Source organism: Megasphaera sp. UBA4382, from assembly GCF_002391155.1.
Taxonomy (GTDB): Bacteria; Bacillota; Negativicutes; order Veillonellales; family Megasphaeraceae; genus Megasphaera; species Megasphaera hexanoica.
The window spans coordinates 1-47,159 of the sequence record NZ_DGRS01000062.1; the positions used below are offsets into that span (position 1 = coordinate 1).

General features: G+C 48.2%; 40 protein-coding genes, 1 other RNA gene and 1 pseudogene. 36 read left to right on the forward strand and 6 right to left on the reverse strand.

The features are described from left to right. Positions 1-339, forward strand: a pseudogene (locus B4H10_RS07320) (hydratase); the annotation flags it as partial. Between the two features lie 20 nt (positions 340-359). On the opposite strand, the gene B4H10_RS07325 reads toward B4H10_RS07320, so the two are convergent. After that, positions 360-1,199 carry an AraC family transcriptional regulator gene (locus tag B4H10_RS07325; RefSeq protein ID WP_075581703.1) on the reverse strand — a complete coding sequence of 280 codons (840 nt, stop codon included), beginning with the start codon at positions 1,197-1,199 and terminating at the stop codon, positions 360-362. Positions 1,200-1,376: 177 nt separating this feature from the next. Between B4H10_RS07325 and dapF the strand changes: the two genes are divergently transcribed. The 4 genes from dapF (at position 1,377) to B4H10_RS07345 (ending at position 5,076) form a co-directional block, all read left to right on the forward strand. After that, on the forward strand, positions 1,377-2,216 hold the full coding sequence (gene dapF / locus B4H10_RS07330; protein WP_292018548.1) for a diaminopimelate epimerase: 840 nt from the start codon (positions 1,377-1,379) through the stop codon (positions 2,214-2,216). Between the two features lie 129 nt (positions 2,217-2,345). Next, a complete protein-coding gene (locus B4H10_RS07335; protein WP_292018549.1) occupies positions 2,346-3,236 on the forward strand; it encodes an ROK family protein in 891 nt (296 codons plus the stop codon). Continuing rightward, positions 3,226-4,374, forward strand: coding sequence for a DNA/RNA nuclease SfsA (sfsA, locus tag B4H10_RS07340; RefSeq protein ID WP_292018550.1), 1,149 nt, complete (start codon positions 3,226-3,228; stop codon positions 4,372-4,374). The genes B4H10_RS07335 and sfsA overlap by 11 nt, the downstream gene beginning before the upstream one ends. A 114-nt stretch (positions 4,375-4,488) precedes the next feature. After that, positions 4,489-5,076, forward strand: a complete 588-nt coding sequence (locus tag B4H10_RS07345; protein WP_059076207.1) for a hypothetical protein — start codon at positions 4,489-4,491, stop codon at positions 5,074-5,076. A 58-nt stretch (positions 5,077-5,134) separates the two neighbouring features. Here B4H10_RS07345 and B4H10_RS07350 read toward each other — a convergent pair whose 3' ends face one another. Continuing rightward, positions 5,135-5,725, reverse strand: coding sequence for a phosphoribosyltransferase family protein (locus B4H10_RS07350; protein ID WP_059076206.1), 591 nt, complete (start codon positions 5,723-5,725; stop codon positions 5,135-5,137). Positions 5,726-5,890: 165 nt separating this feature from the next. On the opposite strand from B4H10_RS07350, the gene B4H10_RS07355 reads away from it, so the two are divergent. The 16 genes from B4H10_RS07355 (at position 5,891) to B4H10_RS07430 (ending at position 21,848) form a co-directional block, all read left to right on the forward strand. Further along, the gene (locus B4H10_RS07355) at positions 5,891-6,340 is read left to right on the forward strand and encodes a GtrA family protein (protein WP_059076205.1); all 450 of its coding nucleotides are present in this window, start codon (positions 5,891-5,893) and stop codon (positions 6,338-6,340) included. A 15-nt stretch (positions 6,341-6,355) separates the two neighbouring features. Next, positions 6,356-7,906, forward strand: a complete 1,551-nt coding sequence (locus B4H10_RS07360; protein WP_292018551.1) for a M20/M25/M40 family metallo-hydrolase — start codon at positions 6,356-6,358, stop codon at positions 7,904-7,906. Positions 7,907-8,066: 160 nt separating this feature from the next. Then, complete coding sequence (locus B4H10_RS07365; protein WP_292018552.1) at positions 8,067-9,155, forward strand: outer membrane beta-barrel protein; 1,089 nt, start codon at positions 8,067-8,069, stop codon at positions 9,153-9,155. Positions 9,156-9,207: 52 nt separating this feature from the next. Further along, positions 9,208-9,427: signal recognition particle sRNA large type (gene ffs / locus B4H10_RS11590), an RNA gene on the forward strand. A 50-nt stretch (positions 9,428-9,477) separates the two neighbouring features. Further along, positions 9,478-11,421, forward strand: a complete 1,944-nt coding sequence (dnaX, locus tag B4H10_RS07375; protein ID WP_292018553.1) for a DNA polymerase III subunit gamma/tau — start codon at positions 9,478-9,480, stop codon at positions 11,419-11,421. A 24-nt stretch (positions 11,422-11,445) separates the two neighbouring features. Continuing rightward, entirely contained in the window at positions 11,446-11,766 is a 321-nt protein-coding gene (locus tag B4H10_RS07380; protein ID WP_059076201.1) for a YbaB/EbfC family nucleoid-associated protein, read from the forward strand. Continuing rightward, on the forward strand, positions 11,766-12,356 hold the full coding sequence (gene recR / locus B4H10_RS07385; protein ID WP_075581697.1) for a recombination mediator RecR: 591 nt from the start codon (positions 11,766-11,768) through the stop codon (positions 12,354-12,356). Before B4H10_RS07380 ends, recR begins: the two co-directional genes overlap by 1 nt. 7 nt (positions 12,357-12,363) lie before the next feature. Beyond that, positions 12,364-12,609 (forward strand): pro-sigmaK processing inhibitor BofA family protein, encoded by a 246-nt coding sequence (locus B4H10_RS07390; protein ID WP_059076199.1) that lies wholly within the window; start codon positions 12,364-12,366, stop codon positions 12,607-12,609. Positions 12,610-12,628: 19 nt separating this feature from the next. Next, a complete protein-coding gene (locus B4H10_RS07395; RefSeq protein WP_236699645.1) occupies positions 12,629-13,768 on the forward strand; it encodes an efflux RND transporter periplasmic adaptor subunit in 1,140 nt (379 codons plus the stop codon). 19 nt (positions 13,769-13,787) lie between these two features. Next, positions 13,788-14,564: an IclR family transcriptional regulator gene (locus tag B4H10_RS07400; protein ID WP_083237081.1), complete on the forward strand. Its 777-nt coding sequence runs from the start codon at positions 13,788-13,790 to the stop codon at positions 14,562-14,564. Then, a complete protein-coding gene (locus tag B4H10_RS07405) occupies positions 14,565-15,194 on the forward strand; it encodes a DNA-3-methyladenine glycosylase (RefSeq protein ID WP_292018554.1) in 630 nt (209 codons plus the stop codon). 91 nt (positions 15,195-15,285) lie between these two features. Next, positions 15,286-16,149 carry a DUF2156 domain-containing protein gene (locus B4H10_RS07410; RefSeq protein WP_255355335.1) on the forward strand — a complete coding sequence of 288 codons (864 nt, stop codon included), beginning with the start codon at positions 15,286-15,288 and terminating at the stop codon, positions 16,147-16,149. A gap of 57 nt (positions 16,150-16,206) precedes the next feature. Next, positions 16,207-17,370, forward strand: a complete 1,164-nt coding sequence (locus B4H10_RS07415) for a GNAT family N-acetyltransferase (protein ID WP_292018555.1) — start codon at positions 16,207-16,209, stop codon at positions 17,368-17,370. Between the two features lie 272 nt (positions 17,371-17,642). Next, positions 17,643-18,659, forward strand: a complete 1,017-nt coding sequence (gene add / locus B4H10_RS07420) for an adenosine deaminase (protein WP_059076196.1) — start codon at positions 17,643-17,645, stop codon at positions 18,657-18,659. A 58-nt stretch (positions 18,660-18,717) separates the two neighbouring features. After that, positions 18,718-20,055, forward strand: coding sequence for an NCS2 family permease (locus B4H10_RS07425; protein ID WP_170087357.1), 1,338 nt, complete (start codon positions 18,718-18,720; stop codon positions 20,053-20,055). An 11-nt stretch (positions 20,056-20,066) separates the two neighbouring features. Then, a complete protein-coding gene (locus B4H10_RS07430; protein ID WP_059076194.1) occupies positions 20,067-21,848 on the forward strand; it encodes an adenine deaminase C-terminal domain-containing protein in 1,782 nt (593 codons plus the stop codon). Positions 21,849-21,957: 109 nt separating this feature from the next. Here B4H10_RS07430 and B4H10_RS07435 read toward each other — a convergent pair whose 3' ends face one another. Continuing rightward, the gene (locus B4H10_RS07435; RefSeq protein ID WP_292018556.1) at positions 21,958-23,061 is read right to left on the reverse strand and encodes a hypothetical protein; all 1,104 of its coding nucleotides are present in this window, start codon (positions 23,059-23,061) and stop codon (positions 21,958-21,960) included. Between the two features lie 167 nt (positions 23,062-23,228). Further along, complete coding sequence (locus tag B4H10_RS07440; RefSeq protein ID WP_059076192.1) at positions 23,229-23,792, reverse strand: flavodoxin family protein; 564 nt, start codon at positions 23,790-23,792, stop codon at positions 23,229-23,231. A 201-nt stretch (positions 23,793-23,993) separates the two neighbouring features. Here B4H10_RS07440 and B4H10_RS07445 point away from each other — a divergent pair, with 201 nt between their 5' ends. Then, on the forward strand, positions 23,994-24,596 hold the full coding sequence (locus tag B4H10_RS07445; protein WP_292018557.1) for a hypothetical protein: 603 nt from the start codon (positions 23,994-23,996) through the stop codon (positions 24,594-24,596). A 5-nt stretch (positions 24,597-24,601) separates the two neighbouring features. Here the strand turns inward: B4H10_RS07445 and B4H10_RS07450 are convergent, their stop codons facing one another. Continuing rightward, entirely contained in the window at positions 24,602-26,482 is a 1,881-nt protein-coding gene (locus B4H10_RS07450; RefSeq protein WP_292018558.1) for a PrpR N-terminal domain-containing protein, read from the reverse strand. A gap of 227 nt (positions 26,483-26,709) precedes the next feature. Here B4H10_RS07450 and B4H10_RS07455 point away from each other — a divergent pair, with 227 nt between their 5' ends. From B4H10_RS07455 to B4H10_RS07480, 6 genes are all read left to right on the forward strand, one after another. Further along, entirely contained in the window at positions 26,710-27,840 is a 1,131-nt protein-coding gene (locus tag B4H10_RS07455; RefSeq protein ID WP_292018559.1) for an aconitase family protein, read from the forward strand. 13 nt (positions 27,841-27,853) lie between these two features. Beyond that, positions 27,854-28,354: a 3-isopropylmalate dehydratase gene (locus B4H10_RS07460; RefSeq protein WP_075581691.1), complete on the forward strand. Its 501-nt coding sequence runs from the start codon at positions 27,854-27,856 to the stop codon at positions 28,352-28,354. 16 nt (positions 28,355-28,370) lie between these two features. Then, on the forward strand, positions 28,371-29,657 hold the full coding sequence (locus tag B4H10_RS07465; protein ID WP_292018560.1) for a 2-hydroxycarboxylate transporter family protein: 1,287 nt from the start codon (positions 28,371-28,373) through the stop codon (positions 29,655-29,657). A 20-nt stretch (positions 29,658-29,677) separates the two neighbouring features. Beyond that, positions 29,678-30,931, forward strand: coding sequence for a 3-isopropylmalate dehydratase large subunit (locus B4H10_RS07470; protein ID WP_292018561.1), 1,254 nt, complete (start codon positions 29,678-29,680; stop codon positions 30,929-30,931). A gap of 10 nt (positions 30,932-30,941) precedes the next feature. Beyond that, a complete protein-coding gene (locus tag B4H10_RS07475) occupies positions 30,942-31,562 on the forward strand; it encodes an RraA family protein (protein WP_292018562.1) in 621 nt (206 codons plus the stop codon). A 93-nt stretch (positions 31,563-31,655) separates the two neighbouring features. Beyond that, a complete protein-coding gene (locus tag B4H10_RS07480; protein WP_292018563.1) occupies positions 31,656-32,567 on the forward strand; it encodes a ketopantoate reductase family protein in 912 nt (303 codons plus the stop codon). A gap of 9 nt (positions 32,568-32,576) precedes the next feature. On the opposite strand, the gene B4H10_RS07485 is transcribed toward B4H10_RS07480, so the two are convergent. Next, positions 32,577-33,944, reverse strand: a complete 1,368-nt coding sequence (locus B4H10_RS07485) for an aminopeptidase (protein WP_170087367.1) — start codon at positions 33,942-33,944, stop codon at positions 32,577-32,579. Between the two features lie 127 nt (positions 33,945-34,071). Here B4H10_RS07485 and B4H10_RS07490 point away from each other — a divergent pair, with 127 nt between their 5' ends. From B4H10_RS07490 to B4H10_RS07525, 8 genes are all read left to right on the forward strand, one after another. Continuing rightward, the gene (locus B4H10_RS07490; RefSeq protein WP_059076182.1) at positions 34,072-35,301 is read left to right on the forward strand and encodes a M20 metallopeptidase family protein; all 1,230 of its coding nucleotides are present in this window, start codon (positions 34,072-34,074) and stop codon (positions 35,299-35,301) included. Between the two features lie 91 nt (positions 35,302-35,392). After that, on the forward strand, positions 35,393-37,468 hold the full coding sequence (gene fusA / locus B4H10_RS07495; RefSeq protein WP_075581685.1) for an elongation factor G: 2,076 nt from the start codon (positions 35,393-35,395) through the stop codon (positions 37,466-37,468). A gap of 105 nt (positions 37,469-37,573) precedes the next feature. After that, positions 37,574-38,875 carry an acetyl-CoA hydrolase/transferase family protein gene (locus B4H10_RS07500; protein ID WP_292018564.1) on the forward strand — a complete coding sequence of 434 codons (1,302 nt, stop codon included), beginning with the start codon at positions 37,574-37,576 and terminating at the stop codon, positions 38,873-38,875. Between the two features lie 184 nt (positions 38,876-39,059). Then, on the forward strand, positions 39,060-40,385 hold the full coding sequence (locus B4H10_RS07505) for an acetyl-CoA hydrolase/transferase family protein (RefSeq protein WP_338086621.1): 1,326 nt from the start codon (positions 39,060-39,062) through the stop codon (positions 40,383-40,385). A 238-nt stretch (positions 40,386-40,623) separates the two neighbouring features. Next, a complete protein-coding gene (gene gyrA / locus B4H10_RS07510) occupies positions 40,624-43,104 on the forward strand; it encodes a DNA gyrase subunit A (protein ID WP_292018565.1) in 2,481 nt (826 codons plus the stop codon). Between the two features lie 201 nt (positions 43,105-43,305). Then, positions 43,306-44,019: a GntR family transcriptional regulator gene (locus B4H10_RS07515; RefSeq protein WP_162816188.1), complete on the forward strand. Its 714-nt coding sequence runs from the start codon at positions 43,306-43,308 to the stop codon at positions 44,017-44,019. A gap of 298 nt (positions 44,020-44,317) precedes the next feature. Then, complete coding sequence (locus tag B4H10_RS07520) at positions 44,318-45,286, forward strand: bile acid:sodium symporter family protein (RefSeq protein ID WP_059076176.1); 969 nt, start codon at positions 44,318-44,320, stop codon at positions 45,284-45,286. 55 nt (positions 45,287-45,341) lie between these two features. Further along, a complete protein-coding gene (locus B4H10_RS07525) occupies positions 45,342-46,757 on the forward strand; it encodes an FAD-binding oxidoreductase (RefSeq protein ID WP_059076175.1) in 1,416 nt (471 codons plus the stop codon). Positions 46,758-47,159: the final 402 nt, after the last annotated feature.

The window sequence follows — 47,159 nt, forward strand, 5'->3', positions numbered from 1 at the left end:
CCCGGTGACGGTTCTGCCCGTGAACAGGCAGCCAGTTGCCAGCGCGTCCTCGGGGGATTGGCCAATATCTGCCAGGAATATGCGACAAAACGATATCGTTCCAATGTCATGAACTGGGGTATGCTGCCGTTCCAGATGCGGGGAGAACCGGAATTTGAAGTGGGCGATTACATCTTCATTCCTAATGTACGTCAGGCCCTTTCCGGTGATCTGCAGCATATCAGGGCTTACGTCGTCGGATCGTGGAAAGAGATGGATCTCTACATTGCGCCTATGACGGATACGGAAAAAGAAATCGTCAAAGCCGGATGTCTTATCAATTTCAATCGCAACCGCTGACATATCCATAGTATGTGAGATTATTCCGTAAAATCTGAATCGAGAATTTGATTGCCGTGTTTGGGAGCAATGGCATATTGCTTTTTCCAGGCCCGGTAAAACGTGGAATAATGAGTGAAACCGCAGTCGTAACATACGGTCGTGAGAGCCCGCCCCTCTTCGATGAGGTGGCGGGCTTTTTGCAGCCGTTTCGTCGTTATATACTGGCCGATGGAAAGTCCCGTTTCTTCTTTAAACAGATGCATAATGTAATCCGGACTGAGAAAACAGGCCCGGGCAATAGATGGAATGGTCAGTTTTTCTGTCAGATGGGCGGTTATATAATCCATGACTTGTATGATTTTTTCATTTTTTTTGTTCTGATGGACATAGCCTATTTTCTTTTCGTTGACGGCCTGGGTAAGATATATGAGAAATTCCGTAAATATGGCTTCTTTCAGGATATCACCGGCTGTTCCGCTGACCATCCAGGCCTGGCGGAGCCGGCAGGCTGTACTGTATACGCTGCCTGCTTCCTGATGCTGACGCAGAATCGGTGAAGGTGTCTGAAATACAGGAAGGACGGGAAAACCGCGGCGGGCAAAGGTATCAATAAAGGAAGGAGACAAATAGGCGATGATCCGTTCATAGACGGCATCACCGGCGATGACCGGACGGTGAATCTGACCGGCAGGAATGACGACGACATCGAAGGGCTGCAGTACATACGATGTGCCTTCAATATCGTATGTGACATGTCCCTGTAGGAACAGCGTGATTTTATCGAAGTCGTGATAATGGTACGGACAGGTCCAGGCCTTTTTATCGCAGACGTGGAACAACCGAAACTTTTCATGAAGATATCCTGTTTTTTCTGCCATCACTTTCTCCTTTTTTTTAATGAATGTATTTTCTTCGACTAAACAGTATTTGCAATATATATAGCATTATTTACATATACTTGTCACTTTCGGTTATTGTATAATACTGGTTGTGAGATTTCAAGAAAAAGTGAATGTGTCTGTATAGGAATAGATAGAGTTTGGGAGGTATATCCTATGAAATTTGTAAAAATGCACGGCTTAGGCAATGATTTCGTATTTCTGGAAGATAAAAATGGCGCCGATAAAGATTTTTCCGGTCTTGCCAGAAAGATGTGTGCTCCTCATACGGGAATTGGCGCTGATGGCATCATCGTGATCGTTCCCAGCGATATAGCCGATGTACGCATGCGGATTATCAATGCCGATGGCAGTGAAGCGGAAATGTGTGGTAATGGTATCCGCTGCTTTGCCAAATATGTGTATGATCACGGCATTATCCAGAAGAAAGAATTTGCTGTAGAAACACTGGCAGGCATTATGAAACCGAAAGTGACCATAGGAGAAGATGGCAAAGTCAGCCTGGTCACTATCAACATGGGTAAACCATTTACAGATCGTGGCCAGATTCCTATGGAAGGCCCGGCAGGCCCCGTCATTGATGAACCTGTTGAAATCGATGGCAAAACTTATCATATTACCAGCCTTCTCATGGGCGTACCCCATACGATGACCTACGTCAAAGATGTCGATGCCGTCAATCTTCCCGAACTGGGACCTAAATTTGAAACGTACAAAGCTTTTCCCCGTAAGACGAATATGAATTTTGTACAGGTTATTGATGACCATACAATCAAAGTCCATACATGGGAACGCGGCGCTGGCGCTACTCTGGCCTGCGGGACCGGTTCCTGCGCCTGTGCAGTCGGTTCTTTCCTCAATGGCTTTACCGGACGCAGTGTCGATGTCCAGTTATATCTGGGTACGCTTCATATTGAGTACAATGAAGAAGATGGCAACGTATATATGACCGGTCCGGCCGCCGTTACCTTTACCGGTGAATGGCTTGAAGATTAAAAGAGTATAAGAGAAATGAAAGGGCTGTCTTAGGGATAGCTCTTTTTTCGTGTCTCCGGGGCAGGAAATATGCTATACTAGAAAAGAATGCCAGTCAGATTTTACCGATATGGGAAAGGATGTGTGCCTATGAAATATATATGTGCCGATATCCGCACGGATGTGGTTGTTTATAGTCTGGCCGATGAAACGGGACAGCTATCGGAATCCAAAGAAATACCAGTAACGGAGGGAGATTGGAAATCGGTAGTACAGGCACTTCATGCTATTGTCCGTTCCTATGACGGGGAAGAAATACTGGGCGGTCTGGCTTTATCCGTTCCCTGTCTGGTCGAACCGGGAGAGGGAATTATTCTTTTGGGGGAAGGAAAAGACATAGAACAGGATTATCCACTGGCAGAGTCCGTGTCGGCAACCTGTGGACTCCCGTGCAGCGTGGAAAATACAGTCAAGTGCACGGCCCTGGGGGAATACTGGCTCGGTGCCGGACAGCGGTCTCATCTGCTGTTCTGCCTGAATATGGGAAATCGCATCAGCGGTGCCGTTGTCATCGATGGATGTGTGCTCCACGGTGCCTCGTTCAGTGCTGGAGAAATAGGCTATATGAAAATCGGTTCATCCGCAACTTTTGGTGAGGCTGCTTCTATACAGGCACTGCTTCAGAACGTTGCTGCAGCCCGTCAGGTTCCGGCAGCATCGCTGGATGAAAAAAAGCTGTTCCGTCAGGCAAAAAGCGGTGATGTCGTGGCAGTCATGGCAATCCGTCGTCTCATCGATCATATGGCTGCCGGAATTGCCAATATCTGTTATCTTTATAATCCTGATATGGTCATCATCGGAGGCAGTCTGGCTGCTCAGATGCGGTATATCCGCCCTCTTTTGATGGAAGAACTCAAAAAACGTCTCCGGCCAATAGTATATGAACATACGCGCGTCACCTTTGCCCATTTGGGAGAAAAGGCAGCTCTGAGTGGCGCTTTATACTGGTTATTACAGAAAGTACGTCATCATGATATATAACGAACCTGTAGAAATTGGATATTTTATCAGCCGTCCCAACCGGTTTATCGCTTTTGTGTCTATTCACGGCAAAGAAGAACGCTGCCACATGCCTAATCCGGGACGAATGTGGGAATTGTTGTACCCGGGTACAAAGCTCTATGTCCGGCACAGTGCCAAACCGGAACGGCGGACGGCCTGGGATGTAGTGGGCGTAGAACGAGACGGTGTGCCCATTCTCCTCGACACACAGTACAATAATGATACGGCAGCCCGCCTGATTACCGAAAAAAAGGTTCCAGGATGGGAAGACTGGAACCTTTTGCGCCGGGAAGTAACGGTCGGGGACAGCCGGTTTGACCTGCTCCTGGGCCGGGGGAAAGAATTATTTTATGTAGAAGTTAAATCGTGTACTCTGTTCAGCCGCACGGGAGCCATGTTTCCCGACGCTGTCACGGCGCGGGGGCGCAAGCATATTTTGGAACTGGCATCCATGCACCGTCAGGGTATTCATACAGGACTTTTGTTTCTCGTACACTGGGACCGGGCCCGATGGTTCCTGCCGGATTATCATACGGACCCAGATTTTGCTTCGGCATTCATGGAAGCAGCACCGGAACTGGACTGGAAGGCACTGGCCCTTTCCTGGACTCCGTCCTTTACGGAACCGGTGCCTGTGCGCCTTCTTTCGTATCCTGAAGCGGTCCTTGTAAGAGAAAATCATGATAGTGGTGACTATCTCTTTGTCATGCATCTGGAAGAGACGATGGATATAGTCATTGGAGCCAGGGGGAATCTGCACTTTCCTGCCGGATATTATGTCTATACAGGATCGGCCCGGAAACATCTCACAGCCCGGCTGGCCCGTCATACAAGGCGCCGTAAGAATATGCACTGGCACATCGATTACCTGCGCCAGTATGCTGATACGGTTGCAGCTATTCCCATCCGTACATCTCAGGATCTGGAGCATGATCTGGCTCATGCTGTCGATGGCATTGCCGGATGGCGGATAGATGGTTTTGGATGTACCGATTGTGATTGTGCCAGTCACTTATTCGGTTTTTCAGATAATCCCATCCACCTGCCTTACTTTATCCGGATTGTCGAAGATTTCCGCATGAATCGTCTCGATTCGGATGTAGATGCCTGTATCTAAATTAGAATTATGTTCTAAAAGTATAGAAGCCGTGGCAAAAAAATGCTGGCCACGGCTTTTTTCTATGATATAATAAATACTAGTCTGATGTAAACACAAGGGGGTATATATAATATGGAAAGATCGGATGCAATTGCATTACTTCGTAAATATAACGGGGAACCGTTCCATATCATGCACGGCCTGACCGTTGAAGGCGTTATGCGCTGGTATGCCCAGGAACTGGGATATGGTGATGATGTTGATTTCTGGGGTCTCGTAGGCCTTCTTCATGATATTGATTTTGAAAAATATCCGGAACAGCATTGCAAGAAAGCACCGGAACTCCTGGCTGAAATCCATGCCGATGACAAGCTCATCCACGGCGTCGTCAGTCATGGATACGGCCTGACGGTCGATGTCAAACCGGAACATATGATGGAAAAGGTACTCTATGCTGCGGACGAACTGACAGGCCTTATCTGGGCAGCTGCCAAGATGCGCCCATCGAAAAGCACCAAAGATATGGAAGTCAAGAGCCTGAAAAAGAAATTCAAGGACAAACGGTTTGCCGCCGGTTGCTCCCGGGACGTCATCAAAAACGGTGCAGAAATGCTGGGCTGGGATTTGAATGACCTTTTTGAAAAGACGATTCTGGCTATGCGTTCCTGTGAAGATTCGGCACGGAAAGAATGCCTGGAACTGACAGGAGTAGAAGAATAACTATCGTTTATGAATAGGGAGGAGATTGTCTGATGCCACGGCATCGGCAGTCTCTTTTTTATTCACTGTAATCCGGTACAGGCAGTGTCTTCAGGAAGTAGTATGAAGGCAGGGTTGCCAGTTGTTTGTCTTTTTCACAATCTTCATCAAAAATAGCAAAGAAAGAGGCCCGCACGTTTACGTTTTCCAACACGTTATGGATGGCAATAAAGGTTTTTCCCGTACTCGATACGTCGTCGAGAACCAGGACTTGTTTCCCCGCCATCATCCGGGCTTTATCTTCTGTCAGATAGAGGTGTTCCGGCCTGTTATGCGTACGAGACTGGTAGGTTCCGCTCCAGAAGGGACGCTGCTCTTCATCGGCAGACAAGGATTTACGGAGCATGATGACTTGGCAGCCGTTCATGAAAGCCAGCTGTGTTGCCAGGGTAATGCAGCGGCATTCCGGTGTCACGATGATATCAATATGATTGCTGATATTGTGATTCATGTAACGGTTAGCTTCCACTGCCGCATCGTACATTAAATATGGATTATGTATAAAATCGACTTTTACCAGGCTGATGCCGCCGGCTCCCGGGCAGACGGGCAGCGTATATGCGTGATGATTAAATTCTACTTGATATGTTGATTCTGATGCATAGACCATATTTTATCACCTCCTGGAGAATTCTATATTCAGTATACATTTTTTTTAATAATTATGCCATAGAAATGATAAATTTGTGGCATTTATTTTCTATATGTCCTATAATAAAAATATGCTATGACAATTGCTGGCATAGATGTAATATACTGCTGCGGAAAGGACCGTATGAAACAAAAAAAAATTTTTGGATTTGATTATACAAACAACGAATACATGAAATTGTTCATGTATCTTCTTGTCGGCGGCAGTGCAGCTCTCTTGGAATGGGGCCTTTTTTATTTGATTTTTCAGGTACTGACAGGAGCATCCATGTTTCCTCTGCAGACGCAGAATGTATTGGTGGCGACGACACTGGCTTTTGCCTTTTCGACATTGTACCATTATATTCTCTGTAACGTCTTCGTGTTCGATAGTGGCAGCCGTTATCAGCGCGGTGCAGAAATTTCTCTCGTATTCCTCGTCAGTGTCATCGGGTTGGGATGGAATCTGCTCCTCATGTGGATTTTTACATCGCCATCTATTTTGGGACTGCCGCCGCTCCCGGCAAAGATCATGGCCAGTGCTATTGTAACCGTATGGAATTATTTGTCACGAAAAAAATGGATTTTCAAATAAAAAGGGGATGGGGTTATGGAAAAAAATCAGCGTGTACTGGATATCCTGAAAGAAATGATTGCCATTGACAGCGAAACGAATACGGAAAAAGAAGTCGATATGGAAAAGTATCTGCAGAAAAAACTGTCTTCCATGGGGGAAATCGTAAGAGTCAGCCTCATGCGCGTTCCCAACGATCCGGCCGGCCGGTCTGTCGTCTGCGGGTTTATACCGGGGCGGAAAAAGGATACGGTCATTTTCCTCAATCATCATGATGTCGTCGGTACGGAAGCGTATGGCATTTTGCGGGATGACGCTTTTTCTCCGGAAAAACTTCTGCAGGAACTGATACAGTTCGAAAAAGACGAATCCGTCCTTTCCGATTTAAAGAGCGGAGAATGGATGGTCGGACGCGGTTCCTGCGATATGAAAGGCGGAGCGGCTGCCCAGCTGGCTGTTTTCGAAGAATATGCTGCCCAGGGTGGTGGTGAAGCCGGCCTGCTTTTTGTCTCCCTGCCTGATGAAGAATCATATTCGACGGGAATGCGGACAGCCGTTCCGGTATTGAAAGATCTGCGTGATACGTATGGGCTCATTTACCGCGTTCTCATCAATAGTGAACCTAACGAAAAGAAAAATGGGAAAATAGTGGCATTTACCGGGTCGGTAGGAAAGCTCCTGCCTGTCGTCATCGTACAGGGAAAATCGGTCCACGTCGGCAATTATCAGCAGGGAATCAATCCACTGGGGGTATTGTCCCGGATCGTGGCGGAAACGGAAGGTGATGCGTCTCTGGCTGATACTTGTGGTGACGAAATGACGCCGCCGCCAGCCTGGATTTTCCAGCGGGACCGCAAGGATAAATACGATGTATCCCTGCCACAGCGTGCTGCAGGCTGTGCTAATTTCATGACTTATACGAAGACGCCGGAAGATGTCATGTATCTGTTGCGAAATGTGGCGCAAAAAGCCGTTTCCGATGCTTTGAGCCATGTCAGTCCCGCCCTTTCAATGGAAGTCATGACCAGTGCCGAACTACTGAAACAGGCAGAAGATTACCCGGGATTCGATGTATTCTATGAAAATGCTAAAAATAACAGCTTTATCCGATTACAAAAAGGTGAAACGTCTTATGCCCAGGAAACGATATGCCTTCTGGAAGCGGTCCTCGATTTTACCGGCATGAATCAGCCTATGGTTGTCATTGCCTTTGCACCGCCTTATTACCCTGCGGCAGACAGCCTGATTCTTCATGACACGCGGTATGACGGGCTTCGGCAGATTATCGGCGAGATGACCGATGTTCGCTATGATCATTATTTTAATGGTGTCTCCGACTGCAGCTACTGCTGTGTCAATCCGGACATGGATGAATCCCTGCTGGAACATAATCTGCCGCTGTGGGGAAAATCCTATGGGTTTGATTTTGGCGCCATGGAAGAAATGCAGATTCCCTTCCTTCTTCTCGGCCCCTGGGGCAAAGACCTGCATGAACGGACCGAACGGGTCAATATAGACAGTGTATCCTCCCGGCTTCCCAATATATTGCGCAAAATTATAAGCTATGTAGGAGAAACGGCAGAATAGAGCAAACTGTAATTCTTTTTTATCATACTTTCCAGAAAATTGTAACAAAACTGTAACAATCAAGTGGTAGTATAAAGACGTAACAAAGGTCCGTAATGATTTTTTATTAGAAATTGTTATGAATCAATGATGCATTTATTTATGAAAGCGTGGGATACTTATGATGAAAAAGAAAGTATTGACACTCGTTGCTGCTGCAGCGTGCGTATCTTCGTTTGCGTTTGCAACTCCGCAGACACAGTTTGAACAGGGCCAGTGGCAGATTGACCTCGGCGCCTGGAATCCGAAGGCTGAAGTAGATTCTTCCAACTGGTATGGTGGTAGTGGAGATGTAAGCTCTGATTCCAAATGGAATTTCCAGGGCGGTCTTTCCTATGCCTTCACGGACAAACTGGCCTTGCAGTATAACTACTACGGCCTGAAGACCGATTATAAGGGTGAACGTGCTACTGACGGTGACGAACACGAAGTCAACCTCGTCTACGGCCTCAATAAAAACTTTGCCGTATTCGCCGGCTGGAACCGTATCAATAACGACCTCGGTTTCTGGAGCGATACCAATAACGTAGCTCAGATCGGCCTTATCGCCAAAGCACCGCTTGCCAAGAATTTCGACATCTATGCCAAAGGCGCTCTCGGAACGAAGAGCACATCCATGTGGGAAGCCGGCCTCGGCTACAGCATTACGCCGGACCTCGACATCAACGCCGGGTACCGTTACCTCAACACGAAACTGGCTGACAAAGGCGAAATCGATCTGAAAGATGATGCCAATATTTCTTATAAAGGCTTCATCGCCGGCTTGTCCTACCGCTTCGGCGGCGGCCATAAAGCAGCTCCTGTAGAAGAAGCACCGGCTCCTGTCTATGAAGCTCCGGCACCGGCTCCTGTAGAAGCTCCGCATGTATACAATGATTACTATCTCGACAGCATCCACTTCGGTTTCGATGAAGATCAGCCGCTGGCTTCTGAACAGGGCAAACTGGACAACTTCGTATCCGTTGCCAAGGCCAACCCGACAGAACAATTTAAACTGACGGGGAATACAGACTCCAAGGGCAGCGATGCATACAACACGGATCTTTCCAAACGCCGTGTAGATAATGTAGCTCAGTATGCTGTCAATAATGGCGTACCGGCTTCTCAGATGATCCTGGATTACAAATCCTTCCATGATCCTGTATCCAGCAACGACACGGATCAGGGCCGTGCTGACAACCGCCGCGTTGATATCTGGGAACACAAATAAAAATACGATGTACTCAAAAGGCCTGCCTATTGACAGGCCTTTTTTATGCTGATTTTACAATGTAAAAATGCTTGCTATTTTTCCATTTATACGATATAATTACATAGCTAACAGAATAAAAGTACTGGTGCGTGGCAATCCGTCGGGACTTGTGCAATGGAAACCTATGAACCTCGTCAGGTCCGAGAGGAAGCAGCGATAAGTAGTCATTTCCATGTGCCATGAGGCAACCTGACGGGTTGTCATACACGAGTACTTTTCAGTTGGTCAAAGCAGCTATGCCGTTAGCTGCTTTTTTTTACATCTTTCCGAAAGGACTATCATGGCATATATTGCGCTATATCGTAAATGGCGTCCCAAAACCTTTGAAGACGTAGTGGGTCAGCGCCAGATTACGGAAACTCTGCAAAAAGCAATAGATACGGATAAAGTAGCTCATGCCTACCTGTTTTCCGGTCCCCGTGGCACAGGTAAGACCAGTACGGCTAAAATCTTTGCCCGGGCCATGAATTGTGTCCATGGGCCGACGTCCCACCCATGCAATACGTGCGATGTATGCCGCCATATCCTTGCCGGGGAATCCCTCGATGTCATAGAAATCGACGCGGCATCCAATCGCAGTATTGAAGATATACGGAATTTGCGGGAAACGATTAAATTTATGCCGGCTGAAGGACGCAAAAAGATTTACATTATTGATGAAGTGCACATGCTGACGACAGAAGCCTTCAATGCGCTTCTAAAGACACTGGAAGAACCGCCGGCCCATGTGATTTTTATCCTGGCCACGACAGAACCGGAAAAAATTCCGATGACCATCCTGTCCCGCTGTCAGCGTTATGAATTTCGCCGCATTACCAGTCAGGATATAGCAGAACGGATTCTTTATATAGCCGATAAAGAGCATATTGATATTAGCAAGGGAGCTGCCCATATCCTTTCCGTGCAGGCAGACGGTGGCATGCGCGATGCTCTGAGTCTTCTGGACCAGTGTGTCAGTAATGCTGATGGGACTATCGATGAAACCCTGGTCCGGAATCTTCTGGGGCTGGTTGGCCGGGACTGGTTGTTTTCCCTGGCCGATGCCGTATTTTCCCATAAGGGAGATGTCATCATCAGTGCCGTCGATGATATTGTCCGCATGGGAAAAGAACCCCGGGTCATACTGACTGAATTATTGGAACATCTGCGGGCGCTCATGTTGTATCAGGCAGCGCCTGAATCAGATACACTTTCGGCATATGCCGATTCGATGAAAGAACTGGCAGAACAGGCAGGACGCGTCGAACCGGGACAGGTTTTCCGCATTCTCGGAGTGCTTCAGGAAGCACTTATGACGGCAAAAAATTCGCCGGCACCGCGTGTTGCCGTGGAAATGGGGCTGCTCATGGCCAGCCAGGGAGGAAGTACCAGTACTCATGCCGTATCGGACACCTCGGCAGGTGCGGCGCAGATCCAGGCACTGACCGACCGGGTGACGCGGCTGGAACAAGCCTTATGCCAGATCAGGGTGCCAGCGGGAAGTACTAAAAAAGAAAGAGAAGAAATTCCCCTGCCAGACGATGAATTTTCTCATTCCGGGGATTTGCCAGACGAACCGTATGACGATGCCGGATTTTTCAGGACGCCTCCTGCAGGCGTATCATCTGTTCCGCCTATACAGGACAAGGAACCGCCACCGGCGTCCGTACAGCCCGTATCCAGAGATATTCCGGCAGCACAGGCTTCTTCTGCCAGTGCATCGCCATCGCCTGTTCCCATACCAGAAACGGCTTCGTCCCATTCGCTGCCGGTGCCGGAAAATTATGATGCCGTCTGGAAACAGGTTTGTCAGATACTGGAAAAAAAGAAAAAAATGCAGGTTGTATCGTGTATACGCCTGGGCAGGGTCCTATATATTGGAGAAACAGAAGTCATCCTGGTATTAAAATCGGCCTTTATGGTAAAGCGGGCCAACCGGGAAGATTATTATAAATACGTTGATGAAGCTCTGGCCGGTATTTTGGGCAAGGGATATCACATGAGAGCCTATCAGGAAGGAGATCCAGAACTGGCAGGCTACGAAAAAAAAAACAGTGAAATCACGGTGACCCGATCTCCTACTTCTCCGGAAAAAACAGAATCCGATACAGTATCTGCATCGGAAGAAGATGCGGTCATGACATCTGTGGCTCCCGGGGATATCCCTGCGGCAGCGCGTCAGGTACTGGACCCACTGCTCGAGAAGCTGGGAGACTGTCATATATATGTAGAAACTAAAAAATAATCAGAAAATCAGGAGGATATGAATATGTTTGGTGGAAATATGCAAGGCATGATGAAGAAAGTACAGAAGATGCAGAAAGACATGAAAAAACTGCAGGAAGAACTGAAACAACGTACTGTGGAAGTGACGGTTGGCGGCGGTGCCCTGACCATTGTCATGAACGGGGAAAAGAATGTGGAAAGTGTCAAAATCAATGATAAAAATGTTATTGATCCGGAAGACACGGAAATGCTGGAAGATCTCATTGTCGCCGGCGTCAATGAAGCCAGTAAAAAAGTCGATGATCTTATGGCTCAGGAAATGAGCAAAATAACAGGTGGCATGAAGCTGCCGGGCATGTTCTGATGGATACGCCTCTGGACCGGCTGACAGAACAATTCCGCCGTCTGCCCGGTATCGGCATCAAGACAGCGCGCAAGCTGGCTTATTATATGGTACAGCAGCCGGAAGAAAGCGTGAATGCCTTTATCGGAGCTATCCGTGATGCCAAATCGCAGATGCATTTTTGTTCAGTCTGCTTCAATTTATCGAGCACCGATCCCTGCCCTATCTGCAGTGATCCCCGGCGCGATCACTCCATTATCTGCGTCGTCGAAACGCCGCAGGATGTGCTGGCTATCGAACGCAGCGGTGATTATCACGGCCTTTACCATGTCCTGCACGGTGCACTGTCGCCCCTCGACGGGGTAGGTGTCGATGATTTGCGGATCAAAGAACTACTGCAGCGCCTGCAGGATACAGAAGTCAAGGAAGTCATCCTGGCAACGGATCCGGACGTAGAAGGGGAAGCGACGGCCCTGTATCTGGCACGCCTGCTGAAGACGGCAGGCATCCGGGTTACCCGTATTGCCCGGGGCCTTCCCATGGGCGGAGATATTGAATATGCTGATGAGGCTACTCTGGCCGGTGCCGTAGCTAATCGGCAGGAAATGTGAGGACTTTATGGATTTCTACGGCATTGGCATCGGTATTGTCATTCTCGTGCTGGTGCATAAACTGATTCTGGCACCGCTTCGCCATCTTCTGGGAAACGTCGTTATCGGATTGCTGCTCTTATATGGGGTCAACCATTTCGGCTATCTCCTGGGCCTGGCTCATGTGCCTATTACTCTCATAACGGGAATTCTGGTCGGTATTTTCGGCCTGCCCGCCGTAGCTGTTCTTACGTTGTTCTATACGTTTTTCTGAAATTCCGAAAGAAGGAAATATGGTGCGAATCAAAAAATGGGCAGCAGCAGCCCTTGCTGCCGTCTTCGCTGCCGCAATCCTTTCTGGTTGTGGCAACAGCGTGACTACGAAAACGGAAAGTGTAACGAAATCGGACCATCCTGTGGCCCTGACACTCGATGCAAATATTACGGCCCTGCACATGACCAATGTAGTGCCTAAGCTTTCGGGCAAACTCGTCTCGACGCCCCTTACGGTAGGACAGGAGGTCAAAGCCGGCGAAGTAGTCGTACAGGTCGATTCGGCCCCATACCAACAGAGCGTCAGTGATGCCGAAGCACAGCTGGTAGCAGCGTCTTCTGCTGCCGCAGCGACTCCGGTATATCAGGCTCCGGCTGCCAGCAGTGGAGGTGACAGTGGCCAGCGGGCAAAGCTCGATGTCTGGTATAATGAAGGAGCTATTTCCAAAGTCGAATACAACCAGATGATGGCCCGTACGGCTCCTCCGGTTCAGTCTGCTCCTGTTCAGGAAGCCGCGCCGGCTGTCGATTCGGGGCGCATTGCCCAGCTGCAGCAGGCTGTCCAATCGGCCAGGGAAATGCTGAGCAACGCTACGATTTATTCGCCTATTGACGGGCGTGTCACCTCTGTAGCCGATAATCCGTCTGTTGCCGTTGCCGGCAATGTCCTGGCCACGATTCAGCAGATGACGCCGTTGGTAGCGACGTTTGCCGTACCGGAAGATTATATAGAGGCACTGCAGACTGCCAAGAGTAATGGCACGATCAAGGTATCTATCATTGCTCCGTCTGGCGAGTCGGAAACAGGTGAGCTGACCTATCTTTCTGAAGTGAAGGATCCGGCAACGGGCTCCTATATGGCCAAGATTACATTTAATAACGACAAGAATCTGTTCGTGCCCGGCGAATTTTATCATGTCCGCCTTTCGACACCACAGGAAGTATCCCAGATTACTGTACCCAAAACAGCTGTCAAGACGAAAGACAGTGGAGATTTTGTCTATATCGTTAATGACAAGGGGCTGGCCGATGCCAGGTCTGTCCTGACGGGGGATGAAGAAGCCGGACGGGTAGTCATCCTGAACGGCCTTAGTGAAGGAGAAAAGGTAGTCATTGATCCGCCCGATTCACTGGAAATCGGTATGAAAGTCAATACGTAGGAAGAAAGCAGGCGATTCCATGAATATAGAAGACACAGGTAAAAGAGGGCGGCAAAATAGTCTGCTCAAATCATTGGAAAAAAGTCTCGATGTCCTCGATATTTTTGTCGAATGCAATACCGGTCTGACTTTGAAAGAAATAGCGGCCCGGACTGACCTCAATACTTCGACGGCTTTCCGCATCGTCAATACACTGGAACGTCGTCAGTATCTGACGCGCAACGAAGCATCCAAACAGTACCGGCTGGGTCCGAAAGCACTGGCTCTGGGATATTCCTCCCATTGGACAGAAAACGTCGTGACCCTGGCTAAACCGTATCTGCGGCGGCTGCAGCAGATTTTCAATGAAACGGCCAGTATTTATGTGGCCGAAGGAGACAGTCGTATCTGCCTGGATCATGTAGAAAGCACCCATTCGTTGCGCCGCGTTATTCCCATGGGCGAATCGCTGCCTATCTATAAAGGTGCTGCCGGCAAAGTGCTTCTGGCCTGGGCTAGCAAGGCCGAACGGAACCGGGTCATCGTCCAATATGGCAATTTGTCGGAAAGTGAGTTTGCCTCTATCCGGCACAATGGTTATGCCATTACCCAGGATGAAAGCGAACACGGTCTGTTTGCTCTTTCCGTTCCGATTTTCAATTTTGAGGAACAAGTCATCGCTTCACTGACCATAGCCGGTCCGAGCATGCGGTTTTATGATTCTATCCGGCAGAAGATGCTCTTTACCATGAGCCAGTATGCCTATGAAATATCCTATTCACTGGGTTATCGCAAAGACAAAGATAAGGATAGATAAATGAATAGCGGAATGATAGGATCGAAGTGGCCGGAAAAATGGTATGAAGAAGATGTCTGTCAGGTTGCCCGGCATCTTCTGGGGGCTGTTCTGGTACACGTTACAGAGAATACAGTCTATGCCGGCCGTATCGTCGAGACCGAGGCTTATGGAGGAACATATCATGGCTGGCCTGATGATGCGGCCCACAGTTACCACGGCAGGACGGCCCGGACAGAGCCGATGTTCCAATCCGGAGGCTGCAGCTATGTCTATCAGATTTATGGCATGTATTACTGTATGAATGTTGTGACCGGTCGTGCCGGCAGTGGGGAAGCCGTCCTCATCCGGGCTGTAGAACCTCTTTCCGGTCTGGATGATATGTTCCGCAACCGTAACATGGATAACCGTACCCGGGGTCCGTATCATCTGACCAACGGACCGGGAAAACTCTGTCAGGCCATGGAAATCACAAAATCACAGAACAAGCTGGATCTCTGTGGCGATGAATTGTACATTGCTGAGCCGGTTATGCGCCAACCACTGCAGATAGCATGTTCTGCGCGCATTCATGTAGACTATGCCGAAAAAGGGAAGACTTTTCCCTGGCGTTATTATATTGAAAATAGTAAATTCGTATCCCGGCCATGAATCGATGGTACTTGAGGATCGGCGTTCATATACTTAGGGGGAGATTATTATTATTGAATTTAGAGAAATCCGTCTGGAAGATAAACCGATTATAGATGATTATTTTCAGCAGAAGCGGTATGAACAGGCTGATGCAACATTCATGACGCTGTTTGCCTGGCAGAAGCCCTATGAAATCCAGTGGGCTGAAGAAGACGATGTCATGTATATCCGTTCCGGCCGTGGCAAAAAGCAGTTCTGGATTCCGCCATTTGCCAAAAAAGACGGCAGCTTTTTAAAGGGCGTACAACGGATGCACGAATGGTTTGATGAACATGGCTATCCGTTCCTCATGAAAGGGGTAACGCCGGCAGCTGCCGAACGGATCCGGACACTCTGTGAAGACTGTTATGAATTTACGCCGGACCGGGATAACTACGAATACGTGTATCTCACACAGGACCTCATCAACTTATCAGGAAAGAAATTCCGTCAGAAAAAGAATAACCTCAATCATTTCCGCAATCAGTACATCGGAAACTGGGAATACGTGCCTATTACAGAAGAAATTTTTGATGAATGTATGGAAGCGGAAAAGACATGGTATGACCAGCATGAAGAACAGGATGACGATGAAGAACTTCTGGGTGAACGCCACGCCATCGAAGAAGTATTCAATAACTGGGAAATCCTTCAGCCGACGGGCGGCGCCATCCGCATGTATAATAAGATCGTCGCTTTTTCCATTGGTGAAATGCTCAATGATGATACGGCAATCATCCATTTTGAAAAGAGCGATCCCAATATCCGTGGCCTGTATCAGGTCATTAATCATGAATTTGTCGTTCATGCCTGGCCTCACACGACTTATATCAACCGGGAAGAAGATATGGGTATACCCGGTCTGCGTCATTCCAAGGAATCATACAACCCGCACCATTATGTAGAAAAATTTGATGTGACATTGAAAAAATAAAAACGGAGGCTGTCCCTGCATGACAGCCTCTTTCTTATAGAGAAAGGGGAGGTTTCTATGAATTTCCGTTTAGCTGGCGAACAGGACAGAGGGCTGGTGGAAAGTCTATGGGATTACTGTTTTGAACATCGGGAAGATCCGTTTTTCCAGTGGTATTTTAAAAATTTCTATAAACCGGAACAGGTTCTCATGGGGTTTCAGGGTGATCAGATGGCCTGTCTGACCCATCTCAATCCCTATACACTGAATCTCCGGGGCAGACAAGTGCAGACATCCTATATTGTCGGATTGGCAACGCATCCGGCAGCCCGGCGCGGCGGTGTCGGTGGCAAACTGCTCACGGCAGCCCTGGAAGAAATGAAACGGCGCGGTCATTATGTCAATATCCTCATGCCCAGCAAGGCCGGTTTCTATCAGCCCTACGGTTATGAATTATACTGTCATCAGTGGAAAGAAACGCTTCCTCTCGATGCTCTGCGCCCTCTTACGGACCGGACGCTCCACTATGGATTTATTACCAGCCCGGATGAATGGACTTATCTGGCGCCGGTATACGATGCCTATACGCGCAATCTTTCCGGTTATGCCGTCCGGGATGAACAGAGCTGGCGCAGCCATATCAGCGCCCAGCTGGCGGAAGGCAATATCGCCGTCTGCCTCGATGGAGACCGGGCGGTCGGATATCTCTTTTATCAGCTCGGTGAACCGACTATCGTAAGCGGGGAATTCGTGTATGCTACAGCCAGGGGCAAGAAGGGACTTCTGAATTATATCTATAACCACCGCTCACAGGGCGATACATTCCAGTGGAATGAAGGAATCCACGACCAATCATACCGTTTCTATCCCGATGGCAAACAGGGCCATGAAACGATGCCCTTCATGACCGGCCGTATTGTCGATGTCAAAGGAGCGCTGGAAGAACTGCCATACCGGGCGGAAGGAAGTCTGACATTCCGGACAGATGACCCTCTGGCCGATTGGAATACAGGGACATGGCGTCTGACTGTGCAGGATGGCACAGCCAGCGTAGAAAAACGGCCTGATGGAGAAATGACCGATGCTGTCATGCCTATTGGTACCCTGGCTCTCCTCGTATTTGGGGCGATGGACGTCGATGATCTCGTTTTCAACGAAAAAATACAGGGAACAGATCGGGCACTGGAAACATTGCAGGCCTTGTTCCCAAAAGAAAAATGCTATATCAATGAATGGTATTGATTACAGTCTTGTTCTCCTGCAGGACAGTGGTGATGAGCAGATATGCAGGAATAGTAATTGACTTTTATAAATCGGATGGGTATAATAAATCCGTGATGAATTACATAATTAAGACTCCAGTGGCGCTGGAGTCCGGGAAAAAGGAATGGCTGTTGTACGCTGATAGCGTGCGGCAGCCTATTTTTTTTGTTGGTTATTCATCATATGTCTATGTGTATTACAAACGCATGGATGTATCATTTTTTGTTTTTATGATAACAGGAGGTCTATCTATGGCTACAGAAGTCACGAAAGAATTTATCGTAGGCATGCCGAAAGCAGAATTACATTTGCACATCGAAGGTACTCTGGAACCAGAATTAAAATTAAAACTGGCTCAGAAAAATCATGTAGATATCGGTCAGACTACGATCGAAGAAGTACGGGCATCATATCAGTATGACGACCTGGCTTCATTCCTGGCTGTATATTATCCTGCCATGAATGTATTGCAGACAGAAGATGATTTCTATGATTTGGCCATGGAATATATTCATCATGCCGCAGAAAATAATGTCCGTCATGCTGAAATTTTCTTTGATCCCCAGGCACACACGAGCCGTGGTATCGCTTTTGAAACCTTCATCAACGGCTTATACCGGGCTACTGTCGATGCCCGGGCACTCAATATCGATGCCAGACTGATTATGTGTTTCTTACGGGATATGTCCCGTGAATCGGCCCGCAAAACGCTGGAAGAATCCCTTCCGTACCGCGATAAGTTCATTGGTGTCGGCCTCGATTCAGACGAACACAATAATCCGCCCATGAAATTTTTCAATCAATTTACCCAGGCCGAACAGTATGGCCTGCATCTTACGGCACATGCAGATATCGACCAGAAAGATTCTATTGAACACATCCGTGAACTGCTGGAAGTTATCGGCGTCGAACGGATAGATCACGGCACCAATATCGTTGAAGATCCGGATCTGGTTGCCTACGCGGCCAATCATCATATCGGCTTTACGACATGCCCGCTGTCCAATACGTTCGTACGGCCTGAAATGAAGGGACCGGAAGTACTGGAATTGCTCGATAAGGGCGTCAAGATCTCGGCACACTCCGATGATCCTGCGTATTTCGGCGGATATATCAGTGATAATTACTATGCCCTGGCAGATGCTTTCAACCTGACGAAAGAACAAGTAGTGATGCTGGCGCGGAATTCCTTTGAAACATCCTGGATCAGTAAAGAACAAAAGGCTATTTATATTGCCGAACTGGAAGAATATGCAAGAACCCATTAAGAAAATCGCAGTGCAACAGCGTGTCTATTTATTTATATAATGAGGGGTACATATTTTTATGTCTAGCAACCAATCTATGGGAATTTTGGATAAAGTCTTTCATTTATCTGAAAACAATACAACAGTAAAGAGGGAATGTCTGGCAGGTCTGACGACATTTGTCTCCATGGCGTATATTCTCTTTGTCAATCCGATTATCCTGGGAGATGCGGGTATGGATGCCGGTGCTGTTTTTACGGCTACGGCCTTATCAGCTATCATGGGCTGCCTGCTCATGGGTTTTTTGGCTAATTATCCGATTGCTATCGCCCCAGGTCTGGGTGACAACGCCTTCTTTACTTATTCAGTCGTCCTTGCCATGGGTATTCCCTGGCAACAGGCTATGGGCGGTGTTTTCATCGCGTCCATTTTGTTTACGCTCGTTTCCTTTTTTAAGATCCGGGAAATCATCATCGATGCGATTCCTCAGGATTTGAAATATGCTATGGCTGCTGGTATCGGCATTTTCATTTCCTTCGTGGGATTGCAGGGAGGCGGTATCGTCATTGGCGATCCTTCTTCTCTGGTAGCAATCGGGTCGTTTAAAGTTCCGACGACTTGGCTTACTATCTTTGGTGTTTTCGTAACGGCTATCCTCATGGCAAAGAAAGTGCCTGGATCCATCTTTTACGGTATCGTCCTGACGGCTGTCATGGGACTGGTGACACAGATAATACCGCCTCCGGAAAGCATTATTTCCATGGCGCCGAGTCTGGATCCGACGTTCGGTGTAGGCGTGACGAATATGGCGTCTATTCTTACAGATCCTCAGATGTGGGCCGTAGTGATCATCTTTTTCCTGGTGGCCTTTTTCGATACGGCTGGCACGCTCATCGGACTGGCACAACAGGCCGGAATTATGCATAATGGCAAAATGCCCCGCATCGGCCGGGCTCTCATGGCAGATTCTCTGTCCATGCTCGGTGGTGCTGTTATGGGAACGACTCCTACGGCAGCTTATGTCGAATCTTCGGCCGGCATAGCTGTCGGTGCCCGTACAGGCCTGACAGCCGTTGTCGTAGCGATTCTCTTCGCCTTTAGTATGATTTTTTCACCTCTTCTGGCCGTCGTTACGGCTCAGGTTACGGCTCCGGCCCTGATTATCGTCGGCGTTCTCATGACATCGTCTCTTAAGGAAATCCACTGGAATCAGTTTGAAATCGCCTTCCCGGCTTTCATGGTCATCATCGGCATGCCACTGACATTTAATATTTCGTATGGCATCGCCTTCGGGTTCCTGTTTTATCCAATCCTGATGACTATTGCCGGACGGCGCAGAGAACTCAATCCACTCATCTGGGTCATGTTTGTTCTCTTCCTCATTCTGTTGTATACGCTGACTATTCTTAAATTTTAAGGAGATTATACATGCTTACGAAAGAACTGTTATCTGATTATATCGATGCTGGTGCAGCCCGGATTAAAGCCGATATGGCTGTTATCGGCGGTACGCTGATCAATGTCAATACGGGTGAATACTATAAGGCAGACGTGGCTGTCTATAAAGGGAAAATCGTCGCCGTTGAAAGTGATATTTCTGACTATATCGATGAACATACGCAAAAAATAGACGCGACAGGAACCTATCTGGCTCCGGGACTTATTGACTGCCATATCCATGTAGAATGCAGCAAAATGAGCATGACACGTTTTGCCCAGGCCGTCGTTCCCCACGGTACGACCAGTATTGTCAGTGGTCTCGATGAATATATTTCCGTCATCGGCGTCGATGGGCTGGAAGCCATTTTCAAGGAAGTCGATGCATCTCCTATGAAAGTATTCTGGGCACTGCCTTATAAGACACCGTATACGATTCCCGTTTCGACCATTGCGTATAATGTGACAGCTAAAGATCATGCAAAATATCATCAGGATCCTCGCTGTTATGGTATATGGGAACTGGTACGTGAAGCTGTCCAGACTAAGGATCCGGATACGATGGAAGCACTCGTCCTGGCCAGAAAATATCATCGGCCTATTTTTGGCTGCAGTCCCCTGGCTAAGGGCAAGGCTCTCAACGAATATCTCATGAGTGGTGTTCGTGTCGATCACGAAAGTTATGACCACCAGGAATTCCTGGAAAAAGCCCGCAAAGGGATGCACACGATTATCCGGGAATCAGCAGTCACGAAATTCCTTAAAGAAAATGTCCGCGCTATTACCGAAGGCGCACCGGGCATAGCCCGTCATACCAGCTTTTGCTCTGATGATGTAAACGCCCGGGGCATTCTCAAAGAAGGTCATATCGACCATATGGTACATCTGGCCATCGCCGCGGGAATCGAACCGATGACGGCCATCCAGATGGCGACAATTAATGCGGCAGAAGCTTATGAAATCGACGACCGTGTCGGTTCTATTGCACCAGGCAAGGATGCGGATATCCTTCTCGTCGATCAGCCGGGGACTTTCCGTGTACAGACAGTCATCAGTAAGGGGATACTGGTGACAGAAAAGGGAGAAAATAAATTCGAGTATACTGTACCCAGACGGGATGATTCCCTGTTGCACACCGTACAGCATGCACCGCTGACGGCAGATGATTTTGCCTATCATGTAGATATGGATGAAGGAAAGGCTGTCGTAGAAACGATCAACAGTATCGGGCCGTTCATGCGCAGACGCCGTGACGTCGAACTGGATGTCCGCGGAGGTATTGTCCGTCCCAGTGCCGAAAAAGACGTGGCCCTCGTATCGGTCATTGAACGTTATGGCATAAATGGTAACATGTCCAAGGGTTTCATTTCCGGATGGTCATTTAAGAAAGGTGCTATTGCCACGACGGCGGCTCCTGACGATAATAACCTCGTCGTCGCTGGTGCCAATTATGATGATATGGCACTGGCTGCCAATACACTGATCGAACAAGGCGGGGGACAGGTCGTCGTCATTGATGGAAAGATTGTTTCGTTCCTGCCGCTGCCCATTGCAGGTATTGCATCAGACCTGACACCGGAAGAATTGGCACAGAAAGAAAATGAACTCGACGAAGCGGCCAAAGCGATTGGCAGCCGTCTCCCGGATCCGATTTTTTATCTGTCCTTCCTGCCCATCACGGCGATTCCTGACCTGGCAATTACCGATGGTGGCAACGTAGATTATACAAAGCTGTCTTACTTTGATCCTATCCTGGAATTGAAGGATAGATGATTTTTCTTAAGACATAGCTAAAAAGACTGTGCATGATATTTTCATCGTGCACAGTCTTTTTAGCTTATATTCCTGCTTAAATTTTTCCGTTCGAGTACCTATTATGGAGTTAATGATATATGAAATAGACGGCCGTACTGGTCAGGATACCGGCACCTATATATACGGCCATAAGGGTCAGGATGAGATGACGCCGGGCAGAAAATACGGGCCGGAATGCACCATGTATAGAACCGGCAAGCATGACATAGGTGTCACTTCCTGTTGCCGATACGTCCTGTCCGGCATGAGGTGTCGTCGTGCCGGGCAGTGATCCGGAAGTTGTGGGAGCCGGGTGGGAACCATGATAGGACAGGTTATTTTCGATGATTCCGTCAGGATTGGAGCGTATGTAGTCATGGACGTATTCCGTGTGGCCGTCCGGTGCGATACGCGTATAACCATTGACATGATGGTAACCCGATGGCGCTTTGATGAATCCGTCATGACTGACGGCGCTGTCGGGAGCAAAAGCCCCATCGTGGGTAAAGTCGCCAGATATACCGTCAGCTATGGCCCCGTCTACGGCAGCTGCTTTTAAGAAGGGGAGAATCAGGGCGATGATGACAAGGGGGATGCTTCCCATGATGCTAAGGGCTCCGGAAGCGGTATAGCCATTACGGTACAACCAGTACAGCAGCATCTGGAAAATAAAGGCAATGACTATAGCCAATGTTGTAAAAGCCAGACAGGTAAAAAAGAAAGCAGGCCTGTTTATCAGATGGAGTAGTGATTGAGGCAGGAGAAGCACAATCTGGCGCAGTCCACTAAAGATGTAATGGTATCCTGTATAGATCCATTGTATTTTAAAATACAGTGTCAAAGCCAGACCGTAGACGAACATTCCGGCAATGACGGCCCGCCAGTTTTTGAGGATAAAGCCGATACGGGCCAGAAATAAAACGACCATGATAATAAAGGCGACCGGTGCCAGAAAAGGAAAGGCCAGACAAATACCGGAGGCAATGACCGATACGACAACCATAGTCAGCAGCATGCGCCATGCCGTCAGAATGAAAAAGGCGCAAAAAAAGCCAATAATGACCATGGGATGATGGCCTTTGATAAAAATATACATGATAATGGAAAAAATAGCGATGGCACTGATTGCATTGTGCCATGTCAGAAGTTGGGATGAGACCCATTCGGAGCGCGTCATAGTTTGCTTATTCATATTATCCCCCGTTTATACTATAATCATTCCTATATTACGTGAGGTTATAGAAAAAAGCAAGAAAAAAGAGACTGGATACAGTCTCTTTTAGGATAGGAATGGAACATAAGCCTGCAAGGCAGGAAAAAACGCTATGTTCAGGCTTTTTACGATTTTGTTAGGATACTTCAGCGGATGAAATTGGTCATGACTTTGGCTTCCGTTTCCGGTGCGGAGATACCGGCCTTTTTACCGGCTTCAATGCACTTCAGTATCCACGCCATGTTGCGGCCTAGGACGCGCATGATTTGAAGACCTTCGGCATCCTGACGGACTTCATCAGGCGTATTGCCATGTACCATGGGCCAGTAGTTGGAAGCGACACTTACCATCTGATGATAGGCCAGGTATTTATTGAGGACATCGAGAGTAGCAGTCGTTCCGGCACGACGGGCAGATGCAACGGTTGCCCCAACTTTGTGTACGAGGGCCGCACCGGCTTTTCCGGCGAGCTGATCCATAAAGGAAACGATTTCTCCTGACGGGGAAGCCCAGTATACGGGAGAACCGATGACGAGACCATCGGCGGTCTTCATTTTTTCAGCAACGGCATTGATTGTAGCCGTATCCGGAACAGCATGGATGATTTCTGCATCAATTCCGTTTTCTTTCAGCGTATCAGCGACGACAGAAAGTGCCGTATAGGTGCAGCCCTTTTCGCGGCGGCTGCCATTGAGCAAAATAACTTTCATGAAAATCCCTCCTGTATGTCATTGCAAATTTTTATCAATTTTACATATCTACTATATCACGCAAAAGGCAAATAGTCAAACAAGAAAAATTAAATGGAATTGCAGAAAAATAAGGATGTTTTTTACTGCGAAAAAGTATATACTAAAAATAAAAGCTAGTACTATTATAATCGTATGTATCAAACAAAGAAGGTGAGTGTCATGGCCTATCGGGAATGTCCCGGATGCGGTTTTTTCTATGTCAGTGATGAAGAGGATACGTGTCCTGAATGCGGTTGGCCTGTGCCGCGGAAATGCCCGTTTTGTGGCAGTGAATATGAAAGCCGGGATGTTATCTGTCCAGGATGCGGGAGACAAATCAATACGTTCACCCATCAGGTACTACCTGAATCCGATGAAGGGACTGATGACTTTGATACAGGATATGACAGGGGCTTTGACATAGGTTTTGATAAAGGCTATGATTACGGCCATGACCGGGGGTTTGAAAAAGGGTTTGAAGCGGGCCGTAATAATGATCTGGCAGCTCTGGAAACTGTGCAGAAACGAAGACAGGACCGGAAAACGGGGCAGACTATGCAACAGACAGATACAGTTGTGACAGAAGATACAGAGGATGCTCCTACAGAGGAACCATCGGCGATGGATCCAACATCAGCACAGGAGACCCCGATGCCATGGATCTCCAAAGTGATTGGCGTCCTGCTCGTTCTCCTGTGTTTGGCTGTCGTCATCGCTATTATAGGACTGCAGCCGGTAGTCATTATCTTTGTTCTCCTTGTTTTATACGCCCTGCTCCGCTGAAGAATTCAGGTACTATGGAGCAAGCGCCATAATGTCGTACGGCTCATATTCAGTTTTTCAGCGATTTCTTTATACGTACAGCCGAACAGGGAATGGAGCTTTTGAATACCGGCACGGAAGTTTTTCAAATCGGTGACAGGTGTTTCCATCAGTGCCGGATATTGGAGATATAGATCTTCTTTTACATTGTTTTCACCGATGGCTTCCATCAGAAGCTGATAGCGGTAACGCAGGGTTGGACTGGCTGCTGTTTTTAGCTGCAGGGCATAGCGGATACTGACGCTGCGCAGTTCAATGATATTGCCGGGCCAGCTGTATGTGGTAAGCAGTTGTGTCATATGTTCACTGAGATGGGTATGCCGTTTTTGCGGCAGCTGTTGATGGACGTAGTTCACAAAGAGCTCACAGATATCTTCCGGCCGGTCCCGGAGTGGCGGCAATGTCAGACAATGAATAGACAGAAGCCGGCGCAGCCCTATAGGCAGCTGCCGGTATTCCTGATCGGTGGCTACTGTATAAAATAAAATATCCAGCACTACGGGTTCTCCGTTTTCCGGGGAGATGTATTGCTGTTTTGTCAGAACTTCCTGCAGGATAGCCAGGAGTCGCGGACCGGCCAGACCGGGATGAATGATAATGATACTGCCACCGGCGGCATGAAAAAAGAGACCGCTGTGTGTGTATCCGTTCTGTGTACGTCCATAAAGGGTGTAAACGGCCTGTTCGTCTGTTGTAGAAGAACAATCCAGTGTCATACAGGGATTGCCCGAACGGCGGGATGCATTGTGCAGGCAATGAGCCAGCTCTTCACCACCACAGCCGGCAGGACCGATAAGAGTGGTGGCGTATTCGATGGGAGAAATATGACGGCAAAGCTGTACAAGATGACTCATGACAGGTGAATACGCGGTGATTTTTTCCAGTTTATAAACCGGGGCAATAGTATACCGCTGTTGCTTCCGGTCTTTTTTTGTGTTGTGCGGGGTGGGATGAAACGTGAGGAGAACGCCACCAGCGTGAAAACCAATTGTGATGCGGCTGAAGACACAGCGCATCATGGTACCATTGATTACGTGGTAACTATCTTTCTGGCTGAGTCCGCTTTTCAGAAATGTATCCAAAGGCAGGTTGGGAAATATCTCTGTCAATGTCCGGCCACTGACCTGATGCAATGTCAGTCCTGTATAATTCTGCATGGTACGATTAAAAAATTCGATGACCTGTTCTGTATTAATAATGACGATACCAAGCTGGGTTGTTCCCAGTAACGATTCAGTAATGACACGATGGCGTCGTGCTGCATAGATTCTTTTTATCTGTTCACCAGCAGCCAGACAGGCATCGCGGATGGCTTCTCTTCCTGCATAGACGAGGAGTGATGCTTTGCCGGCTGCATCGGCTGCGTCCTGAGCAGCTGCCGGACCAATCAGTATATCGCATTGCGTTTTTCTGGCGATGGAATAAATCTGTGGAATCGCATCGTAAACGAGTTCTGTAAGACGGATCTTCATCAATTGCTGAAATACATCCAGATGCAGAGGGGCTGCGTGACGGTAACGCATGATGCCAATGTGCTGGTATCCCTGATCCAGCGCTGTGCGGATGGCCCGGAGATAATCTATATCCTGAACCTGAAAGGGAATGACGGGGTAACTGTAGTGGTTGGCAAATAGTGTTGCTCCGGCGGGACCAGCTACAAATATTTCACATCCCTGACGGATTGCTCTGGTGACGCAGGCATCCTGATCGGCCAGGCCGGCTTCAATGACGATATATTCGACTCCTGTGTCAGGTAACTTGCGAATGACATCATGGACTATGTGAAGAATACGGCTGTAGGCCAGTACACAGATACGGAAGGAACGGGTATCAGCTGAAAATGACATGTAAGTCTCCTTTCAAAATAGTCCTGTAAAACCGAATTATATGAAAATTATGGGAGAAAAAATAATAGAAAAATATATATATGTTTCAATTTAGGTAAAATATAGCATTTTTTGAAACAAATAACAATAGATTACCTTTGTTTACTCATAAATTGGCAGATAAGATAAAACCATGTACAATCAAAGAACTAAAAGAAATACGATATCAGAAAGGATGAATGGAACCTATGGATAAAATGCAGATACGACAGCTTTTACAGAATACCCGGTCTGTTTGTTCTATCTGGCCCGATTACATCATGGTGACAGACGCACTGAGTGACAAAACGATAGATGCCATTCTGTCAGAACCGACGATTCAGAGTGAGAAAATCATTGTTTGTATTGACCATGATACGCCTAATAGCTCCATCGATATAGGTGCCAGACAGCGCCGGCTGATTCGCTGGGCTGTAGAAAAAGGGTTGGCTATAGAATCGTGCCAGGGCATCGGGTATATTCGTTTAATAGAAAAATATGTACAAGAAGGACAGATTGTTGCTGGTACTGGGAGTCATATGGCCGGCCTGGGATCGGCAGGGGCCCTGGGAATTACTGTTTCGGAAGAAGTATTGCCTTCTGTCGTATCGGGTGGGCCCTTACAGCTTATTAGTCCAACTGTACAGCGTATTGCCATACGGGGCAGCATGGCTGAAACTGTATCTGCACAGGATGCGGCACTGGCATTACTGAAAATGTTGAAACAGAATGGAAGGACAGGAGATCTATTCCTTTTTGCAAAGAAGGATATGGCGGTTTTTTCACAAGATCAGTGTTATGATTTCTGCCATCTTCTGCAGCAGGCCGGGGGAATCAGTGCCATAATCATGGATACAGAACAAGCTCCTTCTATGACGTTCGATGTATCGGATGTATGCCCTCTTGCCGTTCAACCGGGAAATCAGACTCATATCGTCCCCCTGCAGGAACAGGTACCTGTTCCTGTGCAAGAGGTATTTATTGGTGGTTGTCGAGGCGGTAAATTATCCGATTTACGAGCTGCTGCCTCTGTTCTCCAGGGGAAACGGATTGCTTATCGTCTGCGCCTGATTGTCGCGCCTGCAACGAGTACTGTGTACCTGCAGGCTTTGCAGGAGGGTCTGATTGATATTTTCCTGGATTCCGGTGCCATCGTCATGAATCAGGGGTGCAGTGTCTGCTGGGGCCGGGCGCAGGGAATACTTGACGCGGGTGAGACCCTGGTTTCTACGGGATCCTATCACTATCCCGGCTGCTCCGGGGATGTATCGGCAAAGGTCTATCTGACATCACCGCAGGTGGCAGCCAGGTGCGCCCTGAGTGGCATTCTGCAGGAATAGGAGGTGTTTGCATATGGAAATGCGTTTTGAAGGACGAATATGGAAGTTAGGGGATGATATTGATACGGATATCATCATGCCGACCCAGTGGCTGACACTGGATACGATGGACGAAGTCAAAAAACACGCCTTTGAACCACTGCGGCCGGAACTGGCAGCTGCGATAAGACCAGGAGATATTATCGTGGCAGGACATAATTTCGGCTGTGGATCTTCCAGGGAACAGGCTCCGGAAGCGTTGAGTGCATTGAAAATCCGCTGTATTATTGCAAAATCATTTGCCCGGATATTTTTCCGTAATGCTATTAATAACGGACTCTTATTGATTGAATGCAATGAACTGGCAGATCATGTCGTTGAGGGTGATGTCGTAACCGTAGAAATAAACCGGTACGTGTCTTGTCATGGGAAGAAATATGATATTCCCCACATACCGGATAATATTTTTCAGATTATTGAAGACGGCGGCCTTGTCAAAAGTATGCAGAAACGCAATGGAATCATAAAGGGGTAAGAAAGGAGAGACACATATGGAAGCGACAAAAAGACTGCAGATTTTGAATATGGACTGGCCTTATTTCATACTGGCTTTTGTTATTCTCAATCTGGCCCTTTTCTTTAAATTTCTACCGGGAAGTCTGGCCGGTGTATTGCCATTGCTCATCGTATACGGTGAAGCATTCCGGTTCATTGGCGACCGCATTCCTATCGTCAAAGATTATCTGGGCGGCGGATCCATTGTTGTATTATTTGGTACATCAGCTATGGTGATGTATGGATTGGTGCCGGATGATTTTGCCAAAACCTGCAAAACGTTTATGACCGGGACTTTTATTAATTTTGCATTGGCAGCTCTCTGTTGCGGCAGTATTTTTGGCATGGACCGCAAATTGCTTATCAGAGCTGCTATCCGGTATTTGCCCTGTATCATAGGTGGCTTTATCCTGGCCATCCTTTTTGGCGGTGCAGCGGGACTTCTCTTTGGAAATATTTTTTCAGAAACGACATTGTTTATTTCCGTCCCCATCATGGGAGGAGGGACATCGGCTGGTGCCGTTCCACTTTCCCAGATGTTTGGTGAAATCATGCAGCGCGATGTAGGTGAATTATTAGCCCTGATGACGCCGGCTGTAGCATTGGGGAATGCGTTTGCCATCATTGCAGCAGGGCTTCTGGACCGTCTTGGAAAAATACATCCCTGGATGACGGGAAACGGTCATATTATGCGTGACGAAGGAAAACAGGCAGAATCCGAAGAAGCAAAAAAAGAGGAACCAGTAACGAATTTATCTGTCTTTGCCGTCGGTATGACTTTTGCCGGTATTTTCCTGGCTCTGGGTATGTTGATTCAACGGTTCATTCCGAGTATTCATGCCTATGCCTGGATGATTCTGTTAATGATTGTTGTTAAAGTTCTGGGAATATTGCCAGCTAACATTGAACGATATTGCGCTCTTTGGTTCCAGTTCTTCATCAAAAATTTCACCAATACCCTTCTGGCCGGGCTGGGCTTTGGTCTGATCAGCCTGAGTGCCGTCATTCCTGCTTTGACGCCCAGTTATGTAATCATTGTAGCCGCAGTCGTATTAGGTGCCATCGTCGGAGCAGCTGTTGTCGGCTGGTTTGTCGGGTTCTATCCCATCGAAGCCGCTATTACAGCCGGCCTCTGTATGGCGAATATGGGCGGTTCCGGTGACATTGCTACACTTGGTGCCTGCAAAAGAATGGAACTCATGCCTTTTGCTGCCGTTTCATCCCGTCTGGGCGGTGCCCTCGTATTGATTGCAGGCAGTGTTATTTTATCCTTTGTCTTATAGTACGGAAGGAGACTGCTATCATGGGACATACATTAGCAGAAAAAATTCTGATGCATAATACAGGCGTAGCAGACTGCAGACCCGGTGACATCGTCATCACTCATCCGGACTGCGTCATGTTTCACGATATCTATACGACAAATGTATACCGGAAGTTCAAGGAAATGGGATTTACTAAATCCTGGGATCCGGAAAAAGTCATCATTATGTTCGACCATCTGCTTCCGACCTGCCTTCCCCTCGATGGGGATCACCTGAAATACGGATATCAGTTTGCCGAAGAATTCGGCGCCCGCAAAGTCCATGCCGGCGACGGCATCTGCCATCAGCTTATGCCGGAACTGGGATATGCCCGGCCTGGTGACGTCGTATTTGTCACTGATTCCCATACGACAACCTACGGTGCTGTCAGCGCTTTTTCTACGGGTATCGGCTACACGGAAATGGCTGCCGTCCTGGGTACAGGAGAAATGTGGGTCCGCGTACCGTCAGCCATTAAAATCCAGATAGACGGCACACTGCCGGACGGAGTCTGCTCCAAAGACATCGCCCTGCGCATCCTGGGAGATCTGAAAGCTGCCGGCGGCACCTATAAATCCCTGGAATTCTGTGGCTCTACCATCGATGCCATGCCCGTTGACGAACGGCTGACCATTGCCAATATGGCCGTCGAATGCGGTGCCAAAGTCGGACTGTTCGCACCGACAAAAGAAAGTTGTGCTTACAGCAACGTAAAATATGATGATGTATCGTGGCTCCATTTTGATGACGATGCAGAGTACGAAAAAGTGCTGACGTATAAAGCTGAAGATATGGTACCGTATATTGCGGCCCATCCGTACGTAGATAACGTCAAACCGCTGTCCGAACTGGAAGGAATGAAAGTAGATAAAGTATTCATCGGTTCCTGTACGAATGGAAGGCTGCAGGATCTGGCAGCTGCCGCCCGTGTACTGAATGGACGTCATATTGCACCTCATATCGAACTGCTCATCACACCGGCATCGCGGTCCATTTTTAAACAGGCCATTGCTCTGGGATACATACAAACATTTATTCAGGCTGGAGCTATGGTTACTCATCCCTATTGCTCGCTCTGTGAAGGCAGAAGTGGCGGGTTATTGTCTGATGATGAAGTATTACTTGGAACGAATAACCGGAATTTCCTGGGCCGTCTGGGCAGCCCGAAGTCCAAAACATACCTGGGTTCACCAGTTGTAGCGGCTGCCACGGCTGTTGCTGGTCATTTAATACATCCCGCTGATTTAAAATAGGAGAGATACTATGGAATTTAATATACAAGAATGGAATGGCGTGTCATCTACATCGTTATCAGATGCCATGGAAGGATGCCAGACGATGGCTGCTGCTATTAAACCACTGGATAAACGGATGACCGTTACAGGACCGGCTTACACCATACAAATCGTTAAAAATGATTGTTCTGTTGTATTTAAGGCATTGCGGAAAGCTCCCAAAGGCGCTGTCCTTGTCATCGCTGCCCATGGAACAACCGATGCAGCGTTCCTGGGAGAAATTGTCGTGACTATTGCCAGAAAACAGGGGCTGGCAGGTATCGTCATTGATGGATGTGTTCGTGATAGTCAGGCCATTGCCAGTGGTGATTTTCCTGTTTTTGCCCGCGGTATCACGCCGAAAAGTCCCTCTGTCAATTATCTGGGACGAGTACAACAGACGGTCGTCTGTGCCGATACGCTTATCCGTCCCGGAGACATTATTTATGGCGATGCTGATGGTGTCGTCGTCATTCCTGCCGATAAAACGGCAGAAGTCCTGAAAAACGCAAAGGCTAAAGAAGAAAAAGACCAGTGGAAAATGGCTGCTGTTATTCCTGATCCGGCCGCACTAGATGAATTTCTTGCCAAAGCCTGTGGAGAAAGGTAAGTATAGAGACGAAAAAAGACTGTTTTTACCGATTTATTATGCTAAAATGGTAAAAACAGTCTTTTGATTTATATGTTGAGGGAGTGATGACTCATGAAAATCATGGTAACGGGAATTGGCGGTATCGGTGGATATATGGCATCTTTTTTGTGTGCCTACTATGATGATGTGACTCTGATTGCCCGCCGCAAGCGGAAAGAATCTCTCATAGAAAAAGGTCTTATTCTGCACAGTGATTTTTTTGGTGAACACGTAGCTCATCCGAAAGTAACCGATGACCCGTCGTCGTGCGGCATTCAGGATGTGATTTTTGTCTGCGTCAAGAATTATTCCCTACCGGCAGCATTACAGGCCGTGATCCCCTGCGTAGATGATCATACGATGATTGTCTGCATGCAGAACGGCGTCGATCATAGTGAGGTAGCCCGGTCTATTCTGCCGAAGGGAAAAATTATGGATTCGACTATTTACATTAATACAGAAGCCCAGGCCGATTTTTCAATCCGTCAGTCCGGGGCCTTTGCCCGCATGTATATCAGCAGTGCTGAAGGGGAATACAGTATAACTCTCCATGATCTTCTCGATCATCCGGGGCTGAAAATACGATATGCCGACGATATCCGCGTCGAAGTGTGGAATAAATTCATCACCAACTGCGCCATTAACGTGATTACGGCCTATTATGAAGACACCTTTGCCGGCGTATTTGCCCGTCCGCAGGGAAAAGAAGAATTCTATACGCTCCTACACGAGGCCTATACGATTGGGAAGGCTCAGGGAGTTGATCTGGCCGATGACCTGGTCGATACGATTTATCATCGCGTCATAGGCCAGAAAAATCAGAATGTAACCAGCTCCCTTGCCCACGATGTCATGGCCCGCCGGCCCAATGAACTGGAAACGTTCAGTGGCTATCTCGTAAAGACAGCAGAGAAACTGGGAATAGACATTCCCTTGTCAAAGATATTTTATGAAGCGTTGAAAGAACGGACTTCTTCTGAATAACGGGTCTGTTTACTTGCTTTCAAAGAAGGCTTTATAAGCCAGGTATCCGCTATAGGCATCAGATTTGGCGACGATTTCCAAGGGAGCGTGCATGCTGTGCATGGCGACGCCGCAGTCTACGACATCGCAGCCCCAGTCGGCCATGATATAGGCGATGGTGCCGCCACCGCCCTGATCGACTTTTCCCAGTTCCCCAATCTGCCAGGGGACATCGGCGGCGTTAAAAATCTGGCGTACCTGGGATAAAAATTCTGCATTGGCATCGTTGCTGCCGGCTTTTCCGCGGGCTCCGGTGTATTTGCAGAGGCATATGCCATAACCGAGCCGTGCCGCGTTTGTTTCTTCATAGGCATCGGCGAATACAGGGTCCAGGGCAGCGCATACGTCGGCGGATAAGACCTGGCTGTTCCGCATGGTCCGGCGCAGCCATAGTTCTTCTGTATGGCCCTGTAATGCCAGGAGTTCGGCAACGAAATCAGGGAAAAATGCCGAGTGGACACCGGTATTGCCGACGGAACCGATTTCTTCCTTGTCAGCAAACAAGGCTACCTGCGTCTTAGTGCCGGCATGGGCTGTGAGGATGGCTGCCAGATTGCCATACGAGCATACCCGGTCATCGTGGCCATGGCTCATAATCATAGAACGGTCCAGACCGACATCGCGGCTCTTAATGGCCGGAATGATTTCCAGTTCGGCGCTGGCGAAATCTTCTTCTTCGATACCGTATTTCTTTTTCAGCAATTCCAGAACGGCCGGCTTTGTTTTTTCCTCTTCACTATTAGTCCCGACGAGGGGCATGAGCATTTCCCCGCTGATGGCTTCGGAAAGTTTTTTGGCTGCCTGGTCTTTGCCGAGGTGGGGGAGCAGGTCATTGATGAAAAATACCGGGTCGTCAGGGTCTTCACCGATAGAGACGTCGATGCGCCGTCCGTCAGCTGTATAGACGACGCCAATCAGGGAAAGAGGCAGGCAGACCCACTGATATTTTAAAAGACCTCCGTAATAATGGGTCTTGAAATAGACGATGCCATTTTTTTCCGTAACGGGCATGGCTTTCAGGTCGAGACGGGGGCAGTCGATATGAGAACCAACGATCTTCATCCCCTGGGAGACAGGTTCTGTGCCGATGACGGCGAGGATGACGGACTTGCCTTTCTGATTCCAGTATACTTTGTCACCGGCTTTAAGGGAGGTATAGTCGCTGAGCGGTCTGAAACCGGCAGCTTCAGCCTGTCGGATGATTTCTGCATTGGCCAGCCGTTCTGTCCGGGCCGTGTCGAGAAATTGGCGGTACTTTTTGCTGTATTCTTCCATTTCCAGGCGCTGTTCTTCAGAAAAACGAGCCCAGACGCTGTTTTCTCTATCAAATGCTTTCATTTATATTCCTCCTTATGGTATAATTAACCAAAATGGCGGGACAGCCATTTTTACATTATGCATGTATTCATGTCTAATATTACTATTATAGTGATATTTCCTGAAAAATAAAAGGGGGAACAGGAAAATGACACAAGATATGATAAAACAGTTAGTTGAAAAATATACGCCCCACGTATGTGAGCTCCGCCGTACGATTCATGCCCACCCGGAACTTTCATACCATGAAGAGGGGACGGCGGCCCTGGTAGCTGCGGAATTCCGCAGTCTTGGATTAGAAGTGCATGAAGAAGTAGGTGGAATACATGCTGTCGTGGGTATTCTCCACGGCGGGAAGGGAAAGGGGCTTACGATTGCCCTGCGGGCTGATATGGATGCCCTGCCGGTCACGGAAGAAACGGGATTATCTTTTGCTTCAGAAACACCCGGTATCATGCATGCCTGCGGCCATGACGCCCATACATCGATTCTCCTCGGCACGGCCCGTGTTCTCACGGCGATGAAAGATACCTTTGCCGGTACGGTTATTTTTATTGGCCAGCCGGCAGAAGAAAAATCTCCCGATGGCGGGGCTAAAGCCATTGTCAAGTCGGGAATCCTCGAAGGTACTGATGCCGTGTATGGCCTTCATGTGTGGCCCGGACTTCCCACTGGTCAGGTCGGGATTCTGGCCGGTCCTATGATGGCGGCTTCAGATCACGTGACGGTCACTATCTGTGGCAAGGCCAGTCACGCCGCTATGCCGCATCGCGGTACCGATGCGATAGTGGCGGCCGGTCAGTTTCTGACGGCAGTACAGAATATCATCAGCCGTCAGATCAACCCACTCTATCCGGCAGTACTCACCTTTGGCACTATCCACGGCGGCACGCGCTATAATATCGTGGCTGATGAGGTCGTCATCGAAGGAACCTGCCGGACTTATCACAAAGAAGCTCAGGATATGGTGGAAGATAAGCTGAAGCGTCTGCTGAGTGGCCTCGATACGATGCTCGGCACGGACAGTACGCTTCAGTACGACCGAGGGTATGATGCGGTCTTTAATGATGCAGAACAGGCAGAGTTTATCAAGGATGTCGTGCGCACCCGGTTTGGGGGGGATGCTCTGGGAGATGTAAGGGAACCGGCTATGACGGCAGAAGATTTCTCCGGCTATCTCAAAGCGTATAACGGTGCTTTTTTGTGGCTCGGGGCAACGGCTCCGGGAAAACCTGTGTGGCCGCTCCATAATTCTCATTTCGCTGCCGATGAAAACTGCCTGCCTTTTGGGATGGAGCTCATGACATCGCTCACGCTGGCAGCGCTTTCCAATCAGGATGCTGGCATCATTGCACCGGATGCGGCGCATAAAGCATAGATAAGTTAGAAAAAAATCATAAATAAAAAAGGAAATCGCCTCCTCATCACGAATATATATAATAACGTGATTTTTAGGAGGCGATTTATTTATGAAAGAATATGCTAGTGACAAGATCCGCAACGTGGCTGTACTCTCCCATGACGGAGCCGGCAAGACGGCCGTCGTCGAATCCCTGTTGCTTGCCTGCGGAGCCGTTGATGCCGTCGGTGTGGGCAAGGACAACAAACACATCATGGACTTTGAACCGGAAGAAATCAAGCGTAATGTGACGATCCAGCTCGGTATCGCGCCCTGTGAATGGCAGGGATACAAGCTGAATTTCATCGATACGCCGGGGTATTCCGAATTCTGTGGTGAAGTCCGTGCTGCCCTGCGGGCTGCTGATGGTATCCTCATGGTCGTTTCGGCCGATGCCGGTGTAGAAATGGATACGGAACGCGCCTGGGATTACGGCGTAGAACTACAGCTGCCGCGCATGATTTATGTCAATAAAATGGATGCTGAAAACGCCGATTTCTTTGGCTGCCTCGAAAAGATGCGCGCTGTTTTCGGCAAATCCATTATGCCCCTTCAGATTCCGATCGGAGAAGGCAATGATTTCCGTGGCATCATCGATGTCTGCAAAATGATTGCCTGGGAATGGAAAGAAGGCAAGGCCGAAGAAATCAAAGTGCCGGCAGAATATATGCCTAAAGCCCGTGAAGTTCGTGAAATGTGCATGGAAGCCGCTGCAGAAGGCGACGACGAACTGCTGGAAAAATACCTGGAAGGGGAAGAACTGACCATCGACGAACTGCGCCAGGGCCTGCGCCAGGGCATGCTGACCGGCCGGGTATGCCCGGTCATGTGCGGCAGTGCAGTCCATCATATCGGAACGACGGAACTTTTGGGGCGCATCATCCGCTATATGCCGGACGCATCCCAGAAGGTCATGATGGGAACGGATAAAAAGACGGGCGAACCGGTTATGGTATATCCCAACAAGCTGTTTACGGGATTTGTATTTAAGACACTCATCGACCCCTTTGCCGGGAAACTGAGTTATGTCCGCATTTTCTCCGGCGAACTCAAAGAAGGGGATAAGCTGTATAACGTGACCCAGGATACGGAAGAAAAGCTGGGCAAGATGTTTACCCTGGTCGGCAAGGAACAGGTACCGGTCAAAGACGCCATTGCTGGTGATATCGTCGTCATTCCGAAACTGGCTCATGCCCGTACAGGTGATACTTTTGCTACGGCAGAATTCCCTGTTGAATATGATCCAATCCGCTTCCCCAATCCGCTCCATACGGTCGCCATGGTTCCGGAAAAGAAAGGCGACGAAGAAAAACTGATGACGGCTCTTTCAAAAATCAGTGAAGAAGATCCTACCTGCCAGGTGGAAAAGAATGCCGAAGGCAAGCAGATACTCGTCCGCTGCATGGGCGACGTCCATCTGGAACACATCATGAATAAGATGGAACGCAAATACGGCGTCAAAGGTATCCTCAAACCGGTATATATTCCGTACAGGGAAACCATCAACGGCGTTACGGAAGTAGAAGGCAAGCATAAGAAGCAAAGTGGTGGTCATGGTCAGTACGGTCATGTCAAACTCAAACTGGAACCCCTTACCAATGGGGAAGACTTCGAATTTGTCGACGCCATCTTCGGCGGGGCTGTGCCGCGCCAGTATATCCCGGCTGTCGAAAAGGGCGTAAAAGAAACGTTGGAAAAAGGACTCATTGCCGGGTATCCTATGATCCACGTCAAGGTCACACTGGAAGACGGGTCCTATCATCCTGTCGATTCGTCGGAAATGGCCTTTAAAGTAGCGGCAGCACTGGCGCTGAAGAAAGGCGTGCCCGAAGCGAAACCGGCTATTCTCGAACCGGTGTATAATGTCGATGTCATCGTGCCGGAAGAATATATGGGTGATGTCATGGGCGACTTCAGCGGCCGCCGCGGACGGATCCTCGGCATGGAACATCATCCCAGCCATAAGAACCTGATTGTAGTCAAAGCGCAGGTACCTCTGGCCGAAATGAGCGGCTATGTGACGATTTTGCGCTCCATGACACAGGGGAAAGGTACATTCAACATGTCCTTCTTTGATTATGAAGAAGTACCGAAAAAGACAATGGATGAAATCATTGCCGCTTCACAGGCTGGTAAGGAAGAATAAATCCCTCCTCACGTATCCTCGCCGCATATTGTGTGCGGCGGGGATTTCTTTTGGGTAGTGAAATCATAGTAATACTGATTTTTTTTAATGGAAGGAGAAAATATCATGGATGTAATGCAAGAATATGCCGATAAGAAAAAAACGCCGGAACAGATTGCCGCCTGTGTGGAATCGGGCTGGTCCTGTTGTTCTGATATTTCAGGAGCCATCCCGCCGGTCCTGGCCGATGCTCTGGGAAAACGGGCCGCTGCCGGGGATATACAGGATGTGACCTGTCATACTCTGCTCGATGTGACGCCTCTGGGGACCTTATCTTCCGAAGCCTATCCGAATATTACGCCTATTACCTGGTTTTCCGGCGGGGGACTGCGCAAAGCTGCCAACGAAGGACGCTGCGACATTATGCCCTGCTATTACCACGATGCGCCGGGGTTGTTTGAGCGATATATCGACATTGATGCGTTCTTTGCCCAGGTATCTCCTATGGATAAGCACGGGTATTTCAGTACCAGCCTGAGCGGTTCCTGCAGTGCTGCCATGATCCGGAAAGCCCGCCATATTTATCTGGAAGTAAATGATCAGCTACCGCGGGTACTCACGGCGCCGCAAATCCATATTTCACAGGTCGATGGACTGTGTGAAACGTCCCATGCCCTGCCTATCGTGCCGCCGGTACAGATTGATGAAATCAGCCGTACTATCGGCGGTTATATTGCCGAAGAAGTGCCTGACGGAGCGACATTGCAGCTTGGTATCGGCGCTGTACCAGAAGCCGTGGGTCTGGCCCTCAAGGATAAGCATGATCTGGGAATCCATACAGAACTGTTTACAGACAGCATGGTAGAACTCATTGAATGCGGGGCTGTCACCAATACTAGAAAACCGATTCACCGGGGAAAGACTGTGGCAACCCTGACCTTTGGTTCTCAGCGTATTTACGATTTTATTGATGACAATCCGGCATTTCTCATGTTACCTGTCGATTATGTCAATGACCCGGCAGTCATCGCCCGCCATCCGGACTTTATTTCTGTCAATGCGGCTATTGAAGTTGATTTCTTTGGTCAGGCCTGCTCTGAATCGACAGGAACGCGGCATATATCTGGTACAGGTGGCCAGGCTGATTACGTGCGCGGTGCCATCTGCTCACCGGGCGGAAAAAGCTTTATTGCTTTCCCCTCTACGGCAAAAGGAGGCACTATCAGCAAAATCGTGCCGACACTGACGCCGGGAGCCATCGTTTCGACGAGTAAGAATGATATTGATTACGTCGTTACAGAATACGGCATCGCCAAATTACGGGGGAAAACCCTTTCTCAGCGGACAAAAGCCCTGATTTCCATTGCCCATCCGAAATTCCGGGAAGAGCTGACCTTTGCTGCTAAAAAAATGCATATCCTGATCTGATATGCGAGCATTGCGTATAACACACAACATGAATATGGATTTTGCATAGATATCTTGCGTAAAACGTTTTAATAAGCCATACTGTACATGTGAATTTTAGAACAATATCTCTGTTGTGGTTGATGCGGTACAGACCGCATATATTGTGAAAGGTTTGGTGAACAGAATGTCAGAATGGACGGATATGTATAAACAAAAACTGACGACTCCGGAACAAGCAGTTACCCTTGTAAAAGACGGCGACTGGGTCGATTATGGCATGACGACTTCCCAGCCGGTACTGCTCGATAAAGCACTGGCGGGCCGCAAAGATGAGTTACATGATATTAAAGTACGGGAAACCATGTCCCTGTTTCCCCGCCAGGTATGCGAATGCGACCCCGATTGCGATACTTTTACCGTCATGAACTGGCATCTCAGCGGATATGACCGCAAGCTGGCAGCACAGTCACGCATGTTTTTTAATCCTATGTGTTTCCGTAATGAACCGTCGATTTACCGCAATATCATTGATGTCGATGTGGCGATGATTACTGTAGCGCCTATGGATAAACATGGCTATTTTAACTTTGGCCTTTGTGCGGCCGTGACCGAGGCTATTACGAAAAAGGCTAAAAAAGTCATCGTCGAAGTCAATCCGCATATGCCGCGCTGTCTTGGCGGCCGTGGGGAAGCCATCCATATTTCTGACGTCGATGCCATCGTCGAAGCGCCGGATGTGCCAGTGCCGACTATTCCTTTCGTCCTTGGAAACGATATCGATCAGAAAATCGCTTCTTATATCGTTGAAGCCATTCCCGATGGGGCAACATTGCAGCTGGGCATTGGCGGGCTGCCTAACAGTGTAGGTGCTATGATTGCCAAATCGGATTTGAAAGATCTGGGCGTCCATACAGAAATGCTCGTCGACGCATTTTACCTTATGGCTAAGGAAGGCAGACTGACGAATAAAGTCAAAAACCTGAACCGTGATAAAGGGGTCTTTGCCTTTGCCCTTGGTTCTCAGGATTTATATGACTGGGTAGATGACAATCCTGCTCTGGCAACCTTTCCCATCGATTATGTAAATGATCCGGCTGTTATCGGACAGATTGATAATTTTATTTCCATCAACAGTTGCATTGAAGTAGACCTCTATGGCCAGGTATCGGCCGAATCCATGGGGACCCACCAGATCAGTGGCAGCGGCGGCCAGCTGGACTTCACCGACGGTGCCTACCGGTCCAGAGGCGGTAAGTCCATCATCGCCATGCACGCGACCCATACGGATAAAAAGACCGGTACGGTTACGTCCAATATCAGCCCCATCCTGAAAGCCGGTACGACTGTCACCGATCCCCGTTCCCAGACGCACTGGATTGCGACAGAATATGGCATGGTCAACCTCATGGGTAAATCGACCTGGCAGCGCGCAGAAGCCCTCATCGGCCTGGCACACCCCGATTTCCGGGACGAACTCATCAAAGAAGCGGACAAGATGCATATCTGGCGCAAGAGCAATAAACGGTAATTAGTGTTAATTTTACAGAATCTGACAGAGACTGTAACAAAATGAGCTTTTAGGGCTCTTTTGCTGCAGTCTCTATACATTTGCTTTAAAATTCCTCCTAAACGGCCCGGCAAGGCGCTTTTTTGCTATTTGGGTTATTTACCTATCTATTTCCTCTGATTTTTGGTATAATAGTACAGATGCTCTATATATAAGTATATATAAGCGATTATTTTTTTATTATATATGAGGTGACATTGTGGACGAACAAAACGTTGACAAAATTTTGCCGGTTTGTCTGGAAAGTGAAATGCAGACCTCGTACATCGATTATGCGATGAGTGTTATCATCACGCGTGCCCTGCCGGACGTGCGCGATGGGTTGAAACCTGTTCACCGCCGTATTTTGTATGCGATGCACGAAGCCGGCATGACGCCGAACAAGCCATATAAGAAATCAGCACGTATCGTCGGTGAAGTTTTAGGTAAATATCATCCCCATGGTGACAGCTCGGTATACGATGCAACGGTCCGCCTGGCCCAGGATTTTTCTACCCGTTATCCCCTGGTAGATGGTCACGGCAACTTCGGTTCTGTCGATGGTGATTCGGCGGCTGCTATGCGTTATACAGAAGTCCGCATGGCCAAGATTACCGGCGAAATGCTGGAAGATATCGACAAGGATACGGTCGATTTCATGCCTAACTATGACGGGTCTCTCCAGGAACCGACGGTCCTTCCTTCTAAAATCCCGAATCTGCTGGTTAACGGCTCGGCTGGCATTGCCGTCGGTATGGCGACGAACATCCCCCCACATAATCTGGGTGAAGTCATCGACGGCTGTGTCATGCTCATCGATAACCCTGAAGCCAGCCTGGAAGAATTAATGACGAAAATCCAGGGTCCTGATTTCCCGACGGGCGCTAAAATCATGGGCCGTGACGGCATTATCAAGGCGTATTCGACGGGCCGGGGCAGTATCAAGATGCGTTCCTGTGCGGAAATCGAACCGATGAATAAGGGCAAACACCGCATTGTCGTTTCAGAAATCCCTTATCAGGTCAACAAGGCCCGGGTCATCGAAACGATTGCCGAATTGTCCCGCAACAAGGAAATCGACGGCATTACTGCCCTGCGCGATGAATCGGACCGCAAGGGTCTGCGCATCGTTATCGAACTGCGGGCCGATGCCAATCCGGATATCGTCCTGAATAAATTGTATAAACATACACAATTACAGGAAACGTTTGGCGTTATTATGCTGGCGCTTGTCGATGGGCATCCGCGCGTCCTGACGCTGAAACAAGTACTGCATTATTACTTGGCTCATCAGCAGGATGTCATAACCAGACGGTGCAAATTTGAACTGGAAAAGGCACTGGCCCGTGCCCACATATTGGAGGGTTTGCTTATCGCCCTCGACCATATCGACGAAGTCATCCGGACAATCCGCGAATCCCAGACGGATGAAATCGCCAAGACGGCTTTAATGAGTAAATTCGGCCTGAGCGACAAGCAGTCCGTTGCTATCCTCGATATGCGTCTGCGCCGCCTGACCGGTCTGGAACGGGAAAAAATCGAACAAGAATACAAGGAACTGGAAGAACGCATTGCCTACCTGCGCGATGTCCTTTCCGATACGCATAAAATCATGGGTATTGTCAAAGATGAACTCCTCGATGCTAAGAAGAAGTTTGCCGATCCCCGCCGGACACAGATTGTGGCCGATACGTCGGAATTTGGCGTAGAAGACATGATTCCTGATGAACGCATGGTCCTGACACTGACACGCCGTGGATATATCAAACGCATCAATGCCAATGTGTATCATACGCAGAATAAAGGCGGCCGCGGCATCAAGGGAATGGGTACGAAAGATGAAGATGCAGTCAATCATCTGCTCTATACCTCGTCGCTGAACACGGTACTCTTCTTTACCAACCTGGGCCGTGTTTACCGTCTCAAGGCATATGAAATTCCCGAAGCCAACAGCCGGAATTCCAAGGGAATCGCGGCGATTAATCTGCTGCCTCTCGATAGTGGGGAAAAAGTAAATGCCCTGATTGATCTCGATCAGGTGGATCCGTCCATGAACCTCTTTATGGCTACGGAACAAGGCCGGGTCAAAAAGACGGAACTGCAGGAATTCAAGAACGTACGCCGCAACGGCCTCATTGCTATTTCCCTTGTCGAAGGAGATCACTTGGCTAAGGTACGCCTTACGACGGGAGGACAGAATATCATCCTGGCAACGAAACTGGGGATGGCTATCTGCTTCAATGAAGACGATGTCCGTCCTATGGGGCGCAATACCCGCGGTGTCCGTGGTATTGATCTGGCTCCTGGTGATATGGTCATCGGAGCAGATATCCTCGCACCGGGCTGCCAGGTCCTCACAGTCAGTGAAGAAGGGTTTGGCAAGCGCAATAACGTAGAAGCCTACAAGGTACAGAACCGTGGCGGCAAGGGTGTTAAGAACTTCAAGATTACTGAGAAAACCGGCGATGTCGTCGGCGTCGAAGTAGTCCGCGATAATCAGGAACTGATGCTCATTACCGGCAATGGTATCGTCATCCGCACCGATGTGGAAAGCATTGGCATCAAAAAAGGTAAGATTACCTCAGGCGTCAAAATCCAGAAACTGGAAGAAGACGACAAGGTAGCGGCCCTCGATACGATAGCCATCGACGGCGAAGATGAAGAATCACCATCTCAGGGAGATTTATTTCAACAAAAATAGGGTATAGCGAAAGTGGCGCTCCTTGAGGCGCCACTTTTTCTATGCAAAAAATGAAACATTATGACTTGTTCTATACCGATTTTGATACATTTGGATATACTGTGATTTCCTGACTCTTTTACCGGTACAGATTATGATAAAATAGTAACTGATTATAGCGGTAATGGGGTGAACAAAGTGGACAAGCAGTCGGTTGAACGTATGAGGAAACGAAATCCATTCTTATCTCTTAGTGATATAGTGTATGACATTTTACTGCAGGAAATTGTCAGTTTCCGTATGGCTCCGGGCAGCCGGGTCAATGAAAGTACCATTGCCGAATTACTGGGTGTCAGCCGCTCTCCTGTCAAAAATGCCCTGACCAGGCTCATGCACAATTCATATGTTGTCCGCCAGCCGGGATACAGGGTCGCCGCGTTTTCGGAAAAGGAATATACAGATATTGCTGAATTATCGGAACTGATTGAGCCCTATGCAGCAGGCCGGGCTGCTGTTGCCATAAAAGATACGGATCTGGATGTATTGTATGATATAGCAGGACAGCTTCAGCACATCTGTGTAAAGAGCGGGAATTTGCAGCACCGGTATATAGATGTTGTAGACCTGGAATATCAATTTCATTCCCGTATTGTCCATCTGGCGGATCATCCTTTGCTGGAAGAGTTTTATGAACATATTAAATATAAGTTGTACCGCTATAGGAGCTATCTGAATTATGATCCACCGTCGGGATATTTTGAAGTCGTCGGAACGGAACATCTGACGATTTGTGATATTTTAAAAATGCGGGACCAGGGAATGGCGGAAGCGATTATGCGGCGGCATCTCGCTCTGGCCCGTGCTGAGTTTAAACGCAAGTTTCCTGCTGAAAACAATCAGGAATTCAATAAAAAAGGCCTATTTTCACCAACATAAAATAAAAAAATAAGAAATTATCTGGCAAAATATTAATTTATTTAGACATTTTGCCAGATTTTTTTATTGAAAAATGAAAGAAAAACAATCAGAATGTAATAATTTATACGAAAATGGACGAAAAAAAGGCCCAAATGAGAAAAATAAAATGAACACAAACGTCATACTGGTCAGAGTTTGACTCTTTAATTGGATAATGTTAACATAAACGCATAAAAGAAATTCGATACGGTAATAATTAAATTCAGTAAGGATTTATGTTTTCAGGTATCATTTTATGTGTAAGGAGGTATGAAGCATGACTGGGTTCGAAAAGTTCGTAAAATTTGTAACTAAGTATGTAACGCTGTGGGTCATTTTATGTGCCGTATTTGCATATTTTGTGCCGACGCCATTTAAACCCTACGGCGGGACGATTCCCTGGTTCCTGGGCATTATCATGCTGAGCATGGGTCTTTCTATGACGCCTAATGATTTCAAGCTGGTTCTGACCCGGCCAAAGGATGTCATCGTCGGTATCGTGACACTGTATGCGTTTATGCCTCTCGTCGGATTGGGACTGGGAACCATATTTAATCTGGACCCGATGCTGACTGTAGGCCTCGTACTTCTGGGCTGTACGCCGACGGGGACGTCTTCCAACGTCATGACATTCCTGGCTAAAGGCGATAAGGCTCTGGCCGTAACGGTATCGAGCCTGAGCACCATCGTAGCGCCTGTCGTCATGCCTATGCTGCTTCTCTTTTATGTCGGCAAATACCTGCCTATTGATGCGGTAGGCCTGTTTATGAGTATCATTAAAATCGTCATTATTCCGATTGCGCTGGGACTTCTGATTCATAAATTCTTTGAAAAACAAATGCCGGTCATTCTGAAAGTCGTGCCGCTGGCAACGGTAGCTGCTATCGTTTGTATTATTTCCGTCATTGTAGCACTCAACGTAGAACGGCTGCAGGCTGTAGCCGGAATGGCTGCCCTGACATTGGTACTGTATACAGGTATTGGCCTGGCTATCGGATATACTGTAGCCCGCCTGCTGCGCATGAAAGCTCCGAAACGGAAAGCGATGACTTTTATCGTTGGCGTACAGAATACGGCGCTGGCAGTTACCCTGGGGATTACATATTTTGATCCCATGTCGGCAATTCCGGGAGCTATCGGTGTTGTCTGGACGACTGTATTTTGCTCCTTTGTTGCATCACTTTGGGGGAACAAAACAGAAGATGCAGCGGAAGCAGCTCCCCCTGCACAGGGAACCGCTCATTGACATGGATATTATGCCGCAGTATATGAGGCATTTATATAGGAAGGAGAGATAGGTTATGGCAAGATTTAATAAGGTATCGGCAGAATTATTGGACGAACTGAAACAAGTACTGGGAGAAAAAGGCGTAACGGTAGATCCGGAAAAATTGCAGACGTATCAGACCGATGAAGAAGGCAATCCCTATTGGTTCCGTACTCCCGAAGTAGTCGTATTCCCTAAAACGACGGAAGAAGTAGCAGCTGTCATCAAACTGGCGAACAAGTACCTCGTACCGATTACGCCCCGTGCTGCTGGTTCTGGTGTTGCTTGTGGTGCCATTCCTGTCTATCACGGTATCGTCATGGAACTGGATAAGATGGATAAGATCCTCAAAATCGATGAAGATAATCTCTATGCTGTTGTCCAGACCGGTGTCCGGACGAGCGTTATCCAGCAGGAATGCAAACAGCGGGGGCTCTTATATGCCGGCGATCCCTGCAGTGCTGACAGCTGCCAGATCGGCGGTAACGTAGCAACCAATGCCGGTGGCAACAAGGCTGTAAAATACGGGACGACACGGAATCAGATTTATGGCATGAAAATCGTTACCCCGACGGGTGATATCGTAGATGTCGGAGCGCGGTTGCAGAAATGCTCGACCGGCTACTGCCTGGAACAACTTATTTGCGGGTCGGAAGGTACGCTGGGCGTTGTAACAGAAATTACGCTGAAATTACGTCCTCTGCCGCCGTATAAATTTGACCTGGTAGCAATCTTTAATGAAGATGCCAAAGCATTTGCCCTGCCGAATAAGATTTTGAAGGCCGGTATCGAACCTACCAGTATCGAATACATGGATAATAAAGCGCTGAAGATGTGCAGCAATTTCTGCAAAGTAACGTTGCCCCATGTAGAAGAAAACTGCTGCTATGTCATCATCACCGTAGAATCGTTTGATGAAGATGAACTAGACAAGAAGATGGAAAAAATCAGTGATCTCTGTGATGATATGGGCGCCGTCGATGTCATCCAGGCGGATGACCGTATCTGGGGATGCCGCCGGCAGTTTGCTGAAGCAGCCCGCGATATCGACATCATGTTCGTAGCAGAAGATTTCGTCGTACCTCTCGACAAGATTGCTGAAATTACGGCGGAAGTACCAGGACTGGAAGAAAAACACGGAATCTATACGGTAACATCGGCTCATATCGGCGATGGCAATATCCACGTGCTGCCGCTTAATAAAGATGGTTTATCACCGGAAGACTGGATGAAGAAGATGGCCGGTTTCCATGAAGACCTCTTTGAAAAAGTATATGCACTGGGTGGCAAGATGTCTGGTGAACACGGTATCGGCTATAAGAAACTCGTTGATTTCAAACGCTGCACCCCGCCGGGTGAATACAAGATGATCCGGGCAATCAAGAAAGCGCTGGATCCGAACGATATCCTCAATCCGGCTAAGATTGTCGATTTGGAAGACAGCATCTGATGCAGTTTCTATCATATAGTATCTACCCCTCCATGCATGAATTAGATATCCCGAAGCACCTGCAGGCGTCTAAAACGGACGCCTGCAGGTGCTTTTTTTTTCAGAGATGTAAAAAAATTCCTTGACAAGAAGGGAAGAGTGGGATATACTAAACAAGCTGTTGAGCGGACGTGAAGGTTCCCTTCCTCCTCTCAAAAGCATTTCAAAAAAAGTACTTGACAAACTCCTGTGAGTTTGTTAAGATATACGAGTCGCCGCGATGAGCGATGAACTTCCTTCATCTCAATCATGCGGCTGGCAGATGACCTTTGAAAACTGAACAATGCAACATACGAATGAACGCCAGATAAGTAGAGAGCCATGTTTGAAGGAGCTGAAAGGCGACGCGCAAACATGAGCGAA

What these genes read in the sequence shown, in the direction of transcription:
- B4H10_RS07395 (WP_236699645.1), top strand. Translation starts at nt 12,629, where the DNA reads ATGGTGCGAATCAAAAAATGGGCAGCAGCAGCCCTTGCTGCCGTCTTC.
- B4H10_RS07325 (WP_075581703.1), bottom strand. Translation starts at nt 1,199, where the DNA reads ATGGCAGAAAAAACAGGATATCTTCATGAAAAGTTTCGGTTGTTCCAC.
- B4H10_RS07470 (WP_292018561.1), top strand. Translation starts at nt 29,678, where the DNA reads ATGGGACATACATTAGCAGAAAAAATTCTGATGCATAATACAGGCGTA.
- B4H10_RS07520 (WP_059076176.1), top strand. Translation starts at nt 44,318, where the DNA reads ATGACTGGGTTCGAAAAGTTCGTAAAATTTGTAACTAAGTATGTAACG.
- B4H10_RS07355 (WP_059076205.1), top strand. Translation starts at nt 5,891, where the DNA reads ATGAAACAAAAAAAAATTTTTGGATTTGATTATACAAACAACGAATAC.
- B4H10_RS07430 (WP_059076194.1), top strand. Translation starts at nt 20,067, where the DNA reads ATGCTTACGAAAGAACTGTTATCTGATTATATCGATGCTGGTGCAGCC.
- B4H10_RS07415 (WP_292018555.1), top strand. Translation starts at nt 16,207, where the DNA reads ATGAATTTCCGTTTAGCTGGCGAACAGGACAGAGGGCTGGTGGAAAGT.
- dapF (WP_292018548.1), top strand. Translation starts at nt 1,377, where the DNA reads ATGAAATTTGTAAAAATGCACGGCTTAGGCAATGATTTCGTATTTCTG.
- B4H10_RS07350 (WP_059076206.1), bottom strand. Translation starts at nt 5,725, where the DNA reads ATGGTCTATGCATCAGAATCAACATATCAAGTAGAATTTAATCATCAC.
- B4H10_RS07525 (WP_059076175.1), top strand. Translation starts at nt 45,342, where the DNA reads ATGGCAAGATTTAATAAGGTATCGGCAGAATTATTGGACGAACTGAAA.
- dnaX (WP_292018553.1), top strand. Translation starts at nt 9,478, where the DNA reads ATGGCATATATTGCGCTATATCGTAAATGGCGTCCCAAAACCTTTGAA.
- sfsA (WP_292018550.1), top strand. Translation starts at nt 3,226, where the DNA reads ATGATATATAACGAACCTGTAGAAATTGGATATTTTATCAGCCGTCCC.
- B4H10_RS07515 (WP_162816188.1), top strand. Translation starts at nt 43,306, where the DNA reads ATGAGGAAACGAAATCCATTCTTATCTCTTAGTGATATAGTGTATGAC.
- B4H10_RS07460 (WP_075581691.1), top strand. Translation starts at nt 27,854, where the DNA reads ATGGAAATGCGTTTTGAAGGACGAATATGGAAGTTAGGGGATGATATT.
- add (WP_059076196.1), top strand. Translation starts at nt 17,643, where the DNA reads ATGGCTACAGAAGTCACGAAAGAATTTATCGTAGGCATGCCGAAAGCA.
- fusA (WP_075581685.1), top strand. Translation starts at nt 35,393, where the DNA reads ATGAAAGAATATGCTAGTGACAAGATCCGCAACGTGGCTGTACTCTCC.
- B4H10_RS07450 (WP_292018558.1), bottom strand. Translation starts at nt 26,482, where the DNA reads ATGTCATTTTCAGCTGATACCCGTTCCTTCCGTATCTGTGTACTGGCC.
- B4H10_RS07465 (WP_292018560.1), top strand. Translation starts at nt 28,371, where the DNA reads ATGGAAGCGACAAAAAGACTGCAGATTTTGAATATGGACTGGCCTTAT.
- B4H10_RS07425 (WP_170087357.1), top strand. Translation starts at nt 18,718, where the DNA reads ATGTCTAGCAACCAATCTATGGGAATTTTGGATAAAGTCTTTCATTTA.
- B4H10_RS07490 (WP_059076182.1), top strand. Translation starts at nt 34,072, where the DNA reads ATGACACAAGATATGATAAAACAGTTAGTTGAAAAATATACGCCCCAC.
- B4H10_RS07335 (WP_292018549.1), top strand. Translation starts at nt 2,346, where the DNA reads ATGAAATATATATGTGCCGATATCCGCACGGATGTGGTTGTTTATAGT.
- B4H10_RS07345 (WP_059076207.1), top strand. Translation starts at nt 4,489, where the DNA reads ATGGAAAGATCGGATGCAATTGCATTACTTCGTAAATATAACGGGGAA.
- B4H10_RS07405 (WP_292018554.1), top strand. Translation starts at nt 14,565, where the DNA reads ATGAATAGCGGAATGATAGGATCGAAGTGGCCGGAAAAATGGTATGAA.
- B4H10_RS07480 (WP_292018563.1), top strand. Translation starts at nt 31,656, where the DNA reads ATGAAAATCATGGTAACGGGAATTGGCGGTATCGGTGGATATATGGCA.
- B4H10_RS07390 (WP_059076199.1), top strand. Translation starts at nt 12,364, where the DNA reads ATGGATTTCTACGGCATTGGCATCGGTATTGTCATTCTCGTGCTGGTG.
- B4H10_RS07380 (WP_059076201.1), top strand. Translation starts at nt 11,446, where the DNA reads ATGTTTGGTGGAAATATGCAAGGCATGATGAAGAAAGTACAGAAGATG.
- B4H10_RS07440 (WP_059076192.1), bottom strand. Translation starts at nt 23,792, where the DNA reads ATGAAAGTTATTTTGCTCAATGGCAGCCGCCGCGAAAAGGGCTGCACC.
- B4H10_RS07455 (WP_292018559.1), top strand. Translation starts at nt 26,710, where the DNA reads ATGGATAAAATGCAGATACGACAGCTTTTACAGAATACCCGGTCTGTT.
- B4H10_RS07505 (WP_338086621.1), top strand. Translation starts at nt 39,060, where the DNA reads ATGTATAAACAAAAACTGACGACTCCGGAACAAGCAGTTACCCTTGTA.
- B4H10_RS07360 (WP_292018551.1), top strand. Translation starts at nt 6,356, where the DNA reads ATGGAAAAAAATCAGCGTGTACTGGATATCCTGAAAGAAATGATTGCC.
- B4H10_RS07445 (WP_292018557.1), top strand. Translation starts at nt 23,994, where the DNA reads ATGGCCTATCGGGAATGTCCCGGATGCGGTTTTTTCTATGTCAGTGAT.
- B4H10_RS07365 (WP_292018552.1), top strand. Translation starts at nt 8,067, where the DNA reads ATGATGAAAAAGAAAGTATTGACACTCGTTGCTGCTGCAGCGTGCGTA.
- B4H10_RS07400 (WP_083237081.1), top strand. Translation starts at nt 13,788, where the DNA reads ATGAATATAGAAGACACAGGTAAAAGAGGGCGGCAAAATAGTCTGCTC.
- B4H10_RS07485 (WP_170087367.1), bottom strand. Translation starts at nt 33,944, where the DNA reads ATGAAAGCATTTGATAGAGAAAACAGCGTCTGGGCTCGTTTTTCTGAA.
- B4H10_RS07475 (WP_292018562.1), top strand. Translation starts at nt 30,942, where the DNA reads ATGGAATTTAATATACAAGAATGGAATGGCGTGTCATCTACATCGTTA.
- B4H10_RS07435 (WP_292018556.1), bottom strand. Translation starts at nt 23,061, where the DNA reads ATGAATAAGCAAACTATGACGCGCTCCGAATGGGTCTCATCCCAACTT.
- B4H10_RS07500 (WP_292018564.1), top strand. Translation starts at nt 37,574, where the DNA reads ATGGATGTAATGCAAGAATATGCCGATAAGAAAAAAACGCCGGAACAG.
- recR (WP_075581697.1), top strand. Translation starts at nt 11,766, where the DNA reads ATGGATACGCCTCTGGACCGGCTGACAGAACAATTCCGCCGTCTGCCC.